Here is a 43,614-nt window from a genome sequence, read left to right as displayed (position 1 = left end):
AGGCTTTTCATCCTCGTCAACCCCTCGTGAAGAGGACGTTGCCGCCGCTGCACCTCCATCCGCCGTAGCGTCTTTCCGTGTAGCGAGCCGCCCATCATAGCCGGCTTTTTCGTTTCGTCAACACCTTAATTTCAAGGAGTTTTCGAACCCTTCCGCTTCAGGTCCGCGTTTGCGGGCCGCTGCGTCGGGGGAGGCGAACTATATGCCCGCCGAACCGATTTGGGAAGTGTTTTGTGAAAAATTCTTCACGGAATTGCCAAAATTCGCGCTACGTCGCAGTCATGCTGGCTTGAAACCTCTGAGGGCCTTGGATTTCTACTTCCATCTAACAGGTAAGACATGTGGGACCACCGAGATTGCCGATCTGCAGCAACCTCGGTGCGCTTTAGCCAGTGACGAGCGATACGCGGGCAAAATTGCGCTTGCCCACCTGGATGACCCCCTCAAAGCCCTGCGTGAAGACGCGACCGGGATCCTCCACCACTTCGCCGTCGATCTTGACCGCGCGCTCCTTGAGTTTGCGGGTAGCTTCGGAATTGCTGGGCGTCAGCCCGGCGGCAGTCAGGAGACCGGCGAGGCGCAGGCCTTCGGCGGGAACCACCACTTCCTGCAGCGGCAGCAGACTGGTGTCGCCCTGCCCTGTCACCACCGCATGCCAGCCGGCAATGGCCTGCTCTGCGGTGGCAGCATCGTGGAACCGGGTGGCCAGTTCGCGTGCCAGGCGCAGCTTGACCTCGCGCGGGTGCAACTCCCCGGAGGCGACCTCCTCCTTCAGGCGTGCCGCTTCGGCCATGCTGATATCGAAGGACAGCAGGTCGATCCAGCGCCAGGTCAGCGCGTCGCCGATCTTCATCGTCTTGGTGACGATGTCGATGGCCGGCTCGTTGATGCCGATGTAATTGCCCAGTGACTTGGACATCTTGGCCACGCCGTCCAGGCCTTCCAGCAATGGCATGGTCAGCACGATCTGCGGCGCCTGGCCGTAATGCTCCTGCAAGCCACGTCCCATCAAGAGGTTGAACTTCTGATCGGTGCCGCCGAGCTCGACGTCCGCCTTCAGGGCAACCGAATCGTAGCCCTGCACTAATGGATAGAGGAATTCGTGGATGGCGATCGGCTGCTGGCTGCCGAAGCGCTTGGCGAAATCGTCGCGTTCGAGCATGCGCGCGACGGTGTGCTGGGCAGAGAGCTTGATCATGTCGGCCGCGCTCATCTGGCCGAACCATTCGGAGTTGAAGCGCACTTCGGTGCGTTCGCGGTCCAGGATCTTGAAGACCTGCTCTTCGTAGGTCCGTGCGTTGGCCAGCACATCCTCGCGGCTGAGCGGCTTGCGGGTGGCGTTCTTGCCGCTCGGGTCTCCGATCATGCCGGTGAAATCGCCAATCAGAAAGATCACCTGATGGCCGAGCTGCTGGAATTGCCGCATCTTGTTGAGCAGCACGGTATGGCCCAGATGCAGATCCGGCGCGGTGGGATCGAAGCCGGCCTTCACCCGCAGCGGCTTACCGGTGGCGAGCCGCGCCTGCAGCTGATCGAGCTTGAGGATCTCTTCGGCGCCGCGGCCGATGAGTGCGAGGGATTCTTCGATAGTGGCCAACCACAGACTCCAGCGGCGATGCCGTCAAAAACGTGAATGATGTTAAACGCGAGTTAATTCCGCGCCAAGTGAAAATAATGAACAGGCTCAATGGTTTGACGCGCTGTTACAGGCTGTCTATGGTACCGGCGATTGGGCTCGCACTTCGAGCCAGCGAGGAATTTGAACGATGCAGAACTCAGAGCAGGGCCGTGCACGCAAGCGGCGCTTTCACGAACGCCTCCACGTCCTCCACGACACTGCACTGCATCGAAAGCTCAAGGCGCATCTGCCGGCGGCATTCAATGATCGCTGGACACGTCGCCACTGGATCCACGCCAGCCTGTTCGCCACCATCGGCGCGCTGGTGGCCACGATCGTGCCGGGTTTTTCCAACGCCATCGACACACCGCTTTCCAGCCATTCCACGCTGGCGTTGCCGTTGCCGCCGCTGATTCCCAGCCGCAAGCAGCTGGCGCCGAGCACCGATTGGGAAATTCTGCAGGTCAAGCCGGGCCAGACGCTGAGTACCTTGTTCGGCGAACTGGGAATCCCGACCACGGTGATGTACCAGGTATTGGCGCATCCGGGGACCAAGGAGGCGCTGACCAAGCTGCGTCCGGGCACCGAGATCGCCTTCGACATGCCGACGCGCGGGCAACTGCGCGCATTGCGCTTCGATCGCGACGACAGTCATCGGGTGGAACTGCGCCTGCTGGGCGACGCCGTGCGCGAGAACGTGACCGAGCGGGCGACCACCACGCGCACAGTGGTTGCCAGCGGGGAGATCAGCAGTTCGTTGTATGCATCGGCCGGCAAATCCGGATTGTCGCCGGCGGCGGTGGCGATTATGACCGACGAGATCTTCAAGTACGACATCGACTTCGATAAGGATCTGCAGCCCGGCGACCGTTTCAGCGTGGTCATGGATGAAACCTGGCGCGAAGGCGAGCGGATCAGCACCGGCGACATCCTGGCGGCGACGTTCACCACCGGCGGCAAGACCTATACGGGGTTTCGCTTCGAGCGCGCTGGCAAACCGGCCGAGTACTTCGACATCAATGGCCGCCCGCTCAAGAAGAGCTTTATCCGCATGCCGGTGGCCTATAGCCGGATCAGCTCCACCTTCGGTGCGCGCAAGCATCCGGTGCTGGGCACCATGCGCATGCACAAGGGTGTGGACTATGCGGCCGCCTCGGGCACGCCGATCATGGCAGCCGGCGATGCGCGGGTGGTGTTTGTCGGGACCCAACGCGGTTATGGCAACGTGGTGATCCTGGATCACGGCAAGAACTACAGCACGCTGTACGGGCACATGTCGCGCTTTGGCAAGATCAAGGCCGGGCAGCGCATCAACCAGGGCACGGTGATCGGCTATGTCGGCATGACCGGCCTGGCGACCGGCCCGCATCTGCATTACGAATTCCGCGTGGGCGGACAGCAGCGCAATCCGATGTCGGTGACGATGCCGCCGCCGGAGCCGCTGCAGGGCGTCGAACTGGCGGCGTTCCGCGCGCAGACGGCGCCGGCCATGGCTCGCATCGAGGGCATGGAGAAGCTGATCTACGCCGACGCCGGCAAGCCGGCCAAGGGCAAGTCGCGCAGTTGAGCGCCTGCGGCTGGTAACTGCGTCAGCTGCGTCGCGGCTGCGCAGGCGGGTGGCGCGGCAGGGGTTGGGCGTCCCTCCAGCCGTGTCGCATGGTCGTTGCCGTGCAGCCAATTGCTGCAGCGGAATGCGGGTGGTGAACGCTGCGACTTCCCAATCCGGCGTTTGATCTTGGCTGTCGACCGCATCTGACGTGATTGCGGACCTTGACGATGCCTGAGGTGGGAAGGAATCCCGACGCATAGGCGATAGTCGGGGCTGCGATTGCAGCGCGTGCCGGCCCCACGAGGACCCACCCGCTGCACGGCTGCCATCCACGTAAGACCAGTTGACGGACCCGGCCCGGCTGCACAAGCTGGCCGGCCGTGTCTTTCTGGCTTCGGCATGTCTGTCTTGGAACACGTTGACTTCCCCTTGTATCTAGGCCTGATGTCGGGCACCAGCGCCGACGGCATCGATGCCGCGCTGGTGCGCTTTGCCGATGACACCCACCGCCGCTGCGAATTGGTGGCCGGGACGACGGTGGCGTGGGAGCCGCAGTTGCGCGAGACCTTGGTGGCGCTCGGCCAGGGCGCCGAGACGGTGGCCATCGATGCGCTAGGCCAGCTGGACGCGCAGGTGGGGCTGGCGTTCGCGGCGGCGGCCAATCAGTTGATCGGCGACAGCGGCGTGGAGCGTCGCCAGATTCGCGCGATCGGCTCGCATGGGCAGACCATCCGCCACCGGCCCAACGCGAGCCCGGCGTTCACCTGGCAGATCGGCGATGCCAGCCGAATTGCCGAGCACACCGGCATTACCACGGTGGCCGATTTCCGACGTCGCGATGTGGCTGCCGGTGGCCAGGGCGCGCCCCTGATGCCCGCCTTCCATCTGGCCATGCTGGGCGCAGGCGACGAAGACCGCGCCGTGCTCAATCTGGGCGGGATCGGCAACCTGACCTTGATTCCGCGCGATGGCGCGGTGCGGGGATTCGATACCGGCCCGGCCAATGCGTTGCTGGACAGCTGGTGTCAACGCCATCACGGCACGCCGTTCGATGCCGATGGTGCATTTGCCGCCAGTGGGCGCGTCGATGCGGCCTTGTTGCAGGCGTTGTTGGCCGATCCGTGGTTTGCGTTGCCACCACCCAAGAGCACCGGCCGCGAGCAATTCCATCTGGACTGGGCAGTGCAGGCGATGGGCAACGCGCGGTTGGATGCTGCCGATGTGCAGGCGACCTTGCTCGAACTCACCGCTGCCAGCGTGGCCGATGCCTTGCTGCGGCTGCAGCCCACCACGCGCCGGGTGCTGGTCTGCGGCGGGGGCGTACGCAACCCGGTGCTGTTGGCCCGACTGGCGGCGCGGCTGCCGGGCGCGATGGTGGAATCCAGCGCGCGGTACGGGCTGGACCCGGATTACCTGGAGGCGATGGGCTTTGCCTGGCTGGCAGCCGAGTTGCTGGCCGGACGCGCTGCCAATCTGCCCTCGGTGACTGGGGCCGCCGGGCCCCGGCTGTTGGGAGCGATCTATCCGGCGTGAGCCCGTTGGCCTCTTCCAGCCTGGATGGAGCGACTGCAGCGCTAGGGATTATTTCCCGCCGGCAGCGCCTTGAGCGCGGCAATCGCCTCCGCCAGCGCATCGACCTCCGGGTGCTGCAGGCCGCCGGTGACTTCGTATTCGCTGGCGAACAGGCCTTGTTCGAGCAGATGCATGACGGTCTGGTGCTGGGTCCAGCCACGTGCGACAGAAATGCGGCGGATACGGTCCACCAGCACCGGGTCGATGTCACGCAATACCAGATCGGTCATGCCCTGCCTCGTGCAATGCGCTGCCCCGCGCGCATCATCGGCAACCTTGGCGGACGTTTCAATCCGGCCGCCTGTCGTGCGCCAATAGCCGCGGCCACAGCCAGGCCAGCAGGAGCAAGGTGGGAATGACGGTCAGGGCGCTGAGGATGAAGAAGGTGCTGTAGGAGGTCGCATTAATCACGGAACCGGAGACGGCACCGGCAAACTTGCCCGGCAGGTTGGCCAGCGAGACCAGCAACGCATACTGGGTTGCGGTGAAGTTGCGGTCGGTCAGCGAGGACATGAAAGCCACCAGTACCGAGGCGGCGAAACCCTGGAACAGGTTATCGGCACTGAGCGCGGCATAGAACGCCCACAGCTTGCCGGGGTTGTGCGCCATCAGCAGGAACGCCAGGTTGGACAAGGCCACCCCCAACGCGGCCACCAGCAACATGCGCCGGAACCCGAACGCGGCGACTGCGGCACCGCCAGCGAAGGCTCCGACAATCCCCATCCAGACGCCGAACAGCTTGGAGACGGTGGCGATATCGGCCTTGGTGAAGCCCGAATCCAGATAGAACGGGCCCGCCATGACGCCGATCACCTGGTCGGGAAACCTGTACAGGCCTACGAACAGCAGCAGCGCGATGCCCAGCGCCAGCCCATTGCTGGAGAAAAAACTGGAAATCGGTTGCCAGAAGGCACCTGAAACATCGACTCGGCGCACCACAGTCGCCTCGGGACGGTCGGGTTCGCGGCACAGCAAGGTGGTGACGATCGGCACCAGCATCAGTGCAGCCATGCCGACGTACGCCCATGTCCAACCAAGGTATTCGGCCATGTACAGCGCGCCCGCGCCGCCCAGGATCAGCCCGATGCGGTAGCCCAGCGTGTAGGTCGCCGCCAACGCTGCCTGCGCGGAATCCGGTGCGACTTCGATGCGGTACGCATCCACGACAGAATCCTGGGTGGCACCCCAGAACGAGGCGAACAGCACCCAGCCGACCAGGCCGGTCACGCTCAGATCCGGGCGCGAAAATGCCAGCGCGAACAGGCCGATGGTGACGCCGATCTGCGCCACCAGCAGCCAGGAGCGACGGCGCCCCAGAAACGCGGTGAGCGGAAACGCATAGCGGTCGATCAGCGGGGCCCACAGAAACTTGAGGAGGTAGAAAAAGCTGGCCAGGCTGATAAAGCCGATGTCCTGCAGGTCCAGCCCTACATCGCGCAATCGGACGGACAAGGTCTGCGAGGCGATCAGCAGAAACGGCAAGCCGCTGCCGAAACCCAGCAGCGCCATGGTCGCCGCCGATGGCGTGGCGAAGGCGCGCTGGATACCACGCCAGCCTTTATAGGTAGGAACGGACGTGGTCATGCGTCACACGGTCGAGAACGAACGCCAGTGCTCGTGGCCGGCGCGGCCCACGGCACCGCTGCATGCAGCCCGCCGCGGACGACCGTCATGGCGTCACGCGTCTTGTCTTGAGCGGTCTGTGCAGCACCCCGACGACGCGCGCCCGGGCCGAGGAAGAACGTTTTGAGCGGCATCGGCACACTGCGTAATGGCGTATGAGAGCCACCGCGCGTGCTGCTGCAGTGGCCAAGGTGCGTCCAGGTGGCGATATCGCCGGCGAGGTGGTCGCCCCACTCCGTAACACGCTGACGCGATGTGACGGAATTCACAGCCTCGACCTGCCTCACTGCGCGTAATCCACGATGTACGGCGCGTGGTCGGAGAAGCGTTCTTCGCGGTAGATCGAGCAGGCCTTCAGGGTGTCGCGCAGGCCGGGGGTGACCAGTTGGTAGTCGATGCGCCAACCCACATTGTTGGCGCGCGCCGCGCCGCGATTGCTCCACCAGGTGTAGTCCTGGCCCTGCGGATGCAGCACGCGGTAGCTGTCGACCCAACCGCGGCCGTCGGCGGCGCTGGCATCTTCTGGCGCGTCGGCACACAGGCCGTTGAGCCAGTCGCGCTCGGGCGGCAGGCAGCCGGAATTCTTCTGGTTGGATTTCCAGTTCTTGATGTCCAGCGCCGTGCGCACGATGTTCCAGTCGCCGCACAGCACGTACTGGCGGCCACTGGCCAGCCATTCGTCCAGGATCGGCCGCAGCCATTGCATCACCTGGAACTTGTAGTCCTGGCGCAACTCGCCCGAGGAACCGGAGGGGATGTAGAAGGACACCACGCTGAGATTGCCGAAGCGCGCTTCGATATAGCGCCCCTCTTCGTCGAACTCCGGCCAGCCCAGCGCGGTACGCACCTCGTCGGGCTCGTGCCGGCTGTAGATCGCCACTCCGCTATAGCCCTTCTTGGTGCTGGCGTCGCGAAACCAGGCTTTGTAACCGGTGGGCAGGAAGTCCGGCCCGGCCAGTTGATGCTCCTGGGCCTTGGTCTCCTGCACGCACAGCACATCGGCGTCCTGGGCGGCGAACCACGCGAAGAAGCCCTTGCTGGCGGCCGAGCGCAGGCCGTTGGCGTTGAAACTGATGATGCGCATAGGCCGGGAATGGGGAAATGGGAATGGGGAATCGTAAAGCCTACCCCAGGCGCATGCGGAAGGCTGCCGGCGCACGATGCGTTTACCATTCCCGATTCCCCATTCCCCATACCCGTCCAATGACCGACCACCGCACCCGTTTCCTGCAGCTGGCCCTGGACGCCGATGCCCTGCGCTTTGGCGAGTTCACGCTCAAGTCCGGGCGGCTCAGCCCGTACTTCTTCAATGCCGGGCGCTTCGATTCGGGGGCCAAGACCGCGCAGTTGGCGCAGTGCTATGCCGATGCGATCGAAGCGGCCGGGCTGGACTTCGACTTGTTGTTCGGGCCGGCCTACAAGGGCATCCCGTTGGCGACCGCGCTGGCCTGCGCTTACGCAGGACGCGGGCGCGACCTGCCGCTGGCGTTCAACCGCAAGGAAACCAAAGACCACGGCGAAGGCGGCACCCTGATCGGCGCGCCGCTGGCCGGCCGTCAGGTGTTGATCGTCGATGACGTGATCACCGCCGGCACAGCGATCCGCGAGGCGCTGGCCATCATCCGCGCCGCTGGCGGAACGCCGTCGGGGATCGTGGTGGCGCTGGACCGACAGGAAATCGCGTCCGATCAGGACCGCCGTTCCGCCGCCCAGGCGGTGGCAGCCGAGGCCGGCATTCCCGTGATCGCGGTGGCCAACCTGGGCGACCTGCTTGCTTTTGCGGCAGGAAACGCCGACCTTGTGGGCTTCCAGGAACCGCTGCTGGCCTATCGTGGCCGCTACGGGACCGACACCACAGGCTGACGGCAGGCGACAGGGGGCTGCGATGATGCCAATACAGACACGTTCGGCATTATTCGCCGTTGCGGCGGCTGTCGCTGCGACATTGGGCATGGCTGCGCCGGCCGGTGCGCAAGACAAGCCGGCCGCCAAGAAGCTGTATTGCTGGAACCAGAACGGCGCCCGCGTGTGCAGCGATACGCTGCCCCCGGAGGCGGTGAACCAGGCGCGCGACGAATTCAACGTCAAGAGCGGGATGCGTAGCGCCGAGGTGCAGCGCGCGATGAGCAGCGACGAGCGCGCTGCTGCTGCGGCCAGCGAGCAGCAACGCCAGGCCGATCTGGCCGCCGAGCAGACGCGCCAGCGCACCGACCAGGCGATGCTGATGTCGTATCAGAGCGAGGACGACCTGCGCCGGGTGTTCAACGAGCGCATCGCCATCGTCGACAACAACATCCACACCGCGCGCTTCAATGTGACAAGCCTGCGCGAAGGGTTGGCCAGCCTGCTGCGCAGCGCCGGCGACCGCGAGCTGGCCGGCCAGGCAGTGGCCGACAAGCTGGCCGGCGACATCCAGCAGCGCCATCGCGATTTGATGGCGCAGTTGCGTCTGCAGATCAGCTTCGAGCAGCAGCGGGTAGCGCTGGATGGCGAGATCGCCGACATCCTGCAGCGCTACCGGGCCATGAAGGAGCCACCCGCAAACGCCCCGCCCGCCGGCTGACCGGCGCTTGCGTCATCCCGGCCGTGCGGCGCACCGCCGCGGGCGGCATTTCCCGATCCGGCGCCCTGCCCGCATAATGGCCGGTCTTACTCTTCGCCCACGAGGCTCTCCCGCATGGCCCGGATCATCGCCATTGCCAACCAGAAGGGCGGCGTCGGCAAGACCACGACCGCCGTCAATTTGGCGGCCGGCCTGGCGCGCGCGCCCAAGCGTGTATTGCTGGTGGATCTGGACTCGCAGGGCAACGCCACCATGGGCAGCGGCATCGACAAGCGCGATGTGGCCGCCTCCACCTGCGATCTGCTGCTGGGCGAAAACACCGCCGCGCAGATCCGGGTGACCGCGCCGGAAGGCTTCGATCTGCTGCCAGGCAACATCGACCTGACCGCCGCCGAGATTCAGCTGATGGACCAGGGCGAACGCGAGCAGCGGCTCAAGCGCGCCTTGGCGCCGATCCGCGACGAGTACGATTTCATCCTGATCGACTGCCCGCCGGCGTTGTCGCTGCTCACGCTCAATGCGTTGACCGCGGCCGATTCCATCATCGTGCCGATGCAGTGCGAGTACTACGCGCTGGAAGGGCTGACCGCGCTGCTGGAAACCATCGAAGCGCTGCGCGCCAACCTCAACCCGGCGCTGGAAATCGAAGGCGTGCTGCGCACCATGTTCGACATCCGCAACAACCTGGCCAACGCGGTATCGGCCGAGCTGACCGAGCATTTCGGCGACAAGGTGTTTCGTACCATCGTGCCGCGCAACGTGCGCCTGGCCGAGGCGCCCAGCCATGGCCAGAGCATCGTCGGTTACGACCGCACCTCCCGCGGCGGGGTGGCCTACCTGGGGTTGGCCGGTGAGATCGTGCGCCGCCAGAACGACCGCAACAAGGCCGTCCGGCCCGTGGAGACCGTCTGATGAACAAGCCGATCCCCGCAAAGAAGCGTGGCCTGGGCCGTGGCCTGGAAGCGCTGTTGGGGCCCAAGGGCGCGGCGGCGGCGGCGGCACCCGGTGCGGCCAGCGAAGAGGCGTTGCAGCCTGGCGATAGCTTGCGCCAGTTGCCGGCGGCCCAGCTGCAGCCGGGCAAGTACCAGCCGCGCCGGGAGATGGACGAGGTCAAGCTGGCCGAGCTGGCCGAGTCGATCAAGGCCCAGGGCGTGATCCAGCCGATCGTGGCGCGCGAGCTGGCACCGGCGCAGTTCGAGATCGTGGCCGGCGAACGCCGCTGGCGCGCTTCGCAGCTGGCTGGGCTGACCGAGGTGCCGGTGGTGGTGCGCGAGCTGGACGACCGCACCGTCATCGCGATGGCGCTGATCGAAAACATCCAGCGCGAAGACCTCAACCCGCTGGAAGAAGCGCAGGCGCTGCAGCGGCTGATCGACGAATTTTCGCTGACCCATGCCGAGGCCGCCGGCGCGGTGGGACGCTCGCGTGCATCGGTGTCCAATCTGCTGCGGTTGCTGGAATTGCCAGTGGCCATTCGCCTGTTGCTGGAAACGCGCCGGCTGGAAATGGGCCACGCGCGCGCGCTGCTCACCCTGGCGCCGGAGCTGGCCAGCAAGCTGGCACATGAAGCGGCCGACCAGGGCTGGTCGGTGCGCGAAGTCGAACACCGCGCGCAGCAGTTCGCCGCCGGCAAGGTGCCCGGCTCGCTGCGCAAGGGCAAGCCGGCGCCGGTGGCCCCACAGGCCGATATCGCCTCGCTGGAAACCGAACTGTCCGAGTCGCTGGGCACCAAGGTGGTGTTCAATCACGGCCGCGGCGGCAAGGGCAAGCTGGTGATCCATTACACCGATCTGGACACGCTGGACGGCGTGCTCGAACGCCTGCGCATGCAGCGCAGCTAATCGCTTGCACATCCAACAGGATCCTCGTCGGCCATGAATCCCGCCAAGGTGGACCGCCAGCATCTGCTGCAGCTGACCGATTTGCCCAACGTCGGGCCGGCCTGCGAAAAGGACCTGCGCCTGATCGGCATCCGCGTGCCTGCGCAGCTGCGCGGTCGCGATGCCTACGACATGCACGCACAGCTGTGCCTGCGCACCGGCGTGCTGCACGACCCCTGCGTGATCGATGTGTTCCTGTCGATCGTGCGCTTTATGGAAGGCGAGGCGGCGCAGCCGTGGTGGAAGTTCAGCGCCGAGCGCAAGGCCAAGCTTGCCAGCGAAGCACCGCTCGCCCTGCGGTGAGCGAAAACGCATGGCGCGCTGCAGCCTTTATTTTGAGCTTGGTGTGAGCTGCGAGCACCATGAATCGCGCATGGCGCACGGCGCACCGCAGGCGCGTTGGCAGCATCGGGATGCCGGACCCGCTCGCGGCGGTGTCCGCAATGCGCCGCGCGTGCGCATCCGGAGCGCCAGCCTTTTGTTCCCGCATTTCCCAGGATCACAGCCATGACCATTCTCGTCACCGGCGCTGCCGGTTTCATCGGTGCCTACACCTGCCGCGCGCTGGCGGCACGCGGCGAGGCGGTGGTGGGGCTGGACAACTACAACAACTACTACGACCCGCAGCTCAAGCACGACCGAGTGGCGACGCTGTGCCCAGGCCTGGATATCCGCACGCTGGACCTGACCGATCGCGAGGGCCTGGCTGCATTGTTCGATGAGATCCAGCCGACCCGCGTCGTGCATCTGGCTGCGCAGGCGGGCGTGCGGTATTCGCTGGAAAACCCCCACGCCTACGTCGACAGCAACCTGGTTGGCTTCGTCAACATGCTCGAGCTGTGCCGGCACCGCGGCGTGCAGCACCTGGTGTATGCCTCGAGCAGTTCGGTCTACGGCGATTCGGCCACCCCGCCGTTTTCCGAAGACCAGCGCGTGGACCAACCGCGTTCGTTGTATGCGGCAACCAAGGCCGCCAACGAATTGATGGGCCACACCTATGCGCAGCTGTATGGCCTGCGCGCGACCGGTCTGCGCTTTTTCACGGTGTACGGGCCGTGGGGCCGGCCGGACATGGCACCGCTGATCTTCAGCCGTGCGGTGCTGGCGGGGCGGCCGATCGAGGTGTTCAACCACGGCAAGATGCAGCGCGATTTCACTTTCGTCGACGATATCGTGGCCGGTGTACTGGGCGCGCTGGACACGCCCAGCGACGCGCCGGTGCCGCACCGGGTGTTCAACCTGGGCAACCACACGCCGGTGGAGCTGGAGTACTTCATCGACGTGATCGCGCAGGCCGCCGGCCGCCCGGCCGAGAAGGTCTACCGGCCGATGCAGCCGGGCGACATGATCCGCACCATGGCCGATACGCAGCGTGCGCAGGCCGCCTTCGGGTTCGATCCGGCGACCCCGGTCGAGCGGGGCTTGCCGCAGGTCGTGGAGTGGTGCCGGCAGTATTTCGGCGAGCGCGCCTAGCGCTTGGCGGGGGTTGCTGCGGAGTTGCACGTGGGCGTCGATGGGCGCGCGTAGCGCCGGGACTGCCATGCGGGCCAGATGCAGGGCGTACTACTGTCCAGCCGTCCTGGGGTACGACCGCATGGCAGATAGGCAATGCCCATGGCGATGCGTGCCAGCTGCGCTGCGCCGGAAGACGACGCGTGATCGGCCCGCTAGCCCAACACCTTCGCAGCCTTGCCACGTCCCCATCATTCGCTACAGGCTGCTTCCAACCGGTCCAATGCGCATAACGCGTGCAAGCTTCATGCCTGACTCAGAGAGTCAGGGCACAATGCCCGATCCTTTTCGCTCAGCCTTCATCCGGCCACCCTGCAACCATGAGCCAACCTCAGCTGTCCGTCGTCGTCCCGGTATTCAACGAGCGCGATAACGTCGCCACGCTGGTGGGCGAAATCGTCAGCGCCCTGCGCGGCGTGGTGGCCTTCGAAATCGTGTATGTCGACGACCATTCGCGCGACGACACGCTCGCAGTGCTGCAAGGCCTGAAGAGCACCACACCGGAACTACGCGTGCTGCATCATGTGACCCAGAGCGGCCAGAGCACGGCGGTGCGCAGCGGGGTGAAGGCCGCACGCGCCAGCTGGATCGCCACGCTCGATGGCGACGGCCAGAACGACCCGGCCGACATCCCCAAGCTGCTGATCGCGCGCAGCCAGGCGCAGGCGCAGGTGAAGCTGTTCGCCGGCTGGCGGGTCAATCGCCAGGATTCTGGCTCCAAGCGCTGGGCCAGCAAATGGGCCAATGCGATCCGCTCGCGCATGCTGCGCGACAATACGCCCGACACCGGCTGCGGCATCAAGCTGTTCGAGCGCGAGGCATTTCTGGACCTGCCCTACTTCGACCACATGCACCGCTATTTGCCGGCGTTGATGCAGCGCGCCGGCTGGCGCACGGTGAGCGTGCCGGTCAACCATCGCCACCGCACCGCCGGCGTGTCCAAGTACAACAATCTCAATCGCGCCCTGGTCGGCATCCGCGACCTGCGCGGTGTGGCCTGGCTGATCACCCGCAGCAAGCCCACCGTGGTGCAGGAACGCTGATGGACCCGTCCTTTCTCGACCAGCAACTGACCTGGCTGTACTGGACCGGCATCCATGTGACCGGGTGGAAGCTGATCGGCTATGTCGGCGCGCTGATGTTCGGCGGCCGCTGGCTGGTGCAGTTCGTCGCCTCCAAACGCGCCGGCAAGCCGGTGATTCCGCGCCTGTTCTGGTACATGAGCGTGGTCGGCAGCTTGATGACGCTGAGCTATTTCGTGTTTTCGGCCAAGCAGGATTCGGTCGGTGTGCTGCAGAACCTGTTCCCGGCGTTTACGGCGTTTTACAGCCTGTATCTGGATGTGAAGCATCGTGGGTGGAAGCGGGATAGGGCCGGTCATTGAGGCGGGGATTCGGGATTCGGGATTCGAATCGCCTGGTCCGGATGGTTGCTGGTGATCGAACGCTGTTGGTGAGCCGTGGCGGGTGGAGATGATCCCGATGCGCGGCAAAGCGCGTTGCTGCATCTGATTTTCGGCGATCCATCGTGGTTGGCGATGCCTCAGCGTACGCAAGCGATACGGATGCACTGCATCTCACTGACCAGGTTTTGGGCTGCGATGCAGCGTGATTGACGAGCGCTTGCGCGCATTGACGTGATCCGGGGCATCCAGCCGATGCAGCGCAGATTGCCGGAGGCGTGGCGATAGCGCTGACCGCTGATGCCTGCTTTTCGGACACGCCGCTGCGCGCGCGGCCGACGCGATGATGGGGTGCCCGCCGATATTGCCGCTCCTGTGTCGCTGGCAACCTGCGACCATGCCCAGTGCGCTCCGTCATCGCCCCCTGCCCACGCCGACGCTTGAAGCAGCGTATTGGCATCTGCGGCTGCACACGCATCAGCACGTGCCGCTGTTCGCGGACTGGCGCTGCGCTCGCGCTGCGGCGGCCAGCCTGGCACTGCCCCGCCATTGGCAAGGTGCGCAGTTGCTGTGCTGGGTGCTGTTGCCTGACACGTGGTGCGGGTTGCTGCAGGCACCGAGCAAGTCGGCATTGCTGCAATTGGCCGCGACGGCGCGACTGATGACTGCCGATGCGGTCAATCGCGCACGCGGGCGTGGTGGAACGGTGTGGCAGCCGCAGATGCAGGTGTCGGCGCTCCCGCTGCTAAGCGATCATCGACAGTTCGCCCGCACGCTGGTCGCATTGCCCCTGCGGGCAGGGCTAGCCGAGCAGGTGGGCGGGTATCCGTACTGGGACGCAGTCTGGCTATTGCCGGACGGTCATGACGCTGCATCGATCACCACGCCACGCGGTCATGCTGAGCGACTGGAACAGGTGGAACACACGGGTGACCGCGTACACCGACGCGATACCGGATGACGGACCGCCGCGTCGCGCACCGGCCCAGCTGCGCTGCCGCTCCACAGGCAACGCAGCGGACGGCCTCCGCATCCGGCAATCAGAACGCCACGGAATGCTCCGGCAACAACGCCTGCAGTTCGTTGCGGAACAGCGTGCGAATCCGCTGCAATGCGGCTTCGCTGTCGGCTTCGAACCGCAGCACCAGGATCGGGGTGGTGTTGGAGGCGCGCACCAGCCCCCAGCCGTCGATGAAGTCCGCACGTAGTCCATCGATGGTCGACAGCCGCGCCGATTCGAACGGTGATTCTTCGCCGGTCTGCGCACGCGCGACAAATTGCGCGACCAGCGCATGCGCATCGCCTTCCACCGGCACCTTGATCTCCGGCGTGGAGACGCTTTCAGGCAAGGCGTCCAGCACCTCGGACGGCGTCTGCTCGCGCTGGGCCAGAATTTCCAACAAGCGTGCGGCGGCGTAGATGCCGTCGTCAAAGCCGTACCAGCGCTCCTTGAAGAAGAAGTGGCCGCTCATCTCGCCAGCCAGTTCGGCGTCGGTCTCGCGCATCTTGGACTTGATCAGCGAATGCCCGGTCTTCCACATCAGCGGACTGCCGCCGTTGCGCAATACGTAGTCGGACAGCTTGCCGGTGCACTTCACGTCGTAGATGACCAGTGCGCCAGGGTTGCGCTGCAGTACATCGGCGGCGAACAGCATCAGCAGGCGGTCGGGGAACACCATCGCGCCTTCCTTGGTCACCACGCCCAGGCGATCGGCATCGCCATCGAACGCCACGCCGATATCGGCATCGAAACGCTGCACCATCTTCACCAGATCGTTGAGGTTGTGCGGCTCGCTCGGATCAGGGTGATGGTTTGGGAAGGTGCCATCGATATCGCAGTACAACGGCACCACGTCGGCGCCGATCGCTTCCAGCAGGCGCGGTGCGATCTCACCGGCCACGCCATTGCCGGCGTCCACCACCACCTTGATCGGGCGATCGAGCTGGACGTCGTCGGCGATGCGTTGGATGTAGGCATCACTGATGTCGCGCTGTTCCAGTTCGCCAGGCGTGGCGGCGGTATGCAGGCGGCCTTCGTTGATGCGCTGGTGCAGTTCGGCGATGGCGGCGCCGGACAAGGTCTCGCCGCCGACCACTATCTTGAAGCCATTGTAGTCCGGTGGATTGTGGCTGCCGGTCACCGCCACGCAGCTGCCGGCACGCAGCTCGTACGCGCCGAAGTACACCACCGGCGTCGGTGCCAGACCGATGTCGGTGACGTTGCAGCCGGCACGGCGCAGGCCTTCGATCAGGCCGTTGCTCAGCTCCGGCCCGGACAGCCGGCCGTCGCGACCGACCACCACATCGCGCAGTCCCTGCGCCTGCATCACGCTGCCGATGGCCTGGCCGATCAAGGCGGCAACGCCGGGGTTGAGGTCTTTGCCGACCACGCCGCGGATGTCGTAGGCACGAAACATCCCGGCGGCGACCTGCACCGCCGGCACCAGCGCTGGCGGTGCGGGCGACGCCTCGGCGTCCAGCGCGCGTGCTTCGCTGGCAACGCTGGCGTCGTGCTGCAGGCTCTGACTGAAGGTGGGTTCATCGGCGCTGGATTGGTCAGCCGCCCGGCGCCGTGGCAAGGCCACCTGCCCCCGGCTGGCCAGCACCAGCAGCACCGCAATGATCAGCAGCAGTGCCGCCACGATGGCGCAACCGACGGTGCCCAGACCCAGTGGGCCACTATCGCCTTGCGGCACTGCCGCAGCCACGCGCAAGCCGCTGTTCCCAAGCGGCCTGGCCAGCGTTTCGGCTGCATCGGCCAGTGCCATATCGCCCTGCTGGGCCACGTTGTAGCTGCCCTGGCGCACGGCCAGGTAGGCACTGTCCGGCGCCGCAATCGCATCCAGCGGGCCGGTCAGGCGCAGTAACGGCAACCGCGCATACGCCACCGCCGGCTGCCCGCCAAGGCGCACCGCGGCAGCCACGCCCAGGCGGACTTGTTTGGCGTCGCGCACGACCCGGACCTGCGCACGGTCGGCCACCTGCGCCGATTCGAGCAGGCTCAGACGCGCGTACCCGAAATCCTTGGGGTTGGCATAGGCCGCAGCAAGGTCGCCAGGCAGCACCTGGACATCCTCGGCACCTTTGAAACGCTCGCGGATGGCCGATGCGGCCGCTAGCGCGTCGCCACCGGCCAACGCAGCGATGACCGGCGGCTGCTTGAGCACCGCGTCGAGCTGGCTGGCCTGCGTGGCCATGGCCTGGCCGACGTCCTGCACCGCGCGGTCGCGTGCCTGCTCCAGCCCTTGCGCCACCGCGCCCTGGCGCCATTGCGCATAACTGTTCCAGCCGAACCAGACGGCCAGCAACAGCAATATGCCCCCCAACACCGGACCACTCGTACGCACGCTGGACATCCCCTGCCTGCGCTCGTTCGCCTTGCTCATGTAATTTCCCCTGTCAGCGCACGCCGGTGTGGCCGAATCCACCCGCTCCCCGCGCGCTGTCGACGAAAGTATCCACCACTTGCAAGCCCATACGCACGATCGGCAGGATCACCAACTGCGCGATGCGATCGCCGGGCTCGATGGTGAAGGCCTCGCGACCGCGATTCCAGGTGCTGATCAGCAGCGGTCCCTGGTAATCGGCATCGATCAAACCGGTGCCATTGCCGAGCACGATGCCGTGGCGATGGCCCAAGCCCGAGCGCGGCAGGATCACGGCGCACAGTTGTGGGTCGGCCAGATAGATCGCGATACCGCTGGGGATCAAGGCCGCATCGCCCGGCTGCAGCGTCATCGGCGCCTCCAGCGCGGCGCGCAGGTCCATGCCTGCACTGGATTCGGTGGCATAGGCCGGCAGCGGCCACAGATCGCCGAAGCGCGGGTCGAGCAACTTCACCTGCAAGGACTGGGTTGGGGGGCTCATGCCTGCAATCTCTCCGCGATCAGGGCCAGCAGTTGGTCTGCCAATTCGGTCTTGCTGCTGCTGGGAAACACGCGCTCGCCGCCCTGCCAATAGGCCGTGGCTGCGTTGTTGTCGCTTTCGAATCCGCCGCCTTCGATCCCTACCTGGTTGGCGATGATCAGGTCCAGGCGCTTGGCCGCCAGCTTGCCACGGGCGTAATGCTCCACATCGTGCGTTTCGGCAGCAAAACCGACCACCAGTTTCAGCGCGCCGGTCTGCGCGGCGACCTCGGACAGGATGTCCGGGGTCCGCACCAGTTCCAGGGTCAACGTTTCGCCGGTCTTCTTGATCTTCTGCGACACCACCCGCTTGGGGGTGTAGTCGGCCACGGCGGCAGCGCCGATGTAGATGTCGGCCGGGAATGCACCCAGCACCGCGTCGCGCATCTGCGCGGCCGAGCGCACGTCGATGCGCTGCACGCCATCCGGGGTGGTTTGATGCACCGGCCCGCTGACCAGCACCACATCAGCGCCTTGCCTGGCAGCTGCGGCGGCCAGGGCATAACCCATCTTGCCGCTGCTGCGGTTGCCGACGTAGCGCACCGGGTCCAGGTCTTCGAAGGTGGGGCCGGCGCTGATCACGATGCGCAGGCCCTCCAACTGCGCGCTGCTGGGGATGAAGACGGGCGCGGCGACGCTCCTGGCGCCCTCCGAGGCAGTGCTGGCGGCCGCCGCGCCACCGGCCAGCGCAGCAATGATCGCCGCCGGTTCGGCCAGCCGCCCGGGTCCGGATTCGCCCTCGGCCAGCGGGCCGTCGTCAGGGCCCACCACCGTCACCCCGCGCGCGCGCAGGGTGGCGATGTTGGCCTGGGTGGCAGGATGCAGCCACATGCGGTGGTTCATGGCCGGCGCCACGGTCAGCGGCGCGGTCGTGGCCAGGCACAGCGTGGTGACCAGATCGTCGGCCAGACCATGCGCCAGACGCGCCAGCAGGTCGGCGGTCGCCGGGGCGACGATCACCCGATCGGCCCAACGCGCCAGTTCGATGTGGCCCATCGCCTGCTCGGCGGCGCTGTCCCACAGCGTGGTGCGGGTGGGCTGCCCGGACAATGCCTGGAAGCTGAGCGGGGTGATGAATTGCTGCGCACCGCCGGTCATGGCGACCTGCACCTGCGCACCGGCGTCGCGCAGGCGACGGACCAGTTCGAGCGATTTGTAAGCGGCGATGCCTCCGCCGACGCACAGCAGCAAACGCTGTCCGTCCAGGGGGCGGGCCTGAGTGGAGCCGATCACGTCGGGGTCGTCCTACGGTTACAAGGACAACTAGATTAGCCGATGCCTCTGCTTGGCCTGATGGGCGTCGGCGATGAGCACCGGCAATCTCGCCATATGCACATACACGACTGGCCCACCCACGAACGCCCGCGCGAGAAACTTCTGGCGCGCGGGGCCACTGCCTTGTCCGATGCCGAGCTGCTGGCGATCCTCGTCGGCTCCGGCTTGCGCGGCCAGGATGCGGTGCAGACCGCGCGCGATCTGCTGCATCGGCACGGCCCGCTGCGTCTGTTGCTGGACCGCCCGGCCAAGGCGCTGACGCGCCTGCCCGGGCTGGGCCCGGCCTCGGCCTGCAAGCTCGCCGCCGCGATGGAACTGGCCCAGCGGCACCTGATGAGCGCGCTGGAGCGCGGGGAGGCCCTCAGCGACCCGCCCAGCGTGGGCCGCTACTTCTCGCAGCGGCTACGCGCGCGGGCCTATGAAGTGTTCGCGGTGCTGTTCCTGGACAACCGCCACCGCGCCATCGCCTTCGAAGAACTGTTCACCGGCACCATCGACGGGGCCGACATCCACCCGCGCGAAGTGGTCCGGCGGGCGCTGCTGCACAACGCGGCGGCGGTGATCGTCGGGCACAACCACCCGTCGGGTAATCCGGAGCCCTCCGAGGCCGACCGCGCGGTCACCAAGCGCCTGCTTGACAGTCTGGAGCTGGTGGACATCCGCCTGCTGGACCATTTCGTCATCGGCGACGGTCGGCCGGTGTCGTTCGCCGAACGCGGCTGGCTGGAATGAGCAGTGGTGCGCTGACCTGAACCATTGCTCGGACCCTGCGGCACGCGGTCGGGTAAAATCGCTGGTTTGGTTCCAAGCAGATCCCACGTGAAAGCCCTACTCCGCGCACTGATCGGCCAAGGCATTGAAGCCTTGCGCGCCAATGGCACCCTGCCCGCCGACACCCTGCCGCCGGATTTTGTGGTCGAGCGACCCAAGACCCGCGAGCACGGCGACTTCGCCACCAACGCCGCGATGCTGCTGGCCAAGGCTGCGCGCAGCAATCCGCGCGCACTGGCGCAGGCGCTGCTGGCGGCCCTGCCGGCCAGCGACGACGTGGCCAAGGTGGAAATCGCCGGTCCGGGCTTCATCAATTTCCACCTGGCCCCCACCGCGTATCAGCGCGAAGTGGCGCATGTGATCAAGCAAGGCCACGACTACGGGCGCGGCCTGGCCGGCAACGGCCGTTCGGTGGGCGTGGAATACGTCTCGGCCAACCCGACCGGCCCGCTGCATGTCGGCCACGGCCGTGCCGCGGCGATCGGCGACAGCCTGGCGCGCGTGCTCGATGCCAACGGCTGGAACGTCAAGCGCGAGTTCTACTACAACGATGCCGGCGTGCAGATCGAGAACCTGGCGCTGTCGGTACAGGCACGTGCGCAGGGGCTCACCCCCGACAGCGACGGCTGGCCGGAAAACGGCTACCGCGGCGACTACATCGCCGATGTGGCCAATGCCTACCTGGCCGGCGACACCGTCGATCTGGAAGGCCATCTGGTCACCGGCACCAAGGATCCGGCCGATCTCGAATCGATCCGCCGCTTCGCGGTGGCGTACCTGCGTAATGAGCAGAACCACGACCTGGCTGCGTTCCGGGTCGATTTCGACATCTACTTCCTGGAAAGCTCGCTGTACAAGGACGGCAAGGTCGAAGAAGCGGTGCAGAAGCTGATCGCCTCCGGCCACACCTACGAGGAAGGCGGCGCGCTGTGGCTGAAGTCCACCGACTTCGGCGACGACAAGGACCGCGTCATGCGCAAGTCCGACGGCACCTACACCTATTTCGTGCCGGACGTGGCCTATCACCTGACCAAGTGGCAACGCGGCTACGAACGCGCCATCACCGAACTTGGCGCCGACCACCACGGCTCGCTGACGCGCGTGCGCGCCGGCCTGCAGGCGATGGAGCTGGGCATCCCGCAGGGCTGGCCGGAATACGTGCTGCACCAGATGGTCACGGTGATGCGCGGCGGCGAAGAAGTGAAACTGTCCAAGCGTGCCGGCAGCTACGTCACCCTGCGCGACCTCATCGAAGAAACCAGCGCCGATGCGGTGCGCTGGTTCCTGATCGCGCGCAAGCCCGATTCGCAGCTGACCTTCGATATCGACCTGGCGCGGGCGCAGAGCAACGACAACCCGGTGTTCTACGTGCAGTACGCCCATGCGCGGGTATGCAGCGTGCTGCGCCAGGCGCAGGAAAAGGGCTACAAGTACGACCAGGCCCATGGTCTGGCCGAGCTCGCATGCCTGGACGACGAACACTCGCTGGCGGTGATGCTGGAGCTGTCGCGTTACCCGGAAGTGGTGGAAATCGCCGGTCAGGCGTTGGAGCCGTACCAGATCGCGCAATACCTGCGTGAATTGGCGCACGCCTTCCACACGTGGTATCACAACAGCAAGGTGCTGGTGGACGCTGCCGCCGAGCGCGACGCCAAGCTCACCCTGGCGGTCGCCACCCAACAGGTGCTGGCCAATGGCCTGGAACTGCTCGGCGTCAGCGCTCCGGAGAAGATGTAAACAGGCGGTAGCTCCCGGGCGCCATCGCAGGCAGCAGCGTAGCGCATGGCACTGCGGTAGGCGCCGGCCTGCCACCTCGGGCGCTGATGGCGCTCACCGGGCAATCAGCGCAGCGGCGCGCATTGCCACAGCAAGTCGGGCCAGCGGGCCCGCAACGACACGATTCGGAGAAGTGGTAGATGGCAGCACGACGCGGTAAGAGTCAGGCCCGGCGCAACACCAGCAATGGCACCCCCGGTTGGGTGTGGCTGGTGGCTGGCGCCGCGATTGCGGCAGTGATCTTTCTGGCCGCACCCAACCTGTTCAAGAAGGACGGCGACGGTTTCCTGCGCGTGGGCCCGCGTGCCAATCCGGATGCGCAGCCCGAGCCGGTGGCCGATGCCGACGTGGACACGCCGGCCGAACTGCCCAAGCCCAGTGCACAGCCGCCCAAGCCGCAGGCCAAACCCGGCGATGCGCAGACCCAGTACGATTTCTACACCTTGCTGCCCGGCAAGGAAGTGCAGATGTCCGATGCCGAACTGGCGGCCAGCGCGCGCGCCGAAGAGGCCGCGCGTGCGCGTGCGGCGCTGGAAGGCAAACCAGTGCCCCCCGCACCCGGCGCCAGTGTGGCTGCCGCCACACCGACCACCAGCGTCCCGACGCCGTTGAAGGAAACCACCGCCAGCGTACCCAAGCCGCTGCCGGAAACCGCCCCTGCACGCCCGGCCGCCACGCCGGCTCCGGCCAGCACCGCCGCACTCACCGCGCCGGCCGCCGCCGCGCCCAAGCCCGTCGCAACTGCCGCCGCTGCAACAGCGCCGACGGCTGCTGCGCCGGCGGTCGCCGACAACACTCGCTACATCCTGCAGGCCGGCTCGTTCGGCGCCTCCGGCGATGCCGAATCCACCAAGGCCAAGCTGGCGATGATGGGCCTGGCCGCACGCGTGGAATCGGCCGACATCAGCGGCAAGACGGTCTATCGCGTGCGCATGGGGCCCTACGGCAGCGCCAGCGAGCTTGCCGAGGCCAAGCAGAAGCTCACCGGCAGTGGCCTGTCCGCCATCGCGATCAAGGCGCAGTAAACGCCCGTGTTGCGGCGTATCGCTGGCGTGTTGCTGTGCGTGCTGGCGTGGGCCGGCCCGGCGCAGGCCACCGATCAACTTCCCGACCTGATCCAGATCGACGGCCAGCAGGCCACGCTGCTGGCCGAACCCTTGTCCGGCCCACTGGACGACCCAGCCACCTGGAAGCGCTTCGTGGCGCACGCAGGCAGTGCGCTGGGCAGCTGCAGCGCCAACTGGCGCGGCTACCGCGCCCACTGGCGTCTGGACGGGCAACAGCTGGTGCTCGATCGCGTGGTCCTGGGCGCCTGTAACGACGCGCCGCCCACGCTGCCGCTGGACGTACTGTTCCCGGGCCAGGCAGCGCCAGTGCCCGCCGTCTGGGTAGATGGCGAATTGATCGTCGCGCTGCCCGCCACCGCGACGAGCGCTGCGCACGCGCCGGCCCCGTACGTGGCGCTGCAGCTGCGGCGTGGCCAAGTCGTCGCGCGCCAGACCCTGACCGAACAGCTGCTACGTGCACGGCATGCCGCAATGGCGAACCCGCGGCCTGCTCACTGAATCTGGTTCCCGCCCCCCTGTCCTCCTGGAGTTCCTCATGTCCAAGACCGTCCTGATCACTGGTGCTACCTCCGGATTCGGCAGCGCCGCCGTGCGCCGCTTCGCTGCAGCCGGCTGGAAGGTCATCGCCACCGGCCGGCGCGCCGAACGCCTGCAGGCGCTGGCCGCTGAACTGCCGGCCGGGCAGGTCCACACCGCCGCGTTCGACATGCGCGATGCACGCGCCTTGTCGAACGCGATCGACGCAGTGCCGGCCGCATTCGCCGATATCGACGTGCTGGTCAACAACGCCGGCCTGGCGCTGGGCACCGCACCGGCGCAGCAGGCCGACCTGGCGCAGTGGCAGCAGATGATCGACACCAATGTCACTGCGCTGGTCACGCTCACCCACCGCCTGCTGCCGGCGTTGATCGCGCGCCGCGGCGCCATCATCAACATCGCCTCGGTCGCGGCAACCTACCCATATACCGGCGGCAACGTCTACGGCGGTACCAAAGCCTTCGTGCAGCAGTTTTCGCTGGGCCTGCGCTCTGATCTGCACGGCACCGGCGTGCGCGTGACCTCGATCGAACCGGGCATGGCCGAGACCGAATTCACCCTGGTGCGCACCGGGGGCAACCAGGCGGCGTCGGATACGCTATACCGTGGCGCCACCCCGATGACGGCAGAAGACATCGCCGAACAGATCTTCTATGTCGCCAGCCTGCCGGCGCATTTGAATATCAACCGCCTGGAAATCATGCCGGTGACCCAGTCCTTTGCGGGGTTCCAGGTGGCGCGCGACGCGCAGTGAGGCGTTGCACTGAAGCCAGGGCTGGGGCGGTGCGCGCGCAGTGCGCCAGCCATACATCCCGCTGCGCCGCGTAGCCCTACCGAGTATCGAAAAGCCGCGCATTGCGCGGCTTTTTTTCAACTCCCGCCCGTGCGATGGATGACTGCAGATCGCATCACGCACGTTCTGCATCGCGGCGCACGGCTGCGCGCCGCCGCAGCAGCGCGCCGCGCAGCTGCAGGAACGGACGCTCCACCACGTAATGCAGCAGCGCACCCGCCGCCAGCGCCACCACGCCATACACTGCAAAGGCCAGGACGCCACGACCCTCCAGCGTGGCATCGAACCACCCCTGGGTGACATGGAACATCGCCTTATGGGTCAGATACATGCTGTAGGAAATGGCGGCCAACCAGGCAGCGCCCGGCACGCGTCGGCGGCCCAGTGCGCTGTCGGTCGCGGTGCCTGCCAAGACCAGCAAGGCTAGCCCCAGCGAAAGCACCGGCCAGCCCACTGCGTTGCCCAGCAGGCCGGTTCGCTCGCGGAACAACCACATCGCCAGTGCCAGCGTGGCCACCCCGGCCAGCGCCCAGGTGTTGCCGCGCTGCTGCAGCCATTGCCATGTGCGGGGGCGGAAGACCTTCACCATTGCCAGCACGACACCGGCCAGCAAGCCGTCCAGCCGGTTCCAGGTGGGGTAATAGAGATCTTCGACAAACCAGTTGCGCTGCTGGCCGCCGCCGAGCTGATCCAGCGCCGCGTTGTGCAGCCACACGCTGGTGCGCAACGCGATGCCGGCGACCACCACCGCCACGCACACCGCGACCACGCGCGCGGCCGATGGACGCCGCAACAACAACGTCGCCAGCAACGGAAACACCAGATAGAAATGCTCTTCCACGCAGAGCGACCATGCATGCGAGAACGCGGCCTGCTCGCCGTAGTCGATGAACAGATTCAAGGTGAAGGTGAGAAACATCCACCATGGCGCCAGCCCAGGCGATTCGCGAAAACCCGGCCATGCCATGTAGATCGCCAAGACCACCAAAAACGCCGGCAGGATGCGGAATGCGCGGCGCAGGTAGAAATCGGTGAAGTCCAATGGCTTGCCGCGCGACAGCGGGGTCAGCACCTGGGTGTCGATCAAAAAGCCGCTCAGCACGAAGAACAGGTCCACCCCCATCCAGCCGTAGCGCGACAGCCATTCCCAGTCCTTCCCCAACCCGCCGACCACGAACGAATGGAACAGCATCACCCAGACGATGGCGATGCCACGCAACAGGTCCAAAGCGGGATAGCGCATGCGGGCGAGATCAACCGAGGGAGCCCGATTGTGCCGCATGCCGGCAGCGCGCAGTGCGTCGCTGCCAACCACGCGCTGCCGTACCGCGCTGCCGTGCGCGCATCAACTGCTGCGGCGGATGCGCAGCACCCCATGCTTATGCGATGGCGTGCTGCTCGGTGCGAGCGGCCGCCGCGGGCGCCACTGCCGTCGGTTCAAGCAGTTGCCAGGCTTCCAGTTGATCGACCGCAGTGCGGACACCGTCTTCCTCGCCAATCCGTTGACCGAGTGCGCGCGCGGCCGCAAGCATGGCCGGCGTGCTCGCCTGCTGGATGGCAGCGGCCAGGGCTTCTGGCTGCAGCCCGGCACGCGCCAGCGCTGGCGGCGCAACGCCACGCTGGGCCAGGCAATGCGCCCAGAACGACTGGTCGTAGCCAAAGGGCAGCACCACCGAGGGAATCCCCGCCGCCAACGCCGCACCGCTGGTGCCGGCACCACCGTGATGCACGGCCACCGACACACGCGGGAACAGCCAATCGTGCGGTGCCTGTTCCAGATGGAAGAAGCGCTCGGTGTCATCGGCGGCAGCGGTGTCCCCCGCCCCTAGACCGCCCCAGCCGCTGGCCAGCAACGCGCGCTGCCCGGTCAATCGCACCGCTGCCTTGACCGTGGCAGTGAGCTGCGCGACGGCGCTACTGGTCATGCTGCCGAAGCCGATATACAGCGGCGGCGGCCCGGCCTGCAAAAACGCCTGCAGCGCGGCTGGCGGTTGCCACTGCGACGGTGGCAGCTGCCAGGAGCCGCACACCTGCGCGCTTTCCGGCCAGTCCGGCGGACGCGGACACACGTGCGCGCTATAGCCGTAGATCACGCGTAGCCCGCTGCGATCCGGACCGCTCCACGGATACCCCGGCAGCCCCAATGCCGGACGCACGATATTGTTGAGGGCCGGCCGCATCAGCTGCCAGCCGACAAAGCGCATCAGGCGATGCAATGCCACGCTGACACTTCCCGGCAAACGCAGGTTGGGCATCAGCATCAACGGCAGGTGGCGCGACTCGGTGAGCGGCTGCAACTGCGCAAACGCCACCGGCACCCCATACGCCTCGCCCAGGCTATGGACGAGAAAACTGGCACTGCCCACACCCAGGATCAAGCCGGCGTCGGCACACGCCGCGCGGCCCTGTGCGGGCCAATCGCGCGCCCACTCCAGCAACTTCTTGCGCAAGATGCCAGGGGCGCCGCGCATCTCGGCAACATCCGGATGGTCTTGCAACAGCTTCTGGAGATCGCCGCTGAGCGGGAAGAATTCCAGCCCGTGGGCACGGATCAACGTCTCGAAGTTGGAGCTGGTCAGCACCCGCGCCGGATACCCACGCCGCTGCAGGCCAAGCGCCAGCGCAATGATCGGGCGCACGTCCCCATGCGTGCCAAGGGTGGCGATCACCACCGGGCGCTGGCGTAACGGATCGGCTCTGGACTCAGGCATATTCGGTCACTCCGTCGCCGGCGACCGCACTACGGCCGGTCTGCCCTACAGGCTGTGCAGCCCGCGCGGCCTCTGCGGTGGCCGCGTGCAGCAAGGTGCTGAGCGTGGCCGAATGCGTCGGCGAGAGCATCGAATGGTGGTCGTTGTCCAGAGCGTGCAGCTGCAGGTTGCGCACGTACGGGTGCCACGCCTGGGGACGGTAATCCACCCACAGCGCATCGTCGCCGCCGGAGCTCATGCGCACGCTCGCTTCGACAAAGACCACATCCTGGTCCAGCTGCCTGGGCCGATGACGCCGCGCCAGGTGCAGGTGATGCTGGGTGAGGGCGCCCAGATCGTCCAGCAAGGTGGGACGTTGCTCCAGCAACTGCCGCACCGCAGGCAACTCGTTCAGCCCGTAGTGATCGCACAGCAGGCTGGCAAGCTCGGCGACCGTGGTCGGCATCGGCTGGCCCGGCGCCAGATGCAGGGCCAACGCGTGCACCGAGGCGCGTACGTTCTCCGATTCCGACAGCGATGCGGCCTGTTCCAGATGCGGGTAACTGTCGAGCATGACCAGCAACTCGACCTCTTCGCCCAGCGCATGCAATTCGGCCGTGATGGCGTGCGCGATCAAACCGCCCAGCGACCAGCCCAGCAGCCGGTACGGCCCCTTGGGTTGTACGCTGCGCAGATGCGCCAGGTAATCGCGCGCGATCGCCTCGATGCTCTCCGGACGGTGCTGCGGGTCGCTCAAGCCCGGCGATTGCAGCGCATACACCGGCCACTGCGGATCCAGCTGACCCAGCAAGGTGAGATACGACCAGCCCAGGCCGATGACCGGATGGATGCAGAACAGCGGCGTGGTGCCGGCGGTGCCGGAGCGCAGCGGCAGCAGCATGCTCAACGGGTCGTTGGGCGTGTGTGCGCTGCGCTTGATCACCTCGGCCAGGCCGGCGATCGTCGGTGCATGGAACAACGTGCCCAGCGGCAGTTCCACCCCGAACATCTGCGGGAAACGCGCGGCCATTTCCGCCGCACGCAGCGAATCGCCGCCAAGCTCGAAGAAGTTGTCGTCCACGCCCACCACCTCGATGCCCAGCACCTCCGGCAGCATCGTTGCCAACTGGCGTTCGAGCGCATCGCGCGGCGCCAGGTGCGCGCGTTGCGGCAAGGCGCCAGGCGCCGGTAATGCGCGCCGATCCAGCTTGCCGTTGGGGGTCAGCGGCAACGCCTCCAGCGGCACCCACAGGGTAGGAATCATCGATGCCGGCAGGCGCTGCTGCAGATGCGCGCGTAGCAGCTCGACCGATGGCGCGTTGCCGTGCTTGCCCACCACATAAGCCAGCAGCTGCAAGGCATGCTCGCCATCGCTGTGGCCCACCACCACCGCCTGCGCCACCTGCGAATGCAGCAGCAAGGCGCTTTCGATTTCGGCCGGCTCCACCCGATGTCCGCGGATCTTCAGCTGCGCATCGGCGCGCCCGATGAATTCCAGCAGGCCATCGCTGCGTTGACGCACGCGGTCGCCGGTGCGGTACATGCTGCTGCCGTCGTCGGCGAACGGGTCGCGCATGAAACGCTCGCTGGTCAGCTGGCGCTTGCCGCGATAGCCCTTGGCCACGCCCGCGCCGCCGATATACAGCTCGCCGATCGCACCGGTCGGCAGCGGTTGACGCTGCGCATCCAGCACATAGACGCGCGTATTGAGCAGCGGCCTGCCGATCGCCGGTGCGGCGGCATCTGTCAGCTGCAACGGCATGATGGTCGACCAGATCGTGGTTTCGGTGGGCCCGTACAACTGGGTCAGGCGCCCCACCCGGCTGAGCAATTGCGTGGCCAGTTCGGGCACCAACGCCTCGCCACCGATCAACGCGTGGATGCGATCCAGCACCAGATCCTCATTGGCCAGCAGGATGCGCCACAGCGATGGCGTGGCCTGCACCACGCTGATGTGTTCGTCGGCGATCAACCGCGACAGGCCGCGCGGGTCGTGGCTGATACCGGCCGGTGCAATGACCACGCGCGCGCCCACCAGCAACGGCAGGTACAGCTCCAGCCCGGCGATATCGAAGGTGATGGTGGTGACTGCCAGCACACGATCGCGCGGACGCAATGCCAGCTCGTGCTCCATCGCATGCAGGAAATTGAACAGGTTGCGATGGCTGATCTCCACGCCCTTGGGCGCACCGGTGGAGCCGGAGGTGTACAGCACGTACGCGGTGCCGTCGGGCGTCGCCAGCGGTGCGATCGCCTCCGGCAACACGGCCGGGCGCGGATCCAGCCAGACCATGCCGCCGAGCAGATAGCGCTCGCACAGTGCCGGCTCGCAGACCAGGCCGATGGCACCGGAATCGTTGAGCATCTGGCGGTTGCGCGCGGCCGGGCTCTCCGGATCCAGCGGCAGGTACGCCGCACCGCTCCACATCACCGCCAGCAACGCCACCAACAATTGTTCGCTGCGCGGCAACGCCACCGCGACCACATCGCCAGGGCCCACGCCATCGGCCACCCATTGCGCGGCGATGCGCGAGGCAAGCTCGCACAACGTGGCGTAGTCGAGCGTGCGGTTGTCGTACTGCGCCACCACGGCCGCAGGCATCAACTCGGCGCGTTGCAGCATCCCGTGCAACAGCGTGGCCGGTTCCGGCAGCGGCGCTGCGGTGTTGTTCCAGGTGTGCAGCAAACGCCGGCGCTCGCTATCGCCGAGCACATCGACCTGGCCCAGCGCGCATTCCGGATCGGCCAGTACCGCATCGGCCAGATGGGTCAGACGGCGGCAGTGTTCGGCCAGTTCGTCGCTGTCGTATAACGCCGGGTTGGCATCCAGATCGAAACGCACCGCTGCACCATCGCCGCGTTCGTAGCAGAAGATGGTGAGGTCGTCGGCCGGGCCGTTGGAAAGGTTGTGCGGCACCGCGTACGCCTCGCCGAAGCGCAAGGCGTAGTCGAAGGGCTCGATGTTCACCGCCAGGCGTGCGAACTTCTGCTCCATCCCGAACATGCCCAGATCGCGGCGCACGTCCTCGAAGCGATATTGCTGATGTCGCAAGGCGTTCCGCACCACCGAGGATACCTGCGCGAACAAGGTATGGATGGGCTGCTGCGGATCCATCTTCAGGCGCAGCGAAATGACGTTGGCCACCAGGCCTGCGGTTTGCCGGTAGCGCGCGTTGATGCGGCCGGTGACCGGCATCGCCAGCACCAGGTCCTCGGCACCGGTGCAGCGGTAGTAGTACGCCGCAATCAGCGAAATCAGCATCTGCGGCAGGCTGGCGCCGTACTCCTTGCCCAGCGCGCGCAAACGCACCACCTGCTGCGGCGAGAACTGCCCGGTGCCACGCAATAGCCCGGTGGACAGCTGATTGCCCGGCCGCGCCAGCGTCGCCGGCGGCGGCAGATCGGCCAACTGCTGCATCCAGTATTCGCGATCGCGCTGGAACCGATCGGAGTTGCGATAGTGCTGTTCCATTTCGAGCAGCGACAATGCACTGCCGTACTGCGCAGGCTCCGGCTCCATGTCGGCCACGTAGGCGTTATAGAGCACGGCCATGCGCTGCATCATGACCGACGCGCAATAGCCGTCCATCACCAGATGGCTCACACATTGCACCCATAGATGATGATCTTCGCCAAGACGGAACACCGCGCAATGCCACAGCGGTCCGTTCTGCAGATCTTCCGGCTTGCGGATTTCTTCGTCGATCCAATGTTCGGCCGCATTACGCGGAGCAGGATCTGAGCTGACGTCGAAGTATGGAATCGTGCCGTTGTACTCGGGCAAGACCACCTGCGAAGGCACGCCCTCGCGCTCGACGATACACAGGCGCAGCGTATCGAACTCGTGCGTCAGCTGCATGCTGGCGCGGATCAGCACCTGGGGATTGAGCGGGCCGAACATTTCCAGTACTTCGGCCAACATCAAGGTATTGTCGGTGTGCAACTTGTTGGCCACCCAAAGGCCACGTTGCGCCTTGGTCAGGGGAAAAACGGGAGAGGCGTCAGCGTGCATTGCGTGCATCCTTCTGATGTGGCGCGCAGTCCGTCGACGCCCCCCAACCGTTATGCGGTCAATGGACGCCGAATCAGCACCTGGCCTTAAGAAACGAGGGGTAAGAAACACCGCCGACGACCGACAGTTGCCGGTAATACGCGATGGAAACGCATGATGAAGACGCACAGCACAGCGACTCGCACAATCGAACAACAATGTGCAGGTGACTTGGTTGAAGCACTTGTATCCCGACAAGTTAAACGAACACTAACAATTCGCCCGGGGGCCGAAACCGTGCAAAAAATCACGGAAATCGCGTGATACCTAAAATTTTTTCACCGAAGTGTGATTTGAACTAGTGTTCTGGATGCATACATCCGATCAAATTCCGCGCCGCGTCCGGCACACGCCAGCGCCACACCCCGCATACGGCGTGGTCGACGATACCCACAGAATTCAAGGCGAATATGCGCGCACCGCGGCAGATAAAACGCCGCACTGAATAAGACCAATTCCAAATCAGCGTTACTGGAATTAGGTTATTCCGCAAATCACTTTACGAGAGAAAATACGCTTTTAATGCGTCTGCCTCGATAAGCGCGCGCGACCGCGCGATGGTCGCCTGACTGTCATCGGCATGCAGCACACACGTGCGAGAATGAAGCCGATCCGATTGCAAGGCGTGGCGCAAGGCAAAGCGCAGGCGCTTTGTTCGACGCGACCAAGCACGGTGGCATGATGCGCAAGCGTAGCCGACCTCAGCGCACGTCGGCGCGACAGCGCGTCGCAGGAGCTGCGGCGGCCATGCCGGTGATGTCCCTGCGCGGTGTTTGCGGCGGGAACGCGTGGCAGGTTGCCATGTCGTTGCACAGCCAGCGCTGCGGCGTTGCCCCAGCGCACTGCGGATCAGCCCAGCGGCTCGTCGGAGAGATAGGTGTATCCGGTCAGCCCAGCTTCCAGCGCAGCGCTGAGTTCCTGCGCCCGTTCGGGCGAGAGGTGTGCGGCAGCAATGCGCTCGGCATAGGTGGCACGCAGCGTGTCCAGCTGATAGCCCACGTAGTCGAGCATCACGTCGGTGGTATCGCCGCGGCGCTGCTGGGCGATGCGATAGCCATCGCGATCCACCACGACTTCCACCGCATCGGTATCGCCGAACAGGTTATGGATATCGCCCAGGATTTCCTGATAGGCGCCCACCAGGAAGAAGCCGATGCGATAGCTCTCACCGGCATTCAAACGATGCAGCGGTAGCGAGCTGTCCAGGCTTTCGTTCTCGACATAGGTCTTGACCATGCCGTCGGAATCGCAGGTCATGTCGGCGATGATGCCGCGCCGCTGCGGCGCTTCGTTCAGGCGCTCGATCGGTACGATCGGAAACACCTGATCGATCGCCCACACGTCCGGAATCGACTCGAACACGCTGAAATTGACGAAGTACTTGTCCACCAGCCGCTCGTTGAGCTCATCCAGCACCGGGCGATGGCTCTTCTCGTCGAAGCTCAAACGTGCGCGCACGCCATGTGCGATGGCGTAAAACAGATCGTCGATGCGCGCACGGTGGGTCAGGTCGATCTGGCCCAGCGCATAGGCGCTGAGGCCTTCGGCATGGAAATGCTGGGCTTCCTGGAACAATTCCACCGCCGGGCGCACATCGAGCTCGTCATGGATCTCGCGCAGGTGGCGGATCGCGGCCGGTTCATCGTCGTGCGCGTCCGGCACGCGGCCTTCCGGCGCCTGTTCCACTTCCGACACGTTGGCGATCAGCACCGCATGGTGTGCCGTCATCGCGCGCCCGCACTCGGTGACGATGCGTGGCGGTGGCAGGCCATGCTCTTCGCAGGCGCTGGCCAGCGGCTGCACGATATTGCTGGCGTACGAATGCAGGCCGTAGTTGATCGAGCAATAGCTGCGCGAGCGCGTGCCTTCGTAATCGATGCCCAGACCGCCACCGACGTCGACATGGCTGATCTTCGCGCCCAGGCGCGAGAGCTCCACGAAATAGCGCGTGGCCTCGCGCATGCCGTTGGCGATGTCGCGCACATTGGAAATCTGCGAGCCCATGTGGAAATGCAGCAGGTTCAGGCTGTCGGCGTACTCGGTGTCGCGCAGCGTCTTCCACAGGTCCAGCACCTGGCGCGGCGAGAGACCGAACTTGGCCTTGTCGCCACCGCTGTTCTGCCACTTGCCCGCACCCAGCGAGGCCAGGCGCATGCGCACGCCCAGGCCGGGCTTGACGTCCAGCGCGCGTGCTTCTTCCAGCACCAGAGTCAGTTCGGAAGGCTTTTCGATGACGATGAAGGTCTGCAGGCCGAGTTTGCGGCCGATCAGCGCCAGGCGGATGTATTCGCGGTCCTTGTAGCCGTTGCACACGATCAGCCCGCCCGGACGCGACAGCGCCAGCACCGCCATCAGTTCCGGTTTGCTGCCCGCTTCCAGCCCGAAGCCCTCACCGTGGTGGCTGGCCAGGGTGCCGGCCACGCCGCGATGCTGGTTGACCTTGATCGGATACACGGCCGTATAGCCGCCGGCGTAATCCCACTCCGACTGCGCCTGCGCAAACGCTGCCTGCAGCTTGCCCAGGCGTTGGCCCAGGATGTCCGGGAAGCGCACCAGTAGCGGCAGCTTGGCACCGGCAGCGCGCGCGGCATCGACCACCTCGGGCAGCGACACCGCCGGACCATCGGCGGTCGGGGTGACCACCACGTGTCCGGCAGCGTTCACATCGAAATACCCGTCGGCCCAGTGCGGGATCGAATAGGTCTTGCGGGCTTGGTCGAGGGACCAATCGCTCATTTCGCTGTCTCGGCTGGAATAAAAAAGGGCGTGAAGTGTAACGCCTGGCATGCGCAGGGTCCGTTACAATCCGCGCTGACTTCACGCCCCTCTCCTGGTTGGAGCGGGGTTGGCGTGGGTCAGGCACTGCGCAGTTTGGCTGCGCGAGGCCGTGCCCGACCCTCATCCGGCGCTTTGCGCCACCTTCTCCCGCTGGGAGAAGGAACAGCCCACTTCTTTTTTAGGACTTTGCATGAGCGCCAACGACAACTGGTACATCGAACACTTCCAGCCCACCGGCTCGGCGATCGGCTTCCGCATCAGCGGCAAGCTGGACGAGGTGCAGTCCCCGTTCCAGAAGATCGAGATCTACCAGACCACCGATTGGGGCAAGCTGATGCTGATCGACGGCGCGGTGATGCTCACCAGCCGCGACAATTTCTTCTACCACGAGATGATCAGCCACCCGGCACTGTTCACCCACTCCGCGCCCAAGCGCGTGGTGATCATCGGCGGCGGCGACTGCGGCACGCTGCGCGAGGTGCTCAAGCACCCGGGCGTGGAAAGCGCCACCCAGTGCGATATCGATGAGCAGGTCACCCGCATGTCGGAGAAGTATTTTCCCGAGCTGTGCGATTCAAACCACGACGCGCGCGCCGAACTGCTGTTCGACGATGGCGTGGCCTGTATGGCCAATTGCCCGGCCGGCAGCGTGGACATCGTGATCGTCGATTCCACCGACCCGGTGGGCCCAGCCGAAGGGCTGTTCAACAAGGCCTTCTACGAGAGCTGCTTCAAGGCCTTGAAGGAGGACGGCATCCTGGTGCAGCAGTCCGAATCGCCGCTGGCGCTGCTGGACCTGATCAATGAAATGCGCACCGAAATGGGCAAGGCCGGCTTCCAGTCGTTCAAGACCCTGCCGTTCCCGCAGCCGTGCTACCCCACCGGCTGGTGGAGCGTGACCATGGCCAGCAAGCAGGCCAAGGCCGATTTCGCGTTCCGCCAGGACGCTGCGCAGGCCAAGGGTTTCGACACTCTGTACTACACCGCCCATCTGCACACCGGCGTGCTGGTTGCCCCGCCGTTCGTGGCCAAGGCGCTGGGCGAGTAATCGCGGCTGGCCGAGCATGGCCAGCAAGTGAAGACAGCAGGTGTTGAATCGTGGCGCTTGAATGGACGCGGCGGGTTCCAGCGACCGGCCGCGCCCGCTTGGCGGTGATCCGCAACCGGTTTGGTAGTTTGCTGCATGACATGGTCTGCGTGCCTACAGCGCGCGGGCCGGTGGGTCAGCGCAACGATTTAGGCCTGGTCACGCAGCGCTGGTCGAGTGTGAGGCCGCTGCGCGACTAGCAGCCTTCTGGAGCGGCGAGCCACCGACAGCGCCGCCGTGCGATGGACGCGTCGATGGGTCGCGGCCGCTGATGCGTCACTGCTGCGATCTATGGGCCGTGGTATGTGAAGCCGACCAATGCGCGGAGGTACTGCGCACGCTATAAGCGCGCCAGCACTTCTGTCTTCTTGGCGTCGAATTCGTCCTGCGTGATCAGCCCCGCATCCAGCAGTTGCTTGAGCTTGCTCAACACCTGCACCGGATCGTCGGACGCAGGAACGGCGCTGGCCTGCGATGGCATTGCTGCGCCGTGCGTACCAGGCGCATGCACCACCACGCCACCGGCCGCCGCGCGCAACTTGTCGATCTCCAGCTGCTGGCGCTTTTCGTAGGCGGATTCTTCCACCTGCTGCGCATAGGCGTACACGCGCCGCGCCTGTTTCTTGGGCAGACTGTCGATGGAGGCGTAGGCGCCCTGCGTGGTGCGGCACATGATGGTGGCTCCGAGCATCTGCTCGCTCATGTGCACATCGAGCACCTCGCGCCAAGGGAAATCGCGGAACGTCATGCCGAGCAGCTTTGGGTAGACCACGATGAAGCGGCGGTTGGTCAGCACCACCGCATCCGGCGAGAAGTTCATCACCATCTTCTTCTGCACGGCGATGTACTCGACCTGCTCGTCGCGTGTCAGCAACTCGGTGATCCTGGGCAGGATCTTGCCCACCGCCACCGGGTCCTGTTCGTCTGTCAAAAACTGCGCCAATGCGTCCATCTGCCCTCGCCCACGGCTGAATCAGTGCGTTGACCAGGACACTACAGCAAGCCGCATGGATGGCTGTGCAATGCCGACGACCGTTTGCGGTGCAGCTTCAAATGGATTTTGCTGTCCGCCGCATAGCGGTTGCATGCGGCATGACGCAGAAGGGCGAGCGCTGCCGCCCGCCCTTCTTTACCATTGGCCCGCATCAAAAGCGGATCTCGGCTCCGAAACTCAGCACTTCCGCACGATTGATCGTGAGGTCTTCATAGTCGTCGTAATACTCATCAGCGTAGACGTAATTCGTGTAGAGCGCGCTCAAGCTGACGTGCTTGCCGATATCCACACCGAGACCAGCGCCCACGTACGCACCATAGACGCGCTCGTTGTAGTCCTCACCTTTCGCCGTACCGCCCCAATAGCCCAGCCGCACAAGCGCAAATACCGGGGCATCGCCGAAGTTGAAGCGCGCCGTTCCACCGAGGCTGCCGAAATCCACGTTTGGAATGACAACAAAGCCGTCCGCGTCCTTGGAACCATCCACTTTCCCGGTTGCGGCTTCGATGCCGATCAATGTGACCGGACCTGCGCGCCAGCGGTAGCCAACGTTGAAGCCCTGCATATCCTGCTTGCCATTTTCAAACACCTTGGCTTTGCCGCTCTGCACACCAAGGAACAGTCCGCTTTTGAGGCGTTGCTCTTCTTCGCGCGGTGGCGCCGATACGTCGGCAGGCGCGACAGGCGTTGCCTCTGCCGACGTCCGCTCGGTCACCGTACTGAATCCGCCGGACGCACCAGGTTGGCCGGAGCCGCTTCCACCCACAGCGGCCGGCGCTCCGCCAACGGACGATGGCGCTGCAGGCGCGGTGGCGCCCTGGGTGACGGTCTGCTGCTTTTGCTGTTGACGGTAGCTGTCCCATCCGCGCGACAACGACTGCGCCGAGGCCTGAGCCGTGACGCCGAATGCCGTGCAAGCCAACAGCAGTGTTGCGGTCCTTTTCATTGCATCCCCAATGAGTCGTCCTCCATCGTTTCCGCATCCTTGCGCATGCAGGTGGCAACCTGACGGCGTCTGGAAGCGGCGCAGTTGCGGTCGCATTCGGGGGCTTCCCGGCATCACCGGATGTCGCACGACATCGAGCCGGGCACTGCCCAAAGAGCGTGCCCGTGCCAACGCGTATGCGGCCCCCTGACCGCAGCCGGCACAGTGTATGGAGTCTCAGCCCGTGTCAAGAAGCAGCGTGACTGCCACCGCACCCCGGGCGTGTGAACTGACAGGCCTCGCCTAGAGGAGGCGCAGCGCTGGCGATACGAACAAGTCGCCTGCATCGGCATTGCCTGCATGTACGCGCTGGCACATGCCACTGTATCGAATCGCGACTTCCGCCAAACGCCTGATTCCAAAAGCCGTTCCACTCCCGGAACATTTCATTTGTTAAATAAATATAATTTCAATACCCGCAAGTTCTAAAATTGGGCAGACCGATCCCTCGCGATCACAGTGAACCTGCGCAACGCGTGACCTCTCCGCGCCGCCAAGGTCTGGAGAACTGCCATGCATTACCAGCCGCTGGACGTGTCCAGCCTGCACCTCGTCACTCCCGTTCTACTCAAGCAAGGCACCCGGCTGCTCGAGCCGGACGTCTACCGCACTCATGTGAACGGGCAACCGGCGGTGGTCAAGGACTACGGCCGCTATCGCCGCACATTGCTGGCGCCCATTGCGCGGTTGATGGTGCGCCACGAGGCCAGCATGCTGCGGCAGTTGCAGGGCTGGCGGCACGCACCGGCCCTGCTCGGCACGCTGGGCGGGCTGGCGCTGGGCATGGAATTCATTCCAGGCGACACGCTCAGCGCCAGCACCGTCGTGGGCCAGGAGGTCTTCCAGCAATTGCAGCAGGCGCTACGTCGGCTGCATGCGTTCGGCATCACCCATAACGATCTGCATGGCACCAATGTGGTGGTCAGTGCGGGAGTGCCGGTGCTGATCGATTTCACTTCGGCATGGCGATTCCCGCGCTGGCTGCGGCGCGGCACGCTGGCACGTCAGCTGCAACGTAGCGACGTGGCCAACTTTCAGAAAATGCGCCATCGCCTTGCTGGCATCGCACCGAGTGTCGACGAATCGGCACGCAGTGCGGAACCGCGCTGGATACAGGTAATCCGTAGCGGCTGGAAGCGGCTGTATCCACGTTTGAAAGGCAAGGCGTGATCAGCGCTGCTGACGAAAGGCGACCGAGCACGCCGTTACGCTCGACTGCTGCGCTGAGTCGTCGGTTTGATCCGTAGCGCGGACATCCTTCGAGCGCGCCATGCCACGTGCTGCGATGCAGATGGCAATGGCGCTGCCGTGTTTGCATGCACCGCGACGCGAACCATTCCCTATGCGCGCCGCGGTGTTTCTGCACTACCCCATCACTTTGCTGCTGCCGAATCAGTCACTGCCACCTGGCGATAGGCGATCAAGTGCGGTGCCTGCGCGATGAAGCGGTCCAGCACGCCGTCGGCGATCTTGACCGGGCCGCCGAAGCGCGTGGCGCCGGGAATCGATGGGATCTGGCTCGCGACGGCGGCGATCGCAGCCGCCTCGGCAAACAACGCGGGCGTCTGCGTGTCGCCGCGATTGGCCGCATCCAGCCCGGCTGCCGTCTTCTGCAGCGCATGGCCCCAATCTTCCATTGCCTCCAGCCAGGGGCGCGATTGCTCGGCAAAGCCCTTGTCGGCCACGCCGTCGCGGATGATCTGCGGTGCCGCAGCCATTTCGTCGGCAGTGCGTGCCAGTTCGGCAATCGCCTGCGTGCGTGTTGCCGCATCGCCAAGCGCGATTGCCTCGCGTACATGATCGAGCACGGCCTTCAAGCGTGGCGCCTGTTCCTGCCACGGCTGGCTGCCAAAGGTTGGCGCCAAGTGCTGGGTGTCGAAGAAGGTCAGCAGGGCCGCAGCGACACGCGCATCGCCGCCGGCAAGATCGCGCGCCGCCGCGTGCCAGGTGCGTTGCGCGTCGTAGTCCTTGTCGTTCCAGGCGAACGCGGCCACACCCATCACCGCGACGCGGCTGGGCACTTCCTGGTTCATCGGGTTGGAGACGATGCCCGACAACTCGGCCGACAGACCCGCCTCGCGCCGCGCATACGGCGCCATCAGCAGGCGCCCGGCCGAGGTTTCGAAGTCGTTGACCGGGTAGTTGTCCCACAGCAGCGTCCTGCGGCCGAACGCCTTGGTGGCCGCGCGCGCATCGGGGATGGAAATGGCCGGCGGCACCACGTCGGTGCCGGTCCACTGCACCACGATCTTCGGGTCCAGATGCTTGCGCAGCGCTTCCTTGTACGGGCTCTCTTTGGCGTCGTAGTACTCGGTCGGCACCATGATGAGTTCGGAGGCCGCATCGTGGCGCGCGACCAGATCCGCCTGCACCAGATTGAGCAGATGCGACTGCGCGATACCGGCCGCCTGCGCGCCGGATTCGCCGAAGGTGGTCTTGTCGCGTTCGCAATTCCATTTGGTGTATTCGATGTCGTCCAGCGCCACGTAGAAGCTGCGCACGCCCAGCGCGCGGAACGCATCGAACTTGCGCAACAAGGCCTTGGCATCGGCCGGATCGGAGAAGCACACTGTGGGGCCAGGCGAAATCGCATAGACGAAATCGACGTGATTACGCTTGGCGGTGGCGGCCAGTTGGCCGAGCGCCTTCAAGGTCGCCTTCGGGTACGGCTCGCGCCAGCGATCGCGCGCGTAAGGGTCGTCCTTCGGGCTGTAAATGAAGGTATTGGCCTTGGTGCGGGCGAGGAAATCGATGTGCTTGCTGCGATCGCTCATCGACCACGGCGCGCCGTAGAAGCCTTCGATGGTGCCGCGGATCGGCATGGACGGGTAATCCTGGATCGTCAGCGTCGGGATGGCCGGCCGCTCGACCAGCTGCCGCAGCGTCTGCGCCGCATGAAACAGGCCATCGTCATCGTGGCCGGCCAGCGTGATCAGGCTGCCGCGATCGCGCGCAACGCTGGCCAGCGTGTAGCCTTCCTTATGGGTGTCCTGCGTCGCCTTGCTGCGCGTCAGCGCATCGCGCACCACTGCCGCATCGCCGGTGCCGAGCACGATGTACGGGCGGTCCAGGGTGGCAGGCAGGCGTGTGGCGGTCGCAATCTTGGTGACGCCGGCGACATCGAGAATGCTGCGCACCAGCGCCACCGTGGCCTTGTCCGCGCCAGGGGCGACCACCAGCACCGCCGAGCGGCCCAAGGTGACGGTCGCACCATCCAGCGTGATCGAGACCGGAGTCGGATAGATCGCCGGCTGGGTGACCGGTTCGGTGACCGATTGCGCCAACGCAGGGGCAGCCAGGCCCAGCGCCACCAAGACCGAAAGCAGGCGCACGCCCGGCTTGCTGTTGCGTCGCTTCATTCTCGAACTCCGGTATTGGAATGGTATTACGCCCTAGGGTAGGCAAGTCGCGCGACGGCGACAAGCGCGGCCAGAATTTCAATTTGGCCAATACGTGGATTGGCCTGAGGTGACATCAACCTGCCTCTGCATCGCAGTCCAGAAAGTGCGTCAGCGATAGGTGGCGGTATTGAAATGGTATGAAACAACGGGTGGTAGCGCCGTCGCGCCTGGCAGCGGCCTTGCCCGTAGGCGCACAGCCGCGCATCCGCTGCGGTGATGCGCGCCACCATCAATGCACTGAGCGCATGCGGCGCACGCCGCATGGCTTGAGCGGCCCGGTTCCCTGCGGTCGGTGCAACTGCAATACGCCTGATCCAGCACCGCTGGCTGCATCGCCGGCTCAGCAATACGGCCCCCGCTATCGACGTTGCGCGGGCCGAGGGCATCAAACCCCTCGTCGCCCACCACACACCTGGCAAGCACCAAACACCGGGTTGCGAACCTACAACGCGTCGCTATCCAGCTCGCCAGTACGGATGCGTACCACCGTGCCCAGGTCGTATACGAACACCTTGCCGTCGCCGATCTTGCCGGTACCGGCCGCTCCGACGATCGCCTCGACCACGCGCTCGGCCTGATCGTCGGTCACCGCCACTTCGATCTTCACCTTGGGCAGGAAATCGACCACGTATTCGGCGCCGCGATACAGCTCGGTGTGGCCTTTCTGCCGGCCGAAGCCTTTGACCTCGGTCACCGTGATGCCCGCCACCCCGCAGCCGGCGAGTGCTTCGCGCACATCGTCGAGCTTGAACGGTTTGACGATGGCCATGATCATTTTCATCGGTGCAGGTCCCAGGGCATGACGGCCGCGCAGCATACCGTGGACGGGCGCAACACTCATCCAACCCGCGCGCTGCCATCACCGCGGACGACAGCCGAATGGGACTATCCTTACCGCCTGCCGACTGCCTTGCCGATGTCCCGCGTGTCCCGGCCTGCACTAGGCTTCCTACGGACCTGCGGAGAACACCATGATCGATTTCAACCAGCTCGACGACCTCGCCCGCCGCCTCAGCGACCTGGTGCCGCCGGGCCTGCGCCAATCGCGCGAAGAACTGCAGAGCACGTTCAAGGGCGCGTTGCAGGCCGGCCTGGGCAAGCTGGACCTGGTCACCCGCGAAGAGTTCGATGTGCAGCGCGCGGTCTTGCTACGCACCCGCGAAAAACTCGACGCACTGGAGCAGGCCGTCGCCGCACTGGAAACACGCGCCCCCGGCGCGCCGCCTGCCGCACCGCCCACCACCACCACCTGAACGAAGGCCACCACCATGAGTCTGGCGCTGGTGCACAGCCGTGCCCGCGTGGGGGTGCATGCGCCTGAGGTTCGGGTGGAAGTGCATCTCTCCGGCGGGCTTCCCTCTACCCAGATCGTGGGCCTGCCCGAAGCGGCAGTGCGCGAATCGCGCGAGCGTGTGCGCGCTGCCCTGCTGTGCGCACAGTTCGAATTCCCCGCCCGGCGCATCACCATCAACCTGGCACCGGCTGATCTACCGAAAGAAGGCGGCCGGTTCGATCTGCCGATCGCCCTCGGCATCCTGGCTGCCAGCGGGCAGATCGACCGCCAGGCCCTGGCCGATTACGAATTCCTCGGCGAGCTTGCGCTTACCGGCGAGCTGCGTGGTGTCGACGGCGTGCTGCCCGCGGCGCTGGCGGCCGCGCAGGCCGGGCGACGGCTGATCGTCCCGCTCGCCAACGGTGCCGAAGCCGCCATCGCCGGGCACGTCGAAGCCTTCACCGCACGCACCCTGCTGGACGTCTGCGCCACGCTCAACGGCAGCCAGAAAGCGCCCGCCGCCGAGCTAGCAGTGCAGGCGCTCGGCGCACGCGCCCTGCCCGATATGGCCGACGTGCGCGGGCAACCGCACGCACGTCGCGCGCTGGAAATCGCCGCTGCCGGTGGGCACCATCTGTTGCTGGTCGGCAGCCCCGGTTGCGGCAAGACGCTGCTGGCCTCGCGCCTGCCTGGTCTATTGCCCGAAGCCAGCGAAGCAGAAGCACTGGAAACCGCTGCAATCACCTCGATGAGCGGCCGTGGGCTGGATCTGGCCCGCTGGCGGCAACGGCCGTACCGCGCCCCGCATCACACCGCCAGCGCAGTGGCCCTGGTCGGCGGCGGCACGCATCCGCGCCCCGGCGAGATCTCGCTGTCTCACAACGGCGTGCTGTTCCTGGACGAATTGCCCGAATGGCAACGGCAAACCCTGGAAGTCTTGCGCGAGCCCTTGGAGTCGGGCGTGGTCACGATCGCGCGCGCGGCGCGCAGCGTGGATTTTCCGGCGCGCTTTCAATTGGTCGCCGCCATGAATCCCTGCCCGTGCGGCTGGGCAGGCGATGGCAGCGGGCGCTGCCGCTGCAGCAGCGACAGCATCCGCCGCTACCGCAGCCGCATCTCCGGCCCGTTGCTGGACCGCATTGATCTGCATGTCGAAGTGCCACGCCTCCCTCCGCAGGCGCTGCGCAGCGGCAACCTCGGTGAAGACAGCGCCAGCGTACGTGCCCGCGTGGTCGCCGCGCGACAACGACAGCTTGCACGTGGTGCGCTGCCCAATGCGCAACTGGACCAGGCCGACACCGACCGCCATTGCCGTCTGCAACACGACGATCAGGTGCTGCTGGAGCGCGCCATCGAACAGCTGCAGCTGTCCGCACGCTCGATGCATCGCATCCTGCGCGTTGCGCGCACCATCGCCGATCTCGACGACAGCGCAGACATCGCCACACGCCATCTCACCGAAGCGATCGGCTACCGCAAACTGGATCGTGCGCTTGGCGCCGCCAGCGCGGCGTAGCGCGCTCGTCCGGTCAACCGGGCCGCGATCCGCAAGCCATGCGCGGGCGTGCCATCCTGGTACTGCAGAGCGCCCGCTTTGCCAGGACGTTATGCCGGTGCCGGTGCCGGTGCCGGTGCCGGTGCCGGTGCGCAACATCATTCGCCGCCGCGGTGTTCATCGCATGCAGCCAATTGGTCGCTTGGGCGGCATCGGCCCACGAGCGGCATCGTGCCAACGCCAATACGCACCGAGCCGATGCTCCCGCGCACGCCCGTCCTTGCTGCACGGCCGCTCGCGCCGCATCCCAACATGCATTTCATGGCGCGACACGTACAACAGGCGCCACTCCATTGTGCTGAGGCCTGTATGAGCCACCATCCCGAACTCGCCACTGTCCCTTCGCTGGATCTGAATCGCTACCTAGGCACGTGGTACGAAATCGCCCGCCTGCCGACCCGCTTCGAGGATGCGGACTGCACCGATGTGTCGGCGCACTACACCCTGGAAGACGACGGCAGCGTGCGCGTCCAGAATCGCTGTTTTACCGCGGAAGGCGAGCTGGAAGAAGCGATCGGCCAGGCGCGCGCCATCGACGACACGCACAGCCGGCTGGAAGTGACCTTCCTACCCGAGGGTCTGCGCTGGATCCCTTTTACCAAAGGCGACTACTGGGTGATGCGCATCGATGCCGATTACACCGCCGCACTGGTCGGCAGCCCGGATCGCAAATACTTATGGCTACTTGCACGGTTGCCGCAGCTGGACGAAAACATCGCCCAGGCCTATCTGGCGCATGCACGCGAACAAGGCTTCGACCTGGCGCCACTGATCCACACCCCGCACACCGGGCGGCTGACCGAGCAACCGCTTCCGTAGGGGATTCCGACTAGGGCCTGTTAACACATCCGAAGCCCATCAACGACTAGGACGAAGCTGAGGAATCCAAGGAACATGACATCCAGCTTCTCGAAGCGCGAGAAAATCCGGCGGTAGCCTTTCAAGCGACGGAACAGT

At 65.7% G+C, this 43,614-nt stretch carries 36 protein-coding genes and 1 pseudogene; 21 read left to right on the top strand and 16 right to left on the bottom strand.

From position 1 onward, the window contains the following. Positions 1-385: 385 nt before the first annotated feature. Positions 386-1,597 (bottom strand): tyrosine--tRNA ligase, encoded by a 1,212-nt coding sequence (tyrS, locus tag F7R02_RS15760; protein ID WP_078588796.1) that lies wholly within the window; start codon positions 1,595-1,597, stop codon positions 386-388. 169 nt (positions 1,598-1,766) lie between these two features. On the opposite strand from tyrS, the gene F7R02_RS15755 reads away from it, so the two are divergent. Next, positions 1,767-3,185 (top strand): M23 family metallopeptidase, encoded by a 1,419-nt coding sequence (locus F7R02_RS15755; protein ID WP_005930863.1) that lies wholly within the window; start codon positions 1,767-1,769, stop codon positions 3,183-3,185. 381 nt (positions 3,186-3,566) lie between these two features. Continuing rightward, positions 3,567-4,700, top strand: coding sequence for an anhydro-N-acetylmuramic acid kinase (locus tag F7R02_RS15750; RefSeq protein ID WP_078588794.1), 1,134 nt, complete (start codon positions 3,567-3,569; stop codon positions 4,698-4,700). Positions 4,701-4,741: 41 nt separating this feature from the next. Here the strand turns inward: F7R02_RS15750 and F7R02_RS15745 are convergent, their stop codons facing one another. From F7R02_RS15745 to F7R02_RS15735, 3 genes are all read right to left on the bottom strand, one after another. Continuing rightward, a complete protein-coding gene (locus F7R02_RS15745) occupies positions 4,742-4,969 on the bottom strand; it encodes a hypothetical protein (RefSeq protein ID WP_003489057.1) in 228 nt (75 codons plus the stop codon). A 58-nt stretch (positions 4,970-5,027) separates the two neighbouring features. Then, entirely contained in the window at positions 5,028-6,323 is a 1,296-nt protein-coding gene (locus F7R02_RS15740; protein ID WP_005930858.1) for an AmpG family muropeptide MFS transporter, read from the bottom strand. Between the two features lie 322 nt (positions 6,324-6,645). Beyond that, positions 6,646-7,446 (bottom strand): exodeoxyribonuclease III, encoded by an 801-nt coding sequence (locus tag F7R02_RS15735; protein ID WP_033484820.1) that lies wholly within the window; start codon positions 7,444-7,446, stop codon positions 6,646-6,648. A gap of 119 nt (positions 7,447-7,565) precedes the next feature. Here F7R02_RS15735 and pyrE point away from each other — a divergent pair, with 119 nt between their 5' ends. The 9 genes from pyrE to F7R02_RS15685 all read left to right on the top strand — a co-directional run bounded on the left by pyrE (position 7,566) and on the right by F7R02_RS15685 (position 14,680). Continuing rightward, a complete protein-coding gene (pyrE, locus tag F7R02_RS15730) occupies positions 7,566-8,225 on the top strand; it encodes an orotate phosphoribosyltransferase (protein WP_033484822.1) in 660 nt (219 codons plus the stop codon). A 22-nt stretch (positions 8,226-8,247) separates the two neighbouring features. Then, a complete protein-coding gene (locus F7R02_RS15725) occupies positions 8,248-8,925 on the top strand; it encodes a hypothetical protein (protein WP_033479695.1) in 678 nt (225 codons plus the stop codon). Positions 8,926-9,039: 114 nt separating this feature from the next. Continuing rightward, positions 9,040-9,837, top strand: a complete 798-nt coding sequence (locus tag F7R02_RS15720) for a ParA family protein (protein WP_005914407.1) — start codon at positions 9,040-9,042, stop codon at positions 9,835-9,837. Next, positions 9,837-10,766: a ParB/RepB/Spo0J family partition protein gene (locus F7R02_RS15715; protein ID WP_078588792.1), complete on the top strand. Its 930-nt coding sequence runs from the start codon at positions 9,837-9,839 to the stop codon at positions 10,764-10,766. The genes F7R02_RS15720 and F7R02_RS15715 overlap by 1 nt, the downstream gene beginning before the upstream one ends. 33 nt (positions 10,767-10,799) lie before the next feature. Further along, a complete protein-coding gene (locus F7R02_RS15710; RefSeq protein ID WP_003489070.1) occupies positions 10,800-11,108 on the top strand; it encodes a helix-hairpin-helix domain-containing protein in 309 nt (102 codons plus the stop codon). A gap of 204 nt (positions 11,109-11,312) precedes the next feature. Continuing rightward, positions 11,313-12,278 (top strand): SDR family NAD(P)-dependent oxidoreductase, encoded by a 966-nt coding sequence (locus tag F7R02_RS15700; protein WP_005930843.1) that lies wholly within the window; start codon positions 11,313-11,315, stop codon positions 12,276-12,278. A gap of 359 nt (positions 12,279-12,637) precedes the next feature. Then, complete coding sequence (locus F7R02_RS15695) at positions 12,638-13,360, top strand: glycosyltransferase family 2 protein (RefSeq protein WP_078588790.1); 723 nt, start codon at positions 12,638-12,640, stop codon at positions 13,358-13,360. Continuing rightward, positions 13,360-13,701, top strand: a complete 342-nt coding sequence (locus F7R02_RS15690; protein WP_005914402.1) for a lipid-A-disaccharide synthase N-terminal domain-containing protein — start codon at positions 13,360-13,362, stop codon at positions 13,699-13,701. The genes F7R02_RS15695 and F7R02_RS15690 overlap by 1 nt, the downstream gene beginning before the upstream one ends. Before the next feature lie 415 nt (positions 13,702-14,116). After that, entirely contained in the window at positions 14,117-14,680 is a 564-nt protein-coding gene (locus F7R02_RS15685; protein ID WP_139370856.1) for a hypothetical protein, read from the top strand. Positions 14,681-14,759: 79 nt separating this feature from the next. On the opposite strand, the gene F7R02_RS15680 is transcribed toward F7R02_RS15685, so the two are convergent. The 3 genes from F7R02_RS15680 to coaBC are packed head-to-tail and all read right to left on the bottom strand — an operon-like array spanning position 14,760 to position 18,857. Further along, positions 14,760-17,105 carry a phosphomannomutase/phosphoglucomutase gene (locus F7R02_RS15680; protein WP_139370855.1) on the bottom strand — a complete coding sequence of 782 codons (2,346 nt, stop codon included), beginning with the start codon at positions 17,103-17,105 and terminating at the stop codon, positions 14,760-14,762. Positions 17,106-17,118: 13 nt separating this feature from the next. Continuing rightward, positions 17,119-17,586, bottom strand: coding sequence for a dUTP diphosphatase (gene dut, locus F7R02_RS15675; protein ID WP_078588788.1), 468 nt, complete (start codon positions 17,584-17,586; stop codon positions 17,119-17,121). Further along, positions 17,583-18,857 carry a bifunctional phosphopantothenoylcysteine decarboxylase/phosphopantothenate--cysteine ligase CoaBC gene (coaBC, locus tag F7R02_RS15670; protein ID WP_078588786.1) on the bottom strand — a complete coding sequence of 425 codons (1,275 nt, stop codon included), beginning with the start codon at positions 18,855-18,857 and terminating at the stop codon, positions 17,583-17,585. Before coaBC ends, dut begins: the two co-directional genes overlap by 4 nt. 96 nt (positions 18,858-18,953) lie before the next feature. Between coaBC and radC the strand changes: the two genes are divergently transcribed. The 5 genes from radC to F7R02_RS15645 all read left to right on the top strand — a co-directional run bounded on the left by radC (position 18,954) and on the right by F7R02_RS15645 (position 23,804). Then, positions 18,954-19,631: a RadC family protein gene (radC, locus tag F7R02_RS15665; RefSeq protein WP_005914396.1), complete on the top strand. Its 678-nt coding sequence runs from the start codon at positions 18,954-18,956 to the stop codon at positions 19,629-19,631. 87 nt (positions 19,632-19,718) lie between these two features. Further along, complete coding sequence (gene argS / locus F7R02_RS15660) at positions 19,719-21,407, top strand: arginine--tRNA ligase (protein WP_003489099.1); 1,689 nt, start codon at positions 19,719-19,721, stop codon at positions 21,405-21,407. Positions 21,408-21,586: 179 nt separating this feature from the next. Further along, positions 21,587-22,471, top strand: a complete 885-nt coding sequence (locus tag F7R02_RS15655) for an SPOR domain-containing protein (RefSeq protein WP_078536883.1) — start codon at positions 21,587-21,589, stop codon at positions 22,469-22,471. A 6-nt stretch (positions 22,472-22,477) separates the two neighbouring features. Continuing rightward, positions 22,478-23,011, top strand: coding sequence for a hypothetical protein (locus F7R02_RS15650; RefSeq protein ID WP_005914393.1), 534 nt, complete (start codon positions 22,478-22,480; stop codon positions 23,009-23,011). Between the two features lie 37 nt (positions 23,012-23,048). Beyond that, the gene (locus F7R02_RS15645; protein WP_005914392.1) at positions 23,049-23,804 is read left to right on the top strand and encodes an SDR family NAD(P)-dependent oxidoreductase; all 756 of its coding nucleotides are present in this window, start codon (positions 23,049-23,051) and stop codon (positions 23,802-23,804) included. A gap of 154 nt (positions 23,805-23,958) precedes the next feature. Here the strand turns inward: F7R02_RS15645 and F7R02_RS15640 are convergent, their stop codons facing one another. The 4 genes from F7R02_RS15640 to speA all read right to left on the bottom strand — a co-directional run bounded on the left by F7R02_RS15640 (position 23,959) and on the right by speA (position 33,320). Continuing rightward, the gene (locus F7R02_RS15640; RefSeq protein ID WP_078588784.1) at positions 23,959-25,086 is read right to left on the bottom strand and encodes an acyltransferase family protein; all 1,128 of its coding nucleotides are present in this window, start codon (positions 25,084-25,086) and stop codon (positions 23,959-23,961) included. Between the two features lie 136 nt (positions 25,087-25,222). Next, on the bottom strand, positions 25,223-26,554 hold the full coding sequence (locus F7R02_RS15635) for a glycosyltransferase (protein WP_078588783.1): 1,332 nt from the start codon (positions 26,552-26,554) through the stop codon (positions 25,223-25,225). Further along, positions 26,547-30,545: a non-ribosomal peptide synthetase gene (locus F7R02_RS15630; protein ID WP_078588781.1), complete on the bottom strand. Its 3,999-nt coding sequence runs from the start codon at positions 30,543-30,545 to the stop codon at positions 26,547-26,549. Before F7R02_RS15630 ends, F7R02_RS15635 begins: the two co-directional genes overlap by 8 nt. 888 nt (positions 30,546-31,433) lie before the next feature. Next, positions 31,434-33,320, bottom strand: coding sequence for an arginine decarboxylase (gene speA, locus F7R02_RS15625; RefSeq protein WP_005914389.1), 1,887 nt, complete (start codon positions 33,318-33,320; stop codon positions 31,434-31,436). Positions 33,321-33,552: 232 nt separating this feature from the next. Here speA and speE point away from each other — a divergent pair, with 232 nt between their 5' ends. Then, positions 33,553-34,410, top strand: coding sequence for a polyamine aminopropyltransferase (gene speE / locus F7R02_RS15620; RefSeq protein ID WP_078588779.1), 858 nt, complete (start codon positions 33,553-33,555; stop codon positions 34,408-34,410). A gap of 379 nt (positions 34,411-34,789) precedes the next feature. Here the strand turns inward: speE and F7R02_RS15615 are convergent, their stop codons facing one another. Together F7R02_RS15615 and F7R02_RS15605 are read right to left on the bottom strand one after the other, a co-directional pair. Beyond that, a complete protein-coding gene (locus F7R02_RS15615) occupies positions 34,790-35,401 on the bottom strand; it encodes a PH domain-containing protein (RefSeq protein WP_016849678.1) in 612 nt (203 codons plus the stop codon). Between the two features lie 193 nt (positions 35,402-35,594). Continuing rightward, a complete protein-coding gene (locus F7R02_RS15605; RefSeq protein WP_078588778.1) occupies positions 35,595-36,389 on the bottom strand; it encodes a putative outer membrane beta-barrel protein in 795 nt (264 codons plus the stop codon). A 552-nt stretch (positions 36,390-36,941) separates the two neighbouring features. On the opposite strand from F7R02_RS15605, the gene F7R02_RS15600 reads away from it, so the two are divergent. Then, positions 36,942-37,598, top strand: a complete 657-nt coding sequence (locus F7R02_RS15600; protein ID WP_005922454.1) for an RIO1 family regulatory kinase/ATPase domain-containing protein — start codon at positions 36,942-36,944, stop codon at positions 37,596-37,598. A gap of 203 nt (positions 37,599-37,801) precedes the next feature. On the opposite strand, the gene F7R02_RS15595 is transcribed toward F7R02_RS15600, so the two are convergent. Together F7R02_RS15595 and F7R02_RS15585 are read right to left on the bottom strand one after the other, a co-directional pair. Beyond that, positions 37,802-39,787 (bottom strand): glycoside hydrolase family 84 protein, encoded by a 1,986-nt coding sequence (locus F7R02_RS15595; protein WP_078588776.1) that lies wholly within the window; start codon positions 39,785-39,787, stop codon positions 37,802-37,804. Positions 39,788-40,271: 484 nt separating this feature from the next. Continuing rightward, positions 40,272-40,646: a P-II family nitrogen regulator gene (locus tag F7R02_RS15585; RefSeq protein WP_191480812.1), complete on the bottom strand. Its 375-nt coding sequence runs from the start codon at positions 40,644-40,646 to the stop codon at positions 40,272-40,274. A 154-nt stretch (positions 40,647-40,800) separates the two neighbouring features. Here F7R02_RS15585 and ubiK point away from each other — a divergent pair, with 154 nt between their 5' ends. The 3 genes from ubiK (at position 40,801) to F7R02_RS15570 (ending at position 43,476) form a co-directional block, all read left to right on the top strand. Then, positions 40,801-41,082 (top strand): ubiquinone biosynthesis accessory factor UbiK, encoded by a 282-nt coding sequence (gene ubiK, locus F7R02_RS15580; RefSeq protein ID WP_003486493.1) that lies wholly within the window; start codon positions 40,801-40,803, stop codon positions 41,080-41,082. A 15-nt stretch (positions 41,083-41,097) separates the two neighbouring features. Next, on the top strand, positions 41,098-42,618 hold the full coding sequence (locus F7R02_RS15575; RefSeq protein ID WP_078588775.1) for a YifB family Mg chelatase-like AAA ATPase: 1,521 nt from the start codon (positions 41,098-41,100) through the stop codon (positions 42,616-42,618). Between the two features lie 348 nt (positions 42,619-42,966). Then, entirely contained in the window at positions 42,967-43,476 is a 510-nt protein-coding gene (locus F7R02_RS15570; RefSeq protein ID WP_015471471.1) for a lipocalin family protein, read from the top strand. Positions 43,477-43,496: 20 nt separating this feature from the next. On the opposite strand, the pseudogene F7R02_RS15565 reads toward F7R02_RS15570, so the two are convergent. Further along, positions 43,497-43,614: pseudogene (locus F7R02_RS15565) on the bottom strand (IS5-like element ISCARN85 family transposase); the annotation flags it as partial.

This window comes from Xanthomonas cissicola (genome assembly GCF_008801575.1).
In the GTDB taxonomy this organism is placed as follows: Bacteria; Pseudomonadota; Gammaproteobacteria; order Xanthomonadales; family Xanthomonadaceae; genus Xanthomonas; species Xanthomonas cissicola.
This window is presented reverse-complemented; position numbering and strand designations above follow the sequence as displayed.

Coding starts and splice junctions, on each gene's coding strand:
- F7R02_RS15740 (WP_005930858.1), bottom strand. CDS start 6,323: ATGACCACGTCCGTTCCTACCTATAAAGGCTGGCGTGGTATCCAGCGC.
- F7R02_RS15645 (WP_005914392.1), top strand. CDS start 23,049: ATGTCCAAGACCGTCCTGATCACTGGTGCTACCTCCGGATTCGGCAGC.
- F7R02_RS15750 (WP_078588794.1), top strand. CDS start 3,567: ATGTCTGTCTTGGAACACGTTGACTTCCCCTTGTATCTAGGCCTGATG.
- speE (WP_078588779.1), top strand. CDS start 33,553: ATGAGCGCCAACGACAACTGGTACATCGAACACTTCCAGCCCACCGGC.
- F7R02_RS15685 (WP_139370856.1), top strand. CDS start 14,117: ATGCCCAGTGCGCTCCGTCATCGCCCCCTGCCCACGCCGACGCTTGAA.
- pyrE (WP_033484822.1), top strand. CDS start 7,566: ATGACCGACCACCGCACCCGTTTCCTGCAGCTGGCCCTGGACGCCGAT.
- F7R02_RS15615 (WP_016849678.1), bottom strand. CDS start 35,401: ATGGACGCATTGGCGCAGTTTTTGACAGACGAACAGGACCCGGTGGCG.
- F7R02_RS15570 (WP_015471471.1), top strand. CDS start 42,967: ATGAGCCACCATCCCGAACTCGCCACTGTCCCTTCGCTGGATCTGAAT.
- F7R02_RS15655 (WP_078536883.1), top strand. CDS start 21,587: ATGGCAGCACGACGCGGTAAGAGTCAGGCCCGGCGCAACACCAGCAAT.
- F7R02_RS15635 (WP_078588783.1), bottom strand. CDS start 26,554: ATGCCTGAGTCCAGAGCCGATCCGTTACGCCAGCGCCCGGTGGTGATC.
- F7R02_RS15700 (WP_005930843.1), top strand. CDS start 11,313: ATGACCATTCTCGTCACCGGCGCTGCCGGTTTCATCGGTGCCTACACC.
- F7R02_RS15715 (WP_078588792.1), top strand. CDS start 9,837: ATGAACAAGCCGATCCCCGCAAAGAAGCGTGGCCTGGGCCGTGGCCTG.
- F7R02_RS15630 (WP_078588781.1), bottom strand. CDS start 30,545: ATGCACGCTGACGCCTCTCCCGTTTTTCCCCTGACCAAGGCGCAACGT.
- F7R02_RS15755 (WP_005930863.1), top strand. CDS start 1,767: ATGCAGAACTCAGAGCAGGGCCGTGCACGCAAGCGGCGCTTTCACGAA.
- ubiK (WP_003486493.1), top strand. CDS start 40,801: ATGATCGATTTCAACCAGCTCGACGACCTCGCCCGCCGCCTCAGCGAC.
- F7R02_RS15725 (WP_033479695.1), top strand. CDS start 8,248: ATGATGCCAATACAGACACGTTCGGCATTATTCGCCGTTGCGGCGGCT.
- F7R02_RS15695 (WP_078588790.1), top strand. CDS start 12,638: ATGAGCCAACCTCAGCTGTCCGTCGTCGTCCCGGTATTCAACGAGCGC.
- F7R02_RS15710 (WP_003489070.1), top strand. CDS start 10,800: ATGAATCCCGCCAAGGTGGACCGCCAGCATCTGCTGCAGCTGACCGAT.
- F7R02_RS15640 (WP_078588784.1), bottom strand. CDS start 25,086: ATGCGCTATCCCGCTTTGGACCTGTTGCGTGGCATCGCCATCGTCTGG.
- F7R02_RS15680 (WP_139370855.1), bottom strand. CDS start 17,105: ATGAGCAAGGCGAACGAGCGCAGGCAGGGGATGTCCAGCGTGCGTACG.
- F7R02_RS15595 (WP_078588776.1), bottom strand. CDS start 39,787: ATGAAGCGACGCAACAGCAAGCCGGGCGTGCGCCTGCTTTCGGTCTTG.
- F7R02_RS15605 (WP_078588778.1), bottom strand. CDS start 36,389: ATGAAAAGGACCGCAACACTGCTGTTGGCTTGCACGGCATTCGGCGTC.
- radC (WP_005914396.1), top strand. CDS start 18,954: ATGCACATACACGACTGGCCCACCCACGAACGCCCGCGCGAGAAACTT.
- F7R02_RS15745 (WP_003489057.1), bottom strand. CDS start 4,969: ATGACCGATCTGGTATTGCGTGACATCGACCCGGTGCTGGTGGACCGT.
- F7R02_RS15690 (WP_005914402.1), top strand. CDS start 13,360: ATGGACCCGTCCTTTCTCGACCAGCAACTGACCTGGCTGTACTGGACC.
- F7R02_RS15720 (WP_005914407.1), top strand. CDS start 9,040: ATGGCCCGGATCATCGCCATTGCCAACCAGAAGGGCGGCGTCGGCAAG.
- F7R02_RS15735 (WP_033484820.1), bottom strand. CDS start 7,446: ATGCGCATCATCAGTTTCAACGCCAACGGCCTGCGCTCGGCCGCCAGC.
- speA (WP_005914389.1), bottom strand. CDS start 33,320: ATGAGCGATTGGTCCCTCGACCAAGCCCGCAAGACCTATTCGATCCCG.
- F7R02_RS15575 (WP_078588775.1), top strand. CDS start 41,098: ATGAGTCTGGCGCTGGTGCACAGCCGTGCCCGCGTGGGGGTGCATGCG.
- dut (WP_078588788.1), bottom strand. CDS start 17,586: ATGAGCCCCCCAACCCAGTCCTTGCAGGTGAAGTTGCTCGACCCGCGC.
- F7R02_RS15600 (WP_005922454.1), top strand. CDS start 36,942: ATGCATTACCAGCCGCTGGACGTGTCCAGCCTGCACCTCGTCACTCCC.
- F7R02_RS15585 (WP_191480812.1), bottom strand. CDS start 40,646: ATGCTGCGCGGCCGTCATGCCCTGGGACCTGCACCGATGAAAATGATC.